Raw genomic sequence first — 57671 nt, forward strand, 5'->3', positions numbered from 1 at the left:
GAATGTTTAGAATGTCGACCAACATCGGGTACATGGGAATATCGCTCTTAGAACTGCAGCTCTAATTAGATTATATTTGAAATATAGACTGGAAAATATGGAAATTACAAGCGATGAGGGAGATAATAAATATAGGAAAGACGCCTTGTTCAATGGGATAAATATCGCGAAAGCATATGAAAGGAGTTCACTATGGAACATGAAGCGTTAGTTGCTCGGTTTCTTCTTTTTCTGTCGGTTGAAAAGCAGCCTATTAGCTTGGCGTTTCTCAATGAACTTATTCAGAGGCATCAAGAGAGAGTGAGGTGGGAAACGCTGACGAAAATACTCGATTGGGAAAAAGGAAATCGAACAGGAAACTACCTCCCTTCTATTGATACGTACATCGAGCGCATCGTGAACAAAGGGATGGGAGGAACATGTTGGACAAATGCAATAGGGTTTCATTGGCTGCTATCCCGGCTTGGATTTTCCGTTTCTTATATGTACATGGATCCTGGCCACTTGTGTTTGCGCGTGGATCTTGATCAACCTTACTATGTAGATGTCGGGTATTGTGCTCCGCTATTTCAGGCATACCCGCTGTATCAATCTTTTCAAGTGAAAAATGTAAGGGAAGTCTTTACCTATCGGGTATCTCAGAATGAAATTCAGATTATTCGAAACCCCGGACCTACTAAAAACCTTGATCCCAATCCGATAGCATTAGAAAAAATGACTCCGCTGATTAGGAATGCGAACAATTGGGAAACATCGCCTATGCTGCAAAACATTCAAATTTTCGGCTACATCAATGGAATTCCGACTTCGTTGAACGATAATGTGCTAAAGCAATATTTTCATCATGAGAAGGTGGAAAGACATCTAAACCCTGACGAGCTGAGAGAATGGGTTACGGAAAAGTTTCAAATCGATCAGCAAATGTACGAAAATGCCTTAAGCATATTCAATGAGAAGAAAACATAATGTATGGAGCCTCATCGAGCCTGAGTACGAAGTAAAAGGAAAGTTGAGTTGGAGTTGGGCAGTTAAAGCTCTAAAGGCGGCATGGGATCTGATTCCTGATAGTGTGAAGGTAGCTTTGGGAGGCACAGCAGGTTTTGCTACGCTATTAAGTGTAATTGACAACTTTACTGGCGCTGTTGAAGATGCTGTCTATGCAGGAGCACTTGCAGTAACAGGGAACGAGACGGTTGCTTGGTGGATCACTAAAGCATTGATGTTATTGCTATAAGTAAAAGTCCTGAGTACAACTTTTATCTAGAGGTGGTGAGAGCTTGGAAGACAAAAAGTTCAATAAGCTAACCACTGCAACAGCTGTCATTCTCCCAATATTATTTATTGTCACATTCTTTGTTTTGCTCAAAATGAACTACTTGGTTACAGATATTATTGCATATGTTTTAGCTGTTGTTTGGATTGTGGTTACAATAAGAGGTATGAAACGGCCGAAGTGATGGGAACAATGCTAAAACAGGGACACCTTCGGGTGTCCTTATTAAATAAGAGATTGATTCATTAATAGGGGGCAACTTAGTGTTGATTAACACATGATGGGAGGTTTAATATCAAAGATAATCAAAGTCAAAGACAATAATCAGTTCAGCCTGTAGATGAGTTTCAAGCACACAGCAGTCTCCTATGTTAAAACAAATAAACCGCCAAATTGGCGGCTTACTATGTTTGCATTGGAATTCTGTTTGGAAACTTTGCGTAAGGAGCCTGCCAGCTTTCATTTTATGAGAAGCTTGTCATGTCAACCATTTATTCGGGTACATGGTATCTTACAACTACAGCTCTAATTGGATAATTGGGGGTTACTTTGGCTGTTATAAGAAATTAAGGATGCCTCGAAAAAGCATCCTTTTTATTATTCTGTATCAGGTTTAAAGATCAAATACAGTACATAAACAATAAGTGTAGCGATACCCAATTCAAACAGCAACCTCAAATAATCCAATTGATAAGCTTCAAAGAAATCACCAACTTTTTGTTCGCTTTGCAGCTCCCAAAGAGGAACATACTTCTTGGATTCATACTTCATTTCTCTGCCCCAAACTACTGTCACTGGAACTTTTAATACACCTAAAATTGTAATTACAATCAAATAGATGCTCAGAAAAATTCTCTTGATAAGCAAATACAGAACCTCCCCCAAAAAAAAGTTGAATGACAATAAACGACATTTGGATAACAAAATTCCAAAAAATATTTTTAATACCATCAATATTCGACAGACAGGCATTTGACCACATGTTAAATTAAGATCAACATTTGGGAATTTACCTAAATGTACCATATTATAGGAGGAATGAAAAGATGAAAAAAGTATCTATTACATCAATGATTCTGCTCCTGGTCTGTAGTTTGTTTGTGTCGGTGGTTTCAGCAGATGCAGACAACATCCCACAGCCAAAGAATAGCAAACCTTATCGTGTTCCCTTCGAACTCTTGAACCAACAAAGCATGAGCAACCAGAAGGGGGCTGTGACGATCACTATCACAGACCCACAAAAACTCAAGGAAATCGCACTGGAAGAAGGGTTGAATGAGGTTCCAAAGTCGGTTGAGTATGAGTATTTCCCGAACGAAAATAGTAACAAAGATATCTACAGCTTACTTGCAAATGAGTACTGGCTTACTACAGAAGACAGAGGTCGTGGACACTATTCCTCGTCTGACATGTACAAAGAATTTTACGTTTATGGTCCCGACACCTTTAAGATTTCCGAAGACACAGAAGTATACTCAAAAAAAGACGGATCGTTGAATGTGGAACTGTATATTTTGTCAGGTGCTGTTGGATTCGAAATTGGAAGAAGAGATACAAGCAGATGGGAAAGTGTAACCACTATAGCAAAAAATGAAAAAATCAGATTTCAGCTCTATACTACTCATCATAAAGTAGATTACTGGGAATGGTTCGGTCCGAAATATAACAAAAAAAGCTCAAAGTGTACAGCAGCAGGGTCTGCTTACAATCCTGATGGTGTATTAATCAAAAAGACTACATTCTAATGTTTGTGTAACATATTCAAAAATGCCTTGTTGTATGACAAGGCATTCTTATATTCTGATAGGAGTGTCCTATTTAATACCTTAAAGGTAGGAGGTGGTATTAATGGATCAGGAAACTAGAAAAATTTTGAAATTTATTCTTAGAACTATTGCAGTTATTTTAGTTCTTGTCATCATCTTAATTGTTTTTGGCGTAGTCCAGTTCATCATCTTGACAAATAGTTAACGGACATAAGGATGGAAAATCCAAATTTATTTCCCTTATTCAGAATAAGGGTTTTTTTATTAATAGGGCAACTTTGTGTCGAGATGATGATATATACATATAATTAGGGTTCTACTGCGAACAGCCGCACCAGATGATGTCTGTTGAACTTAAAGTTATTGCATTATAAAAAAGCTTTGATATATAAGGTTTCTAATGCAACTATTATTAGTTCACCGTACAGATGACAACAACAATAATAAATTACTAATTATTTGAATTCACCGTATCCACGAACATTAAAAATGTCCCCATGATGGACATAGGGACAGCTGCTAGTTACAAGTGTTAATTTCTCGAACGTTTCTTCTTCTGCATTTCTAGTATTAATCTATCTAGTTCTTGGCTGATAAGAACCACCTCTTCGTTTGAAAATCCTCCCTTATTATTCTCGACAATCTTGATTAACTTCTTCCTTAGTTCAACAATTTTATCCTCCAAAGAATCTATAACATCTCACCTCAGTGCACTATCTCTCTATTGAGTATAATGCAGGTTGGATTGTCAACACTAAATCAGACAGCTTTTTTAAGGGATAATCTTCTGTAATCTACTGGACTCATATAGCCTAAGGTTCCATGGATGCGATGTTTGTTGAACCAATTTACGTAGTCATATAGCTCCAATTCTAGGTGATGTAAACTGTGGAAGTTCATCTGATTAATGAATTCCGTCTTCATAATTTTAAACGTAGCTTCTGCAACTGCGTTATCATAAGGGCACCCCTTCATGCTTAAGGAACGACCGATCTTGAACGTAGCAAGTGTCTCATCAATCAACTTGTTCTTAAATTCACTACCGCGATCGGTATGGAATAATTGAATTTGACTTAGATTTCCTTGCACAGAAGCAAAGGCTCTTGTGACTAAAGCTGCGTCCTTTTTCGGCCCTACACTTGAGCCAATGATCTCTCGATTAAAGAGGTCAACTAATACACAGATGTAGTGCCATCTGTTTTTGACTTTGACATACGTTAGATCGCTTACAACGACGCGCTTAGCTTCAGATTGCTGGAACTTGCGGTTCAGTTCATTTACCTGTTGCGATTCGTTGCATGTTGTTTTGTGAGGTTTGTATTGAGCCACGGTGTATGTAGAAACAAGGCCTTGTTCCTTCATAATGCGGCAAATTCGACGTCTTGATACGATAAGTCCACGTTCGTGAAGCTTTGCTTTAATCTTTCTTGTACCATATGCATTTCGGTTCTTCTGGAAGATTTCAACGATAAGCTTCGTAATACCATCTTCATTGCTGGAGTTTTTTGCTTCATAATAGTACGTACTTCTAGTTATTTGCAGGACGTCGCACATTGCTGATACCGAGTATTTGTCGCGATTTTGATGGATGACACTTACTTTCGTCCCATGATCAGCGCTGCTTGCTTTAGGATGTCATTCTCCATTTTGAGTCGTTGGTTTTCTTTCCGTAATGCAATAAGTTCATTTTCTTCTGGAGAGCGGTTGTCCTTCTCTGAGAAGGAACCTGTTTGGTGGGCTTGTTTAATCCAGCGATCCAATGCAGATGCACTCAACTCATACTCACTTACAATGTCTGCTCTTGATTTCCCATTCTCGTATAGCTGAACCATCTGTTTCTTGAAATCATCTGTAAATGTTCGTCTTATTCTTGGCATAGTAGATCCGCTCCTTGTTATGATGTGTTAATTCTACTAGCCCTTAATTTTTCTGTCCAACTAAGTGTAGCCGATCCAGGTTCCAGTAAGATATGTGAGAAAATACCACTGCAACATCATGTCGAAAAATGAAAAAGAGCATCAAATGATGCTCCCAACATTACCAAGGGTGAATACTACCATGATCTCCAGTGAATGCAGTTATAGAAGTGATTAATAGGACTGTGTTAAACAATGTGTTAAAATAAAATTTCTTCATGAATTTCTTCAATGCAAGACCTCCCCAATTAAGTAGTAAAGTAAGCGTCCAATTGTTCAAGTGTGCCTTTATTCATGGAGATATTATTCCCTAAATGATAATTAACTACCATATTTAAACATTTCTTTTCTTCAATTGTATCATTAATTTTAGAATATTCCATTGCACCATCAAGCAAATATGAAATACCCTTTTCAGGTTCGCCCACAGCTAAGTAGTACTCACCCTTAAGTTGCAAATGATCGGCATACCGAGAACGTACTAAGGGATTGGTCTGAGTTAAAAATGATGGATCTATACCACCATTTTCAATAAGCCGTCCTGCTTGTTCAAGCTCTTTTCTCTGCAAATATAATCGCAGGAGCTGATTAGTTGCAGGAACAACGAAATCACTGCTGCATTTTTCTAAAAATGAAGAGAGCTGCTGAACTGATAAGTCAACTCTTCCTTGTCTTGCATTAATTAGAGCTTCCATAAGGAGGGTGTTTTCCCGAATGTTTGGGTAATCGAATTGTTTATATTGAATTGAATAAAGCTCTGATTCTTTATATTCGCCAAGACCAAAATAAGCGTCTCTAAGGACTCCTACTGCATGGACTTTATAAGGACTATCTCCGTGTACAAGGACATTTTTGCAGTGCTCTATACTCTCTTGAAAGTGCTTTAAGTTAAGAGCATGTATACCCAACTTATAATACAACTCAATCTTCTCATGTTGTGGCAAAAAGTCGACGTAATTTAAAATGTATTTCCCACTGTAATATGTTTCCTTCAATTTGCTAAAATCATTTCGCTCAATCAGATATCGTTGGTACAAACCTTTAGATATATAGGGCATTATTCCGTGCGAACGCGAGTGTTCTATGATGAGGTTATATAAGGATAATTTCATGGAGGTATCTTCAATGGAGTCGATGTGTTTATATAGCTTTTCGGTTAAATCTAAGCTTTCTTCATTCGGAGATTCAAGGTATTTAGCTGCGACCTTACGAATTAGTTCAGTGCTGCTCCTTCGTAGGATCGTCGCTTGCAGGATATCGAACAACAAGTCTGACCTTTTCTCTTTTTCAACGTAATAATCAACCAATGTTTCAAAAGGAATCTGTAATGCAGCAGCCAATGGCTGTACCGTTGAGAAATCTGGTCGTTTTACTTCACCGTTCTCTATCCTCGATATCGTACTTTTGTTTATGCCTGACAGCTCTGATAACTGCGTAATCGTTATATTCGATGCAAATCTAGTGTCGTGAATTAGTTCTCCGATTGTTTTTATGATCGATGCCGTCTTCAATGTCAGCCCTCCTTCTTCCGAATTAATTACCTATATTTTACCATGTTGTGAATGGTATGTAAATTGAATGATGACATGAGAAAGATAAGAAACGGAGGGAGAGAGTGAAGAGTGTAGCGACCCAATTCTACGCTACAGAATGGTTAATTCATAGAAAGTGATCAATAGAGAATTTCGAAGAAGCCGATCCATACATTGTGAACCATGAACGTTAGCTGAAAAGAACTAGAGTATAACAACTAATAAACAGGTGATTTATAAGAGTTCATTTTCTATCATTACCAGTACAAAAGCATTGACTTTATTGAAGAGAAAATCGTTGAGTATAACGAATCGAATGTATCATTTAACCCTAAGGTTTCTTTTGCTGAAATTAATAAGCTTATCAAGGAAGCGGATGGAAACATGATTGCGGAAATCAATTGTTTTGATTACGCTTGGAAATGTTTGTACGTCGGTGCACTTTGTGTGAAGGAAGAATACAGAAAGAGTGGCTTAGGATCAAAACTATTAACCGATTTGGAAGCGGTTGCTAGAAAGTATGAAGTACAATTAATTCATTTAGATACATTTGATTTTCAGGCATTAGATTTCTATTTGAAGCATGGATATGAAGTTTATGGTGTACTGGATAAGTGTCATAAACGGTATAATCTAAATAAAGTTCTAGAGTAAAGGAACGTAGCTCAAATAATGCTCCTGCGATAGCTTTCTGAGAAAAGTAATTATTGAATTTCACAAATAGACGCCTTGTTCATTGGGATGAATATGGCGAAATCACTTAAAAGGAGCTCACTATGGAACAAGAAGCGTTAGTTACTCGTTTTCTCGATTTTCTGTCGGTTGAAAAGCAACAGATCAGCTTGACGTTTCTTAATGAACTAATCCAAAAACATCAAGAAAAGAGTGAAATGGGAAACGCTAACGAAAATACTCGATTGGGAAAAAGGAAATCGAACAGGAAACTACCTCCCTTCTATTGATACGTACATCGAGCGCATCGTGAACAAAGGGATGGGAGGAACATGCTGGACAAATGCAATAGGGTTTCATTGGCTGATATCCAAGCTTGGATTTTCCGTTTCTTATATGTACATGGATCAGCATTAGACAAAATGACTCCGCTGATTAGGAATGCGAACAATTGGGATACGTCGCCAATGCTGCAAAAAATTCAGATCTTCGGCTACATCAATGGAATTCCGACTTCGTTGAAACGATGATGTCCTGAAGCAATATTTTCAGCATGAGAAGGTGGAAAGACATCTAACCCCTGACGAACTGAGAGAATGGGTTACTGAAAAGTTTCAAATCGATCAGCAAATGTACGAAAATGCCTTAAGCATATTCAGTAAGAAGAGAACATAATGTATGGAGCCTCATCGAGAAATACATGTTACTAGATAGGAAGCAGATCCTTTATGCTAGCGTGTATTTTTTGTTTGTTATTTTAGATTTGTTTGAAGGGAAATGGTTGATTAAAAACTGAAATGATTCCCGTAAATTACATGTCAATCTCTAATTATGCAAGAGATAATTGATAGTATACACCGATTGAAACTGCTATTTGAAAAAAATAAAATATTTACAGTAAACATTTAGTGTTAAAGTTCTGATACAATCACTGCCCATTTTCTTAGTTATCTGATTTAAGGGTAAACAAGTTAAAACGGAAGAAATCTTAACATAAAGTGAGCACAACGAGAGCATAACCTGAACACCAAATGACAGTTTATCCGTGTCATTCTCGCTTTAATATTGCAACTTTTATTAATTTCTCCACGGTTCTCCTCCTCTTAATAAATTTTGACGACAATGTGGGATATTTCGGGGAATATTGACGACCACATGACGAATTATACGTGTTACTATGACATTGTGAAAGAGCAGGCGAGATGACACGCACGGCTGCATATGGGCAGCACACGAACCGTGGCGTACCTCATCCCGCTTTTTCTTTTTTTTATAATTTCAAACTTTTTCTTAGTTGACGTTTTAATTATTATGACTGATCAATACTTCAGATTGAAAATTTGATTAAGGAATTATTGCAAAAAAATGGTTGACGATGGAATTGGTATGCTATATAAGTAAATTAGTAACATTATCTGGATATAATGTGACGAAATTATGATGAGGAGGAAATGCAATTATGAACCATAGTATTAAATGTCTTCTAGTTGCAACATTGTCTGCGGCAAGCATTCTAGCTGTGACACCATCAGCATTTGCTGACGATTCCACATCCAAAAGCCCGCTCTACCATTCTAATCTGCCAGTAATTGAAGTAGGGAATGGAAATGTACTTGAAGATGAAGTTATCGCATCAACCACCTCAGTAGCATCTTTATTTAGTGGTCTCGATGTGATTAATGCCCAGGGACAGGACGTAACGACGAACGCCATTGGCATTCAAGAAGTTACACGTACAACTATAAGGGTCCCGGTAAATAGTACCGTAACTATGGGGGGCCCTAATAGTGGTTATACTTACGATCTATACGATACTACTGGAGGTCCTTGGAGTATAACTTCTGATGGGAAACTCACCAATGGAGGTGTGGGCTCCGCATACCTCGATCTTTACATGAACGGTACCATTGCTTTGAAATATAAGGTGGTAACCTATTTTCCAACGAACTGATGCTCCGTATGGAGGCCCTGCGCTGTGAATTAAGCGTGGGGCTTTTATCCGTTCAGCAATTAAGATAGATTAAAAGAAGGGCAAGAATGAGCGGTTGCGGGCTTCTGGTGAAGTGTTTCGATTCCACCTATAGGAAACCAACTCAACACAATGGAGACTGGCTGTAGCGGTTGTTGCTACTCAGATGCCTTAGTGATGTTGTATAATGATGGTAAATACTGAATGGGTACTTAGGAGGTTATACTAATGAGTTCACATCATTTATTTAGGATCGTAAGATATCTATCGGATATAGTCGATAAGGGTGGTAACGTTGAAGTAGAGATGGTGGTAGATAAAGTAAGTAGTGGGTGTACGATTCAATGGTTAGTAGCAGAGTATCCAACCTATGATTTTAGCATATTAACTAATGAGTATAAGCACGCGGGTGATGAAGTAAACAAATTATTGAAGGACGAATACTACGGAACAAGCCTAAACTCAAATCGTTTTAATAATGGATATTGTTTTTTAATAACATTGGTTTCAGAAGCAATTTATCGCTCTTATGAAGAGAATAATTTTGAATAAGCCGCTATAGTGAACTGCACCCCAATTGTTAGACACACTCTAACAGTTGGAGGTGCAGTTTTTTATGACTAAATTTACGAAGGATAGGAAATTGGCGATAATTCAAGGGTACAACCCTGATCTTCTATCGCAGACAGAATACGCAAACGAAATGGACGTTATCAAGTCCCAATTCCAATATTGGCTGAAGCTTTATGAGATGCATGGTGAGTCTGCCTTTACTAATTGCTATACAAATTTATTCGGCAAGCTTTAAACTGGACGTACTTAATCATATGGCTCAATCAAAAGCTTCTCTCATGGACACCGCTGCTCTGTTCAACCTTTCGAACTTTTCCATCTTGCATTCCTGGCAGAAAAGATGGAGACAGACGGTTTAGAAGCCCTTGAGCCAAAAAAGAAGGGGCGTCCATCCATGAAGAAAAAATCCAATTCGTCTACTAAACGATCCGTAGTTGAAGGGTCTGTCGAAGCGCTCGAAGAACGTATCAAGCAGCTTGAAATGGAGAATAAGTATCTAAAAAAGTTGAATGCCTTTGTTCGAAACAAGGAACAATCACCAAACAGGACAAAGCACAAACCGTCTGGGAACTGAGGCATAAATATCCGGTGAAGGCACTCATAAAGCTGGCTGGTATCCCGCGTAACACCTATTACAACCTTATAAAGCGTATAAACCAACCAGATCCGAATGCGGATTTGAGAGCTGAGATCCAGTCCATTTACGCGGAACATGATGGACGTTACGGATATCGTCGTATTCGTGATGAATTGGAAATCTGTGGGTGTAAAGTGAACCACAAGAAGGTTCAGCGGCTCATGAAGGAGATGGGGCTTAAATGCCTAGTCCGCATGAAAAAGTATAAGTCATATAAAGGGACTGTCGGCAAGACTGCACCGAATCATCTGGATCGCCAGTTCACGGCGGAGGCGTCAAATGAGAAGTGGGTAACGGACATCACGGAGTTTAAGTTATTTGGAGAAAAGCTGTATCTGTCGCTCAATAGGAGAATGCTGCGTGATTTAAATGACAAGGAAATATACAGGGGAGACTTAATAAATACTTCCAATTGTTTAGTACGGAAAAATAGAGACAACCTATTAGACAGGGGAAACATACATGATGAATCAACAAGTTGTTTTAGACGGTATTACAAATCTTTTGAAATGTGAATTATCGTAATCGCTAGTCGGAATCTATTTACACGGTTCAATGGCGATGGGGGCTTTACCCCTCAACAAAGTGATATTGATATATTAGTCATTGTAAAGGAAAAGCTACCTAATTATATGTACAAGATTATTGCTCGGGAAATAATTCGTCTATAAAAGGATGAATGCTAGAGCACGGCATTCGATATTGGATTGAATATGGAGTAAGGTAGAAAAGTATTTTTTAGTTCCGAGCTCCGTGCTCTAGCTAAGCCTTTACTTGTAACGATTAAATGAATTACGGCTGATTACAAATCTAGCTCCGGCTGTTCCACTTCTTGAGGAACGGATGCTCGAAGCACCTGAACGTTGGACGTCGCCTGGAGTCCCCTATAGGCAGCATGGATTTTCGTGAATCCCGCCTTACGGCCAATCAGATTCCCCTCATCATCGCATTCGAGAATGTCCGGATTGGCGCTTCGGAAAGTTGCTTCCTTGGTCACGTCTATTTCTTTATGTACGGAATAGTCGTAAAGTATGACCCTTACATCGATCATGGAGCCGACACTTAGCGAGTAGTCGTTCGAATCCAGCCGGAGGTTTCCGCGGGCCGGTTCAGGCTCAACCCAATCCTCCGGCAGCACGGTTACTTTCAAGCTGGCATTGAGCCCTCCGTAAGTGGCCCCAATATATGTGACTCCAGGCTCATGACCCGTGACTCTACCTGATGCGTCGATGTCGGCAATACGGGAATCATCCGAACTATACACGGCAACGCCTGATATATCGCTGACCATTCCATTACCGTACACGGCTTGCAGTACTGTCGGCATGCTGGTGCCTGATTTTACTTGCATCTCTTTCTCCATGAATGAAATGCTTGCCAATGTCTGTTCGGTAGGAGGCATGTTCTCGAAAGGTGTCAGCTTCATGAGCTGAAGCTTCCATACCTCTCCTCGTTTCACGGTTCCGGTAAAAATAAACCCGCCGTCGCGAGCTATCGCTGCCTTGCCAACGTCGCTCAGCGGCGGGCCTGGGAGTACTTCGCGGCTTGTCAACTCGCCATTTACGTCGAACGTCACTATCGCATATTCGTATTTCCAGCCTGAGCTCGTGTCTAACATGCGCATACCGAGCAGAGCATACCCGTCTTTCGTCCGCACCAGACTTTTGAAGGATTCCGGGATTGGGGCTTTATATGTTTTTTCCCACTCCGGCTGACCGTTTACGTCCGTCTTTGTGAGGATGGTGACATCACCCTGCTTTGTTCTTTTACGGTTGCCTATCAGATAACCTCCGTCATCGGCAGAGATGATAGAAAAGGCACGCCGTCTCGTATTTGGATCGTGGAACGGCCGTGACCATACGATGTCGCCCTGCTCATTAAGCTTCATCATAAGCATGGCGTCCTCATCGCCAGACTCATAATCTGGATAGCCTATGCCGCCAATTACAATATAACCTCCGTCACTGGCGGGGATCATATCGGTAAAGAATTCGCTGCCGATAAAGCGATAATCACGATACCATACCTTTTCTCCGTTGCTATCCACCTTCAGGATGTAGCACTTTTCATAGGCGCTGGCAGAGAACATCCCTCTCCCGGCAATCATAAAGCTGCCATCATTCGTTTCAACAATAGCTACCGGAGTGTGGTGGAATTGACCATCCTCAACAGCCTTGTGCCACAGTACTTGTCCAGACGCATCCAGCCGAATGAGATATAGCTTGTCCATCGGTTTGCCGTCGTAGGACTTGTAGGTGCCGGCTACTAAATATCCTCCGTCCCTAGTCTCTATCGCCCGGTACGCGGCATTCCCGGACGAATAATGATCTAGCTTTTGCTCCCATAGCGGCTGTCCTTCTACATCCGTTTTAATGACATAAGCCTTAACGACATATTGCCAACTATCTTGCCCAATCATATCCTTCTCCGTAATGCTCCCTACCGTCAAATAACCGCCATCGGAGGTAGGGATGACCGCTTCCCCTCTGGAACTATTTCCATAATCCCTAAACCATTCCACGGTAGCCCGCGGTTGCGACGGCTCGGCAGCTGCTGGACTCATCGTACTCTGTAACCCGAGTGTTAGCATGATTCCGGCAATGCACACGGCTATCAAGCGTGTACATGTGTTGAACAAATGACGCACCTCTCTCCATGAATTATTGCTTGATGTTTGCTGATTGCTGTCGAAGCAAGCGTTGTGGATAGCCTCTATTATGATTATCCATTGGATCATTATTCCTGTGTATCCCACGAATTGCATAATTCTGTATGACGCTCGAACGGTTTTTAATCCTGCACGATAGGGACGGCCTACCCATAAGCTCCGGTGAAAAAAATAAATGATATTGTCATATTTATGGAAATCACCTAACACCTTCCTATTTACACCAAATAAGTAAGCGCAATTGGAATGATGTTAGCAGCAGTTTGGTTAGGGTGTGGTTCCTTACACGCATGTCGCAAGAAATCGATCTGTAGTTCAAAATGTCGAATTTCCCCATCCTTTTTACCTATATTTGCTGTATGATTAACGTATAGATTGGAGATGAAAATTCTTCTAATGGAGGGAAGCATTATCGAAATCTTATCGAGAGTCAAGGAACTCATGTCCATCAACATCAATAGTCTATTTCAGAAGTCAGAAGATCCTGAGAAAACCATTGATGATTACATGCGGAAGTTGAACGATGATCTCGGCAAAGTGAAGGCTGAGACGGCTTCCGTTGTTGCAGCAGAGCAGCGAGCCAAACGAGCATTGGACGAATGCGCAGCAGAAATTGCAAAACTGCAGCGATATGCGGAGAAATCAGCGGCAGATGGGAATGAAGCAGGGGCACGTACTTTTTTAGAGAAAAAGGCAGTTCATTCGGAAAAGTTGCAGCAGCTGCAAACGGCTTATGATATGGCAGCTTCAACTGCTTCTCAAATGAAGCAACTGCAGGACAAGCTGGTCTCTGATATCGGCGAGCTGGAGGCGCGGCGTGCAGCACTTAAGGGGAAGCTTGCAGCGGCCCAGGTACAGGAACGAATAAATGCAAGCAACTCTATACATGGAGATCAGGCTTCCGCATTCGATGCGATGGAAGACAAGGTGAACCGTGCTTACGACGAAGCGATGGCGCTTGCTGAACTTCGAGATGAGAAGAAAGACGATTTGGACGAACTGATCGAGCAGTTGAAGAAGAAAAAGAATTGAATCTCGATTCATAGGCACTACATATAAATAGATACTTTCTATGCTCTAGGGGTGAATAGGTTGCCGGTTATTGAATATAAATGCCCGAACTGCGGTAGCGGGATGGAGTATGATACGTATTCGGAGATGTTAACCTGTCATAGCTGTGGAAGAGAAGACAATGTTCAGGACATGCAGGATCCGATGACCAAATACGTGTTCACAGAGGAAGATGCTGCGGAGGAATATCACTGCCATAGCTGTGGCGCTGTCATTATCACAGAAGCAGAGACGAGCGCAACGAGCTGCAGCTTTTGTGGATCTGCCGTTGTATTAGGAGATCGATTGACGGGAAATTTGGCGCCGGTGAAGATTATTCCTTTTGCCATTAGCAAGGAAGAAGCAGTGATGGAGTTCAAAAGATGGTGTGGAAAGGGACTCATTACTCCGAAAGGGTTCATGTCGGCGAATCGAATTAAGGGAATAACGGGGATGTATGTCCCATTCTGGCTCTATGATTTGCAGAATGAAATTGAGGTTCATGGCAGAGCCACGAAGGTCAGCAAATACCGCTCAGGCGATTACGATTATACGGAAACAGCACACTATGATTTCTATCGCGAGATTTGCCTGGACTATATAAAAGTTCCGGTGGATGCTTCGGCAAAGATGACAGATGAACTTATGGATAAGCTCGAACCTTTTCCCTATGAAAAGCTTGAGAACTTTAAGACTCCATACTTAGCAGGTTATGTTGCTGAAACGTATAGTTATAACGAGGAAGAGCTGCTGCCGCGGGTAAAGGAAAAAATAAAAGAGTATATTTTTGAATTCATAGATTCAACCGTAACGGAATATACGTCAGCGAAGTATGACAATGTTCATATTCACACGGAGACGCAGCGAGCTGACTATGTTCTGCTTCCGGTCTGGGTACTGCATTATGACTATAATAAACTGGAATATACGTTTGCGATGAATGGACAGACGGGCAAGGTGGTCGGCAAGCCCCCGATCAGCAAGTCGAAGGTGTTCGCATGGTTTGCGGGATTATCAGCGATATTCTTCCTCGTATTTCAGCTTGTGTCCTATTTATATATAGGGGGGAAACTCTGATGAGAAGGCATCGTGTTATCGCTGTCGTCCTGCTGTTCGCAGCATTGCTGCTCGTCATCCCCATGGAGATGATCACGGGAAGTGTCAGTGCGGCTGCCAAGAATAACAAGCAGTTAATTGATGATTCCGTGGGTGTACTCAGTAAGAAGGAAGTAAAAGAATTGAACGAGTTGGCTAATCGGTATGGATCGGAAATAGGGATCAATATCATCGGAATTGTAACAGATAAAGATCAAGGGACTTGGGAAGTGCTGCAGGATTTATACGCGAAGAATAACTCCAATGAAGATTTTTCTGTCAGTAATGCAGCTGTGCTGATTCTGAATACGAATCATGAGAAAATCTACATAAATGTATTTCAAAAGGCGGCAGATCATTTGGACGATGAACGGCTAAGCAGCATAACCGATATTGTCGCTGATGAATATGGGGAAGGCCGTTTTAAGGCTGCTTTTCAAAGGTATATTGAGTCCGTCTATCAGTATGTAACAGCGGGATCGCAAGCAGTTGACTCGGGTAAAAACAGTACCGTTAGCAGTACAATCAGCAGCACGAACGATGGGACTACGTTTACGAGCACGACAACCACGACAAGCAGTAGCACATCAGGCACAACCAGCAGCACTTTTACGAGCACCTCCACCAGTACTACGAACGGGACTAGCTTTACCAGCTCAAGCAGTGGTGGTAGCACAAGCGGTGCAATGAATAGTTCTAATCCAAGTATGTTCAAAAAATGGAGCGACGCGAGCAATAAAAAAGGAAGTCAGCTGATCTTCGATGAGGCAAAGCTCCTGACTGGGCGAGAATACGAAGAGCTGCAAGAACTGGCTAAGCAGTATAGTGAAGAGCGAAAAACGGACATGATTATTTATACGACAAATGATCCATCTGCTTATGACGTAAAGAGAATGACTCAAGACTTCTATGATGAATATGGTCCTGGTTATAAAATGCGTCATGGCAACGCTATCATTTTAATGGTAGACATGACACATAGAGAGATATATCTTTCTGGATTCTATAAGGCGAAAGTATATTTCGACGATGATAGATTGGATCAAATCAGAGATAAGATTGCCCCGTATTTAGCGGATAAGGAATACAAGGATGGATTTTTAACCTATCTGAAGACGGTTCATAAATACATGGGCTACCGCCCAGGAGTGAATCCTGACAATCTCTTATTGAATATATGGGTTCAACTAGGTGCGGCTTTAGTCATTGGAGGCGGAATCGTTACGCTGCTCGTATATCGTTCCGGCGGACGGGTTACCGTAGATGCTCAGACGTATGAAGATCCGAACTCAGCAGGTTTGGTTGATTATTCGGATCAATATATCCGTACCTGCACAACAAGAACGAGAAGATATAGCAGCAGCTCCAGCTCCAGTTCAAGCGGTGGTGGAGGCAGTGGAGGCGGAGGAACGACTTCGGGTGGTCATTCGCATAGCGGCAGCAGAGGATCATTTTAGGGGAGAGACGGAGGTTAATACATGTTTTTCAAAAATCAATTTGCAAATGTGGTGGAATGGGAAGAGTTCCGCGATGATATGATCTTTTGGAAATGGGGCAATCGAGAGATCAAAAAAGGAAGCAAGCTGATTATTCGCGCGGGTCAGGATGCGATCTTCATCAATAATGGTAAAATCGAAGGGATCTTTCAGGACGATGGCGAGTACAGCATTGATTCCGAAATCATTCCGTTCCTTTCTACACTCAAAGGTTTTAAGTTTGGCTTCAACAGTGGAATGCGAGTCGAGGTGCTATTCGTTAATACGAAGGAGTTCATGGTCAGATGGGGAACGCGAAATCCAATCCTGATTCCTCACCCGAAACTCCCAGGCGGCATGCCAATTCGTGCGAACGGCACGTTCAACTTTAAGGTGAATGATTATGTTACCCTGATTGATAAGATTGCCGGAGTCAAAGAGAGCTATCTCGTCGAAGATGTGAAGCTGCGAATCACTTCGATTCTGGATCAGTTGTTAATGAAGTGGATTGCAAGAGAAGGCAAGGACTTATTCAATTTGCAGGCGAATGCATTTGATATTTCCAGAGGGATAAAGGAAGATCTGGATATGGAAGTAATAAACAATGGAATTACTATAACAGGCTTCCAGGTCATGAGCTTCAATTACCCAGAAGAAATCCAAGATATGATCACGAAGACGGCATCCTATGAGATGATTGGCGATATGCAGAAGTATCAGCAAGTTGCGATGACGGACGGGATTGCTTCCGGTGATGTAAGCGGCGGGGGAATGGCCTCAGATATGGCAGGCATGATGATGGGAATGAACATGGCGAACGAGATGGTGAAAAATATGAATCAAGACCAGAAGCCGGCAACAGGCGAATCGGCAGCATCATCCGATGCTAGTGCTTCCATTACTTCTGCTTCTACGGAAGGCAATCAGAAGCCGAACTTCTGTCCGAACTGTGGAGCGAAGAATGAAGGCTCTAATTTCTGTCCGAATTGTGGCCACAAGCTGGGGTAACGTCAACCATAATAGATTGTAGAAGTGATAGATAGGTTGTTCCTAAATAGGTACATGACACTGAAACGATAGATAATATACAAAAGATAAAAGGGAGATAAATGGAATGACAACAACATATGCATCATTTGCTTGCTGTCTTCAAATGTTTCCGACACCAGATTTGCATCGTACAGCTGAGTACTATGAGAATCTAGGATACCGTTCGGTCTATTATTTAGAATCTGCTGAACCGCATGTATGCTTGTACCGAGATGCAATGGAAATTGTGTTGACGAAGGGTAATCCAGAGAATTTCAAACCGAATCGATTGCTCCATGGGTATGGGTACGACGGATACTTTATTACGACAGACCAGCAGGGAATGCTGGAGGAATTGACCGCGAGAGGCGTTAAGATTGTGCGTCCACTCACGACAACTGATTATAACAATCGAGAATTCGTATTCGAGGATGTAGACGGAAGATGGATTGCGGTCGGAATGAAGCAATCATAGTTTCCAATGGAAATGAGGGTTAGTAAAGAATGCTAGAGCATCAGCTGAAACAATATTTGCGTGAGCATGAAGCGTTCATGCGTGATTTGCGTATCGTTCAGGATTTACAACTGCCGCAATGCTATATTGCAGCGGGGTACATTCGCAACTATGTATGGGACAAGCTTCATGGGTTCGATAATCGCAGCAGACATAGTGATATTGATGTTGTGTATTTTGATCGCGATGATGTATCAGAGGAACGGGATCTTCGCTTGGAGCAAGGGCTGATTCAGCAGACGGGCAATGAGAAATGGTCGGTCAAAAATCAAGCAAGAATGCACACTCATAATGGAGTAGAACCCTATGCATCAACATGGGACGCACTGTATCACTGGCCAGAAACGGCGACGGCTGTCGGTGCTCGTCTGGACGAACACGATCAATTGGATATTTGTGCACCGTATGGACTGGAAGATTTATTTCAGCTCGTCGTGAGAAGATGTCCGCAGTTCCCGAATCACAGCTATTATGTGGAACGGGTTAGCAAGAAGAATTGGAAGGAACAGTGGCCGCTTCTTACGATCATAGAATAAATGATTGAATATGGAATTTGTGGTTGAACACGACCATGTTAATTGTAGTATCGTATATAGAGGATAGTTAGTTCATTATATGAGCTACTTTCCTCTATTTTTTGTTCAATAGAAATCTTAACAATAGCATTAACACTTTGTATAAATTATTTAATATATTGAGGAGAAAGGCTTTCGTTAGGGGGTTGTTGTGAGAGTACAAGAAGTAATTCTTAATGATAATAAAAAGAGATATAACGAAAATATCAGTAGTATCAAATAGAGATGGGAGCTTAAAGATGGCGAATAGAATTGTTGGAGACTTGGAAAATAAACTAATCATCTACGGGTACAGGAAGCCTCTGCGTTCGCATACTTATTTACCTTTTCTTCCTGAGGCAATAGTTGATGAATTTATAGATGCTACAGTGGTACGAGAGCACGCCAGTAAAGAACAAGAGATTTATCAAATTTATTACTGTTTTGAAGGGGATGGAGAATTCATTTTTCGAATAATTGTCTCGTATCTCGAGGATTCAATCACCATCCTTGCAGATGATGCTAATATCGCGGTGCGTGCTTATAAGGCTCTTTGCGAAAGTTTGGCACGATGGAAGTTACATTGAAGCTAATGGGTAATGATAGTAAAGTTGAGCAAACAACCGCAGCGGTCAGCTTTGTCGTTGAAGTAACTGGCAGGATAGTTGAATGATTTTGCGAATAACTTAAGTCATGACGAATTTACGAAGTTCGCAAAAAAGACGTTAGCCGAAAGAAGTTCTTAGTTTAGGAGGAGTCTATATGATATTAGAAAAAGTTATAAATAGAATTGTAATACAAAGTGAATATAAGGATTTTGTTGATAAGTATATAGATAATATACTTACCGAATTTAAAGGTAAGATTCATAGCATTTATATGTGTGGCTCAATTCCAAAAGGAACTGCTAAACCTTTTAAGTCAGATGCAGACTTTACTATTGTATGTGTAAATCCCAAAGATATTGATTACGAAAGATTGTCAAATATTAAAGACAGGCTTTTGGAAGAATATCCAGTATTAACTAAGATTGATACGATAATTTGCTCGATTGACGATGTATTAAGTAAACCAAATGATTGGGGTTTTTGGGTAAAGATAATTTGTGTTTGCATATATGGTCATGACGTTGGTGAAAAAGTACCACCGATAATTATTTCTCCAGAGTTCATTTTAGACTTAAATACAGAGACCAAGAAGGAAGTAGATCGTATTCATAGTTTACTTTCTAATGCTAGTGATAACACAATGAAAACTAGATATATTAAAGGTTACTCTAAGAGATTAATTCGTGCATTATACTCTTTGGTTTTAGAAGATACAGGTGTATGGCAAGATGACATTATTATGATGAAGAATGCCATATTAAACTATTGTGAGATTGACTCCGCTTTAGTTGATTATCTGTATGCTTGTTACTTGGATAGTAATAATGTACTTGTTGAAGAGTTTCTGGGAATTGCAGATGAAGTATATAGCTATTTTGAGAACGCGTTAAATGCAATGGCTGCTTCCAGAACTTCCTTCGACTAACACCATATTGACGTTTCGGGTCACTCTGAGAAGCGAGTGACCACATCCAGCCCCCTAAGCCCGTCGGGACGTCACTGCATTAGGTGTTCGGCAAGCCTCACAACTATAAGCAGCGACTCTAATTAAAACATAAGACTATTGAGCTAACGGGCAGGTTAGTACAGATATGGTTTTCCTTTTAATTCAAATAATTGACTTTAAATAGCTATTACCGTAGAATGAGGAAAATTACATATTAATGCTTTAATGGAGAAAGTATATCAATTCCTTCTTACAGGGAGGAAACGCCCGAGATTGAGAGCGCTTCTAGGGAAAAGGGTTAAATGAAGTTCGCTCCGGAGCAGTCCTTTGAAACCTTTCTAGCTAAGCAGAGGTGTACCGGTTTAACCGTTATTCATTATAGTGTGAACTTTTAAATAATTTTCTAATATAGGGTGGTACCGCGGCTCCTCGTCCCTTTGGAAGAGGGGCTTTTTGTATTCAATGAAGTTATATTCTGCAACATTATCCATTAGATTGCGTTTATCTAACTGAAGGGGAGCGTATCGCAAAGAATTTTCGAAGACAAGAATTGAGCGAGGGTCAAGAATATGATAGAAACGTGGAAGGAAACATCTATGAAAAAAACAATAATCGCACTAACACTTTCTTTTGTGTGTACCTTACTAATCGGTAATCCAACGATAAGCTTCGCCAATAATTTTTCGAATACGGTTGACAATGGAAAAGTTGAAAATGGACGAGTACTGATTCCATTACGTGCTGTTTCAGAAAGATTCAATTCAGAAGTGATCTGGAATCAGGCAAAAAAAAGCATTACGATTATTCGTGGCAATCGAGAGCTATTGCTGTATGTTAATTCTCACACTGCTTTATTAAATAACGCTGCTTTCAAGCTTGATGTGCCAGCAAAAATTGATAATGGAACAACTTATGTACCAGCACGTGTTTTTGCTGAAGCCTTTGGCGGAACAGCGCTGTGGTCCGAACAAGAACGAAAAGCAACCATTACGATCGGACAGCAACAGGTCTTTATCCGTACAGAGCCACTCAAGTCTTGGAGAATGAGTCAGGAGAGAATAGACGTGCTTAATACAAAGATAAATGAAGCCACCGATCTCTCAAGCTATTCGCAAATTCGAACCTATTTCAGACCTTATTTCACGGACGCATTTATAAACAAGATTATTTACAGTAATGGCATTAAAAATAACGCTATACTAACAAAAAAGGCCGATATTACCTACGACAGCACCACAGCGGCAGGAATGCACCAATCTGCTTACCTTGAAAGTGGTCCTATCAATCTCGAGCTCGTTGATCGTTATGTATTCTATAAATTTGTTGATAACCAATGGAAGGTAGACGATGTGAATGTGGGCAGACAAATAATTGAGCCATAATACGGATTAGCAGTCCATTAAGAGGCTATTTCGAGTCAGAGGACAAAAATATACTAACATTTTGAAGCCGCTAATTATGCGGCTTTTTATTTTTATTCCCGACTGATTACAAGAACTTTGTTACATTCCCGATATTATGATTTTAAGTGAGTTATGGCGACTGTACGAAGCTGATAAACGTATCAAGGGCTTTTGTTCAAGTACATTGAAAGCCTAGCAGTTTTACCGGGGATCAGGCGCGTACTTATCGTGAGGGAGGCACGGGTCTCGGTCTGTTCATCGCGAAAAATATCGTGACTCAGCATCAAGGTACGATTACGGCCCAAAGCAGTTCGATTCGCACGCTTTTTGAAATCCGGTTTTCGAAGCTGGACCTTTAAGGAAAATTTAAACTTAACCCTACTTCTTATTTTATATTTCTGCCCTATTCTTAATGAATGAATGGGAGGAGGAACCAATGAATGAAGAAGTGGGTTTTTGGTACGGCTTCATTATGACGAGAACGATAAAAAAATGGATCCAAAAGGATGCTTTAGCGGCATTGATGTTTCTCGCCTAAAATCCGAAACAAGTCCAGTGAAGCGAATGGCAAGGAAACAATGATTCAATCGGATAATCTCTATGAGGAAGACCTGATTATTCTAGAAAGCAGTGAGCCTTTACAAGACGGAAACCGTGTTCATTTGCAATAGTTATACATATATGTGATGAAAATTCAGGAGGAATTCATTCAATGAAAAAGTGTTTTTGTATCCTATTTATTGGTATTTTAACATTGTCAATGACCGCATGCGGTTCTGGAGGCAGCAATGAATCGGCAAGTACGGAGAAACCGGAAATAAAAGAAGGGAAAACAATCGTTACTTTGGCGTTGCAGCTATGGCCTACACAATCGAGCACATTTTATAAGACGATAGAAAAAAAGGTTGAAGAAAAGTATCCGGACATCGATCTGCAACTTCAGATTTCAGATGATTTTGAAAAATACCAAAAAACGACGAATGCAGCGCTACTATCGGGCAAAGGTCCGGATATTTTCGAAATCAGCAATTTGCCTATCGAAGATTATGTGAACAAAAAGCTTGTCCTGAACATGGATGAGCTCATCGAGCAAGACAAAACGGTGAATAAAAGCGATTTGCAAATGAACATTTTGGATGCGGTAAAGCTGAACGGCGGTTCTTATGCCATGCCCTTAGGGTTCACCCTGCGGACGTTCGTAGGGGATGGGGACATTCTTAAGAACGCGAATGTTGACGATAAGAATTGGACATGGAAGGAGTTCGAAGAGATTTCGAAAAAACTGGGAGATAGCGGCTCGGAACGCCGCTACGCTTTAGCGAATGACCCCCCGGAGCTAATCCTTCAAGAGCTGATTGTCGATAAATACACGGAATTCGTTGATCCTACAGCGAAAAAAGCCAAATTCGACTCGCCCTTATTTCTGGAAACGATGCAACAAATCAAAAAAATGTTTGATGATAAAGTAATGACTTCGGAACCAGCGGATATAGGCAAGCAAATGTTTTATTCTACTGTTTTGCAATCGCCGGCAGAATTAATCAATGGCCCTCATCTTCTCTTCTCCGATCCGAAGTTGCTGCAAAAACCTGAACAAAAAGGCGGAACGAGGATTGTTGTAGCATCCCGGTTCGCAATAAATGCCAAATCTCCGGTTAAAGAGGAGGCTTGGAAGGTTATTGCTTACTTGTTATCCGAAGAAGTGCAATCGCTACAAGAGAGAGAAGGGTTTTCACTGCTTAAATCCGTGAATGAGAAGCAGTTGAACGACATTCAAGAACAAGTTAAAAGTGGGACGTACAAGCTTCCAGACGGGAAAGCGCCTAAGGTGTCGGACGAAGAGTTCACTCAGTTCAAACAATTCATTAATACAGCGGATAACTATTCGGATGCGGACGGTCGTGTGATTTCCATTATCGGAGATGAGGTCAGATCATTCTTTAGCGGACAAAAGTCTGCGGAAGAAGTAGCCAAGCTGATCCAGAACAAGGTGACAACTTTATTAAACGAATAACATAAGTTCAGTTCTGAACAATTTTGTTAATTAACCGAAGAAGAGAATCCCCTTGAACAGGAAACTGAACTGTGACCCTTAACGTCAATGTCATTACTCTATTAACTTAATGACATTGACTTGACGGGGTACAGTTCAGTCCTAGTCCGCCGATGCTTCTTATTACGGGGTCAGTCTAAAACTTATTTTACAGAGGCGCCGATTTTGCAATTCAAAAGCCGCATAGGATCAACAACCTCGGTACAATAGTATATTTTCCCGTGACAATTACGGTGCTGGTTTATTGAACTAACCGTGCCTGTTAGTTTCATGAATACAGTTATAGAAGATCATGAACAGAGTAAAAATACTCTCATCATGAGTGATTTGTCTACTTCATTACAACTCGGTAATCGGGATGAACGGTTCGGGCTTGTTTGTGTGATCGCCTATCATTTTCTCCATCCAGATCATATCGTACCACTGATCAAATTTGTAAGCGCATTTGGTGAAATGAGCTACCTTCTTATAGCCTAGATGGCTGTGGAATTTCTCGCTGCCGTTGTCCAAAAATTCATTCGGCTCACATGGATAAGAGATACATGCGTTCACGTTAATAACATTCTGCCGCTTCAAGGCGTCCTCCAAAGCATAATACAGCTTCTTGCCTAGTCCAGCTCCGCGACAATCCTGCCGTAGATACACGCTTGTTTCAACTGACCAGTCATACGCAGCACGGCCTTTAAAGACAGATGCATATGCATATCCGCAGATTCTCTCGTTTTGAATGATTACTAGATAGGGGTATCTTTGCAGCGTTTGCCGAATTCGATTTGCAAATTCTTGGACAGTTGGTACGGTATACTCGAACGTGATAGCCGTATCGGTGACATAGGGAGCGTAGATGTGTAACAGCTCCTGCGCATCAGCTTCTTCTGCCATGCGAATGTAAATATCTTGGTTCATAAACGCTCGCCTTTCTATTAATGTTGTCGTAGTCTATGTGTTCATGATTTTAGCATAATTCTCAGTAACGTACATCATTTTCACTGCTCTTGATTGGTTTACAATGCTAGGAGACTGCACAGAGTGAAGACATGTGGGAGCTAGGAGCAGCTTGTGCAGATGCAGCAGTAGGAGGTTGCAAGGACGTTGCCATCGAGCCACTGATGTATGCTCTGTCCGGCACACTGAAATACTGGAGAATTATTAGATACGATGATTTTCGCCGATTCTCTATTAGGGAGTCGGTTTTTTTTTGTAATTTAAAATATTTTTACTGAACATCGTCTTTTTGATGATTCATATCGTTAATAGAGATGAGGGGGGGAGTACTGTGCTTTCCGATGAGGAGCTAATTACAGAAATACGAAGCGGCAGCCAAGCTGCAATGGAGATGCTGGTCAAGCGGCATTACGCGATGATCTTCTCATACATCTATCGCAAGATCGGGAACCATCATACTGCATATGATCTGACGCAAGAAGTATTCATCAAGATGATGCAATCGCTGCCCAGCTATCAGAGCCATGGCAAGTTCGAACATTGGCTGCTGAAAATTGCTGTTAATCACTGTCTAGACTACTACCGCAGCAAACAGTATCGTAACTCGCATGTCCAAGCTGAACTGGACGAGACGATTCCGGATGCTCATAGCAACGTATGGGACTTATTCCAGTTGCATGACCAGCAGGAACAAGCGAAGCAGGCTGTGCTCGCTCTGCCGGAACATCAGCGAGATGCTATCATTCTCAATTATTATCATGGGCTTAAGATACGAGAGATTGCGGATGTGACGGGAGCAAATGAATCGACCATTAAATCTCGTATTCGTTCGGGAATTTCAAGGCTGAAGAAAATGCTGCTAGGAGAGGAGGAATCGAGCGATGAGCAAGCGGAGAGAAAACAAGGGTAAGTCAGTTTGGGAGGAGGACATGGAGAAAGCGGACGATCTTGATGCAGAGCTGTGGATGCTTGAATCGGTATTACAGCAATACCGTGTGGAACTGCCCGAGGAACAGCGAATCAATACTACCATTGACGTACTGCGACAATATGTCCCTGATATAAGCGAAAACCCGCGGGAAGTATCAATGATGAGCTATTGGCGACGATGGATCAACCTGTGGAAGATAGCTGCTGCTGATATTGGCATGTTCAGTAAGCTGTACTGGATAAGTTGTCTTATTTTGTTCGGGGCAGGGGGATGGATGGGTGTGACTGTTCAGCAGATGCCTGCTATCGTAGTCATTCTTTTTTCACCGCTTCCGTTCGTGATTGGGTTATTAGAAGTGTTCAAGGGAAGGGAGCAGGGGGTTCTGGAAATGGAGCTGGCCTGCAAAGTTTCTGCACAGGAGCTAATGCTATCGCGTCTGCTTTTTATCGTAATGAATAGTCTTATTCTGAACACCTGCTTATCTGGCCTAGTATATCTTGTTCGTGGCGATATTTCATTTTGGGGTCTAACGTGGACTTGGTTTACACCGTTTATCATCGTTGCTAGCTCATCTCTATGGCTGGCTATGCGTATCCGATGTACCGTCAGTTCGATGGTGACAATAAGCATATGGATGGCTGTCGGAATGATCTTACTCACACGTCCGGATATGCTAACGCGCATGATGGATTTACATATACTCATTACGATTTTGGTTAATGCAGGTGCAGTGTATCTTCTATTCAGACAAGGGTGGAAGCTGCTGCGAAATCACACCTTTATTGCGGAAGGAAGCTTAAGCTATGGAGCTAACGATTCAGAATATTTCTAAACAATTCAAAGAGCTTGTTGCCGTCAATCAATTTACTGCTGAATTAAGCTGCGGTGTATATGGCTTGCTGGGCCCGAATGGAGCGGGAAAGACAACATTGCTGCGCATGCTTGCGGATATTCTGCGTCCAACTAGCGGCATGATTCGGTTGAATGGGCAGGATATACGAACGATGGAAGAGCGTTATCGGGATGTCCTCGGCTATTTGCCCCAGCAATTTGGATACTACAGGCAGTTCACTGGGCGACGATTTCTCATGTACATTGCGGCGTTAAAAGGGCTTGAAAAAAGGGCTGCAGCTACAAAGGTCGAGGAAGTTCTTCAACTGGTCGGTCTTGGTTATGAAGCAGACTCTAAAATAAAATCCTACTCCGGAGGTATGCGGCAGCGGCTCGGTATAGCGCAAGCATTATTGAATGATCCGAAGGTGCTCATCCTGGACGAGCCTACTGCCGGACTTGATCCAACAGAACGAATTCGTTTTCGCAATATATTATCGGAAATGTCCGCAAATCGGATCATCCTGTTATCAACTCATATTGTGTCGGATATCGAGTACGTTGCCAAAGATGTGCTGCTTATGAAACAAGGATACCTGCTCAAGCAAGATAGGCTCGTCTCTTTATTAAAAGAATTGAAGGAATCGGTATGGAAGGTCACGGTTGATGAAAATCAGCTCCCCGTCTTGAAACAGCGTTACAAGATAGTCAATATCCTTCGCCGTGACAGTGGGGTTGAGGTTCGTATCCTGTCTCCAGACAAGCCGCTGCTGACAGCTCAGCCAGTGACGGCAGGATTGGAAGACCTATATTTTCATTATTTTAATGAGGAGATTATGTAATGAGACAGTTATTGAGGTACGAGCTGTTGAAGATCGTATGGCGCAAGAGCGTATTTGTTGTTGGTCTATTAATTGCAGCTATCTATACGGTGGTTATTGCATTTCATGCTGAATATTATCAAGATGGGTCAAAAGAATACCGCTCATATGCGCGTGAGATTACAGCAGAAGATATTCAGCGGGTGGATGAAAGATACAAGAGGAGCAACTGGCATCAGCTGCCGATTCAAGAAAAAAGTATTATGGAGGATATCTCAGGAATACCCAATATGCTGCATAAATATGAACAGAAACTGATCGATATCGACATGCGGCTCATGCTAAGCAAGCCTGACTCATACGAATATAAACAAAACAAATTACAAGAAAAACTACTGTCGGAGCAAGGGCCGCCAACCGCTCAATTATACTATAATATGCCATGGGGCGAATTGATCTATATGGTCGATCAATTTGGTGTTGCCTTCATGGGAGCCATGCTTCTCATCGGACTTTCTCCAATCTATTCAGAAGAATATACTAGGAGGATGGACAGCTTGCTCTTAAGCAGCAGACATGGGCGAAGCAAGCTTATTCATGCAAAATGCTTAGCAGCTATTCTGTACACCTTGTTGTGTGTCCTGGTATTTCAGCTGATCAATATGGGGGTAACGGCCTTGTTGTTTGGCAACTTGGATGGAGCCACCACACCTCTTGATAGTATGAGAAGGTATGGAGACACACGTCCTTTTGCAGAATATCCGTATTCATTCACCGTGTTAGAGTACTATTTTATTCAATTAGGGGTGCAAACCATTGGCTGTGCAGCATTTGCGATTGCCGTGACGTTTATTTCCTCACTTAGCCGTTCATCGTTGGTCACGATGTTGCTAGCGGGGGGCGTACTTGGAATTCCCTATCTACTATTGGATGTTCGTAATATTCGTTATCCGATTATCGAATGGATGGTGACATTCGGCTACAGTCAGTTTATCCGGGTTACACATCTTTTCAACAGTTTCCGTACAGTTAATCTCTTTGGGGAGCCTATCCTATATCCGATAGCTGCATTAGCAGCTCTTTTGGCAGTGACGGCCGTCTTTGTATGGGGAACAACCTTGTTATTCCGACGTCGGCAAGCATGGTAGTGGTGACAGAGGATGTTGGCTAGGTCTTGAGGGCTGTTGAACAAGGAAAATGATGATTATAAAGGGGAAAACATTCGTTGAGTGCCAATCAAAAAGCTATTGAATTAAATCCTTCATCTCATTTTTCTTACAATATTTTGGGGGAAATTTATGTTGAGAAGGAAATGTGGCAACAGGCCGCAGATGCCTTGAACCAATCTTTGATCATACACCCTTCAAATGAAGCTTATAACAATTTGGCTATTGCCAAATATCATCTTGGACAAATACAAGAAGCTTCAGACTTTTTCCTTCAATGTTCCCGAAATTCTGATTATGCAATGTACAGTCATGTTAAGTGCTTAATCGAGCTTGGGAGAAAAATTGAAGCGAAGAAGAAATTAGATGTATTTTCTGAAGATGATGATGATTTTGTCGGTGATGTAGAAGTTGCAGAGTTATATCTTGAATTAGGCTGTTTCAATGAGTCTATTTATTGGTTTTACAAAGGTTGGGGACAGTATTGGAAAACACCAGACTGGGTTAGTAGATTCGTATACGCTTTATGTAAAACCCAAAATGAAAATCGAGCTCGTGACATCTTGAATGAAGTAATTCAACAAAAAATTGAGGAAATAAAAGAAGCTCATAAAGATGATTGTGACGAGGATTGGACAGAAAGGGAGAAAGAAGAGCACATCAAGCAATTGCTTGATGAGAAAAAAGAATATGAGCATATGTTTGAGAAAATTTCATTAGGATTTATTCCCTCGATGGAATTTAACACTTCAATGAGCTCGGGCTGTTACTTGTTCGGATGTAAACGACACAATCACCCAGAGTACCAAGAATAAAAAGAAAAGTTGATTTGATGGGCTACACATAAGATGATAGCCCATTTTTTGTTGATTATTAGCAATCCTCATTTTGGGCTGGCATTGCTTCAATTCCACCATTTGCGATACGTTACCATTTGGAGAAGTACGATGTATCCGTATCACCAAGAAGTCTTTTCCTGTCTGAAATTTACTGTTGACAATCCAATATATATAATAAAGGAAAACAGGGTGTTTAAAAGGAGATGACGAATTGGTGAGTGTAATCAGCAAAGAGATATTTAAATTAGAGCGTAAAAGATTTTTTAAGAAACCTATCATTTTTATCGCCTACAATGACGGTTTCTATTTTCAAAATCCAAGAAGTAGCGAAAAAGTAAACTTCGAGAATATAATTAATATCTTCATCGCAGAGCCTTACAGATTATGCGAAAAAAGCTTTGTCATATTATACAAAAGTGCCGATGGAGAAGAATGGAGATTAGATTTAACAAAGTCTTTATTAGGCAGGGGTGTAGAAAAGCTTGAAAAATTGTTTGAACAAGAATGGAGGCCACTTTTAAGCAATAAAGAAACAAGTGAGACAATTAAATGGTTTAATGCGGCATATGCTATTTTTGCTGTAGCAACTTGGAGGGATTTGGGAGTGTTTGGCGGAGTGGTTCCTACCGAAGGGGCTAAAGAAGAGCAATTTTCTATTTTAGCAGCAGATTGGGGAATTGAATCCAGAGAAGAAGCAGATGAAGTTATGGAATTATTATTTTCCGGCAAGACGAATGTACAGTACATAGAAGAATTAAAAAAATCCAAAGAAGTAGCAGACCCATTTAGATATGAATTGTGTCATGTTATAAAAGAAAAAATGGGCGATAAAGGGGTTTTGGCTTGGGATTTAGTTAGACTTATCCATGTGGCTTCCATGTGCTATATTGCAGGTATCTATACGAAAGAAGAAGCATTGGATCTATGTTTACAAGCTGCAGAAATACTGCAAAGAGTTTATTCGAGTTTTGATGAAATGGGGCAGAGCTACTTGCTTGGATATAGTTTTTGGTCTAAAGAGGACTTGAATGGAAAAACGAATGATGCAAGAGAACGCAAAGATATTCATGAAATGTTATTAAAATTAGAAAACGGCCCATATAGCTTAGACTTTCATCTTCCATTGAACAAAGACTGGTAATTATGAAAGGATTCGATTAGTTGCAAAACAAAAATTCGTGGCCCATTTCCACGCCGGATCAGTATAATATGGATCAGGAATACATAGAGAAGTTCGGAAAAGCTGTAAAGAAAACGAAAGTTAAGAGCTGTTTGATTCTAAAGGAAGGTACATTAATCTATCAGTATTACAAAAACAATAAGATTAGAGACAACCTTCAGCGGATTAATTCATGTACCAAAAGTATTATTTCCATATTAATTGGGATAGCGATAGAGGAAGGATTTATACCTTCGGTTAATATCACCATGGAGCATTATTTTCCTGATATCGTAAACAATCAAGCAGATATACGCAAGAAAGACATTACTATTGAGCATCTACTGACGATGAGCGTTGGGTTGGATTGGCCGGAGTTCGGTGAATGGAACTATATGCCCCCTATGTTTACCCACGATGTAGTAAAGTTTGTATTTGACAGGGAGTTAGTAGATGATCCGGGAAAACGAATGAACTACAATTCGGGATGTTCCCATGTGCTTTCCGCTATTTTAACCAAAGCCACCGGCATGAAGACTTCGGCATTTGCAGAGCAGTATTTGTTTACACCTTTAGGCATAGACGGGGATTACCATTGGTTTGAGGATGCGAAAGGCATTAGTTATGGCTCTGATGGTCTAAGGTTACATCCGTATAATTTAGCTAAGTTCGGTCAGCTTTACTTGCAAGATGGTATATGGAAGGGCAAGAGAATTGTATCTGCGGAATGGATTAAGAAATCTACGGAGCCTTACTTGTTAACCTATGAAAATATTGGTTATTATGCTTCTCATTGGTGGGTAGCAAAGCTAGATACTAATCAGGATGATTTTTCTTTGAACAACAGGATGTACTTTGCAATGGGGAGAAACGGACAATTTATTATTATCATTCCAAGTTTGCAAACGGTAGTCGTGTTTACAAGCACATTGGACAATACCATCAGACCTTTGGATTTTGTACGCGAATACATTGTTAAGTCGATGGTTAAATAAATGACTAAATCATAGGGAAATAATTATTCTGCGCAAAAACAGCCAGCGATTTCTTCGCTTTAAGTTGTAAAGCAGATAAATATTTGTCATTCAACTCACGGGTACTTTAGTATAACTATTGAGTATGTAAGGTGGACGGGTTTGGGGGATATTTAGCCGATAGTTCAAAGCCATTCCCTAATTTCTTTCCAGTTGGACTATTTACAACACGCGAATTAGCTATTAACCAAATTGAAGCCATGCCCAGAGATAATAATTATCAGCTACTTCGGATGCCGATAAATAAAGACTTTTCGTATTTCCATAAAAAGAGTGGAAAGTTAGTTGGAATGGATGCTATTCATCACGAACATTTTCATTATAAAGACGAGTCAAATTAATCATTAAGCTAACGGGCAGTTTAGCTTGGGAAATGTTAAGCAATGTGATAGGGGAATTGGTCTATCTGTAGAATTAATAATCATTTATTGTTTATTTAGGAGACCTAACCTTATGAAGCTTTTTGCGAAAGAAGTTAAGAAGATTGTAGTCAACAATTATGAGTTTCTTTGCGTAATCGACCAAAGATCTGAAAAGGACTTCATTAGTTTTAAAATATACCCGTCCGAGACGAAAACATCGTATTTCTTAATATTATTTTCTTGGAAAATCAACTGGGCAACGAATCTTTGTCAACCGATTGTTTGTGCAAAGTTAATTCAACATGCCATAAGAAGTGGTTGGATCTATAATATTAAACGCTCTGTATTTAAGATTCAAAATGGAGACGATCTAATTGGTCAATTAGGTTTAGATCAGTTAGACCGATAACTCCAATCGGTTGAGCTGACGGGCAGGATAGTTTAATGATTTCGCCGAATTCATCTTCAGAGGTGAAAAGAATATGAAAACTATATTTTTAGTTCAACATTCTTAAGAGGTCGGGGAAGATGTATGATGAGCCAGGTCTTAGGGATTATTTAGATGCTTTTTATATTAGTGAATATGAAATTGACAAAGATAATTGGACAGAAGGGTTTAGTAAATGGTCAGAAGCGAATGAACAAGTGAATGAGTAACTTGTTTCTACGTTGAACTAACGGAGAACGATAGTTGAATACAGACACGAAGGCAGCCGGTCATAATGATCGGATGCCTTTGTTTTACTAACGGGCAGTTTACTTCGAAAAGGTATGAAGAAAGGACTATTCTAACATGGAACACGTATCAAATGTAGACAAGCAGGAATCAATAAAATCTTTGCAATCGACAATCAGTAAACTAGAGAATGCCTTGTCCCAGATGACTCAAAATGGTGCAAGTACTACTCTAGTGAAGAAACGGCTCAGAGCTATTTACATCGGCTTAGCTTTGCTAGAAAACGTTTGGAATCAAAGCCCCCATCATTATACCCAGGGAGATTTAGCAGAAGCTCGCAATGTTATTACTGGTTTATTTCCATCAATTGAAAACAGTTATGCTAAGTCAAAGACTGGTAGTCCCCAAAGAACACTCCTGGAAAGAAGAATTAAAGCGTTAGAACTAGCTGTTCAAGCGATTGACGAACTTTCCACTAATAACTCGTAATATCAACGAAGCACCTCTAAGTTAACGGGACACGATAGCTTAATAAATAACTAAAACGTGGCTGCCGTCATGGATCGGCAGCCACGTTGCGCTAACCGGCAGGATAATGGTAATGGAATAATGAGGAATTACCTCGAATTTCAAATAGGTGAGAAAAACAGAACATAATACTCGTCTATATAGATGTACCAACTTTATGAGGAAGGAGAAAGTTATGAGCTGCAATCAGACAGATGATGATATCATCACCCTTATTCTTCATGGTAAGCCCGAACGGTTCGCTGATTTGGTCAACAAATACAAACAGAAAGTGTATGGGATCTTAGTCGGGATGGGTGCGACCCACGAGGATGCACAAGATACCGCCCAAGAGGCCTTCATGAAAGCATACCGTAATCTGGGGTCACATGAATCAGGCAAGAGCTTTGCCGCATGGCTATATACCATTGTTGTTCGCACATTCCAGGATAAATTTAAGCGTAAAGCATTGACCCTGATTGAACTGGATACAGATAATTTCATAGAAGTGGATACGCCAGAACATATCTACTTGAAAGCTGAGTCCGAAGCAGACATTCATCGCCTGATGTTGCAATTATCCGATATACAACGGCTGGTCTTATTATTGCGCTATACCGAAGAGCTTACTTATGAAGAAATGTGCGCTGTAACAGGGTTGAACATGCATCAAGTCAAAAATGCATTGTACCGTGGTAAACAATCACTAAAACGCCTCATCGAGCAGAAAGGAGCGTATGCATGTGGCACAGAATTGCATCAATCAAGAACGTATTGAGGAGTTAATGATCCAGAAACAACTGGGTACTGTGATGGAACATATCGAAGGATGTATAGCATGTCGCCTTCGGTTGGAGGCATGTATTGAGGAAGGCCAGATGTTGAAGGACGCACTATTTCATGCACAACCTGACGAGGATTTCACCGCGCAGGTCATGGCTGGTATTCTCTCTACTGACAGCGCTTCTATAGAGGAGCAACAAATTTCAGAAGATGGTGAGAATTACAGCGGGTGGTTCCGTCGGAAGCTGCGTATTCGTTGGCCACTGGTTACTGCCGCAGGATTACTGCTGGTTCTCCTCTCCATGAGTTTCGCGCAGCCGACGATTGCGAATTGGATTAAATCTTTGTTCAGCACGACGGATACTGTCGATGTAAGCTTGTTGCACTCGGAGAATTTAGGCATTCATCACTTTGCAAATATTAAGGTGAGTGACAAAGGATATACGCTTGAGATCAAGGAAGTCGTTGTCGATACGGTCCGAGCACTCATTGCGTATCGTCTAACCGATCCAAGTGGAAAAGTGGTCAACGATATGTTTAATGCGGATTTGATTGCATTTACGGATGCGAATGGGAAGTCAATAGGTGCGCGTGTGACAGGACATGATTTTTTACCTGAGTTAAAAGAGAATGGATATGTTAATTCTGGGTATTCTATTGCGAAAATAAGCTTCGTCAACACCCCAGAAACGGATATCATTCACATGAACGGCAACATTGACTATATTGGCCACACTTCGGAGAAACCTGAATTCTATAATTTTCTGCAAGGAAATTGGCGTTTTTCCATGGAGATCGACATCAAATTAGCGAGGAAGCAGTTTCAAATGATTCCACTACATGACGCGAAATATATAGCGCCAGATGGCACACAGATTGCAGCTACGAAATTAATTTATCATGCCAGCGCATACCAAATTGAATTTCAAACCAGGATTTCTCCAGCTGCGGTACCTCCATCAGATCCCATTCATATGAATGACTACCACCAGTTAGGTTTTTACTTGGAGGATCAACATGGGAATAAGCTTGGTAGAGTGAATTATGCGGCCAACGATAAGGATGAGGATTATCGCAGCACTCTAGACAATATGTACTGTCGTAATGACAACAAGGATTCGTCTGATTTAATCACCTGTATATATACGATGTATAACATTAGGGACAACGTGCCTGATCCGGCTCGAATCGTTGTGAAGAATTACAACCTTCCCGTACATTCTTCGGAATCGGTTACGGTCAATATGAAGCAATTATCATCACATCCCGTTACTATGAAGGCGCAGGGAGATGTACTCGCAGTGATGAAAGTAGATGGATTTGCAGATTCACGGCCTTTTTTAGAACAGGGCAAAGGGACTTCGTTGAAACTAATCGTATCTGGCGTATTTCGTAATAACTTTAGGTATGATCAATGGGTAGCAACGGATGAAGCAGGTCAAGCTTATACACTATATATCAATGGGACTGGTGAGATGCATTACAAGAACGTTGAAGACGACCGCATGACACTTACATTAGAAGGAGGAAGACCTGAGGAGTCACCATTCGCCCTCGTTGATGGCATGCAGCATATACCGAAGCAGCTCACACTTACACGAAAAGTTACTGATAAATTATTTACCGGCTTGGAGTGGAGTATTCTTTTGCCTGCTTGCACACAAGAGGACTAGCTCACTGCTGTTAAGCCTTGTATTGTACTATAAAAACAGTTTAACTTTTTTTATATGACCTTGTATGGTTACTCTAACGGGTACGATAGTTGACTAACACACTTTATTGAGCAGGCGACGATAGTCTGCTCTTTTTGTTAAGCTAATCGGTAGGTTCGTATGAAAAGCCCCTACTTGTATTTATCTATGCGTAATGTTAATCTGAACAATAGAGATGCAAACAAAGGAGCATTAAACCTTATCATGTTGATTACTCTGTAAAGATTAACAATTCGAAAAGATGCCTGTAATAGTGACTATACTATTTTATTTGGCATGCTTTTCTTTAATCTTACAGGGTATGCAGGGAAAGGTATATCATAAACCCATTCTGCGGATACCTGATGGTATCCGCTTTTATTTTCGCGGGAAACCGCATCTCTATTGATTCTTACCTGCTTATCCTCCTAATAACGAATGGAGGAACTATATTATGAGATCGAAGTTAGTCTTGATTGAGGGGTTGCCAGGATCCGGGAAAACAACAACTGCTGAACTAGTTCATGAAATTCTTACGGAAATGAACATTAAATCTCAGCTGTTTTTAGAAGGAAATCAAGATCATCCTGCTGATTATGACGGAGTCGCCTTTTTTAAGAAAAATGAATTCGATGAATTATTGAGTACCCACGAAAAGTTCAAAGATTTGTTGAGTAATCGTATGATTAAAGATGGTAACAATTACTTCCTAGAATATCGGAAAGTAAAAAACGAATACGATTCACGTTTTCCAGATGAATTGCTACATGCAGTTTTCAAAAATGATGTGTATGAATTGTCACTAGATCTGAACAGGAAACTGATAACAGAGAAATGGAAGAAGTTTACGGAGAGTGTTTTGAATGGTACAGACACCTTTGTTTTTGATTGTTGTTTTATACAAAATCCTGTAACTATGGGGATGATTAAATATGCCGCAAAGAAGGAAGACGTTATAAGTTATGTCATAGAACTGGCAACAATTGTGGAGCAACTGAATCCATTGTTGATTTACGTAGAACAGAACGATTTTGAACTTTCTTTCAGAAAGGCTGTAAAAGAAAGACCTCAAGAATGGTCAGAGGGATTTATAGAATATTATACAAGCCAAGGGTATGGAAAAAAGCAGAGTTACAAAGGGTTAGAAGGAACTCTGCAGGTTCTTAAGGCAAGAAGGGAATTAGAAGAAGAAATATTTAATGGCTTACATATAGCTAAGAAAAAAGTGGACAACTCTTCCTATCATATTAACGATTATAAGCAAGTTTTAGTGGGGATTTTATCAGAATATTTTGACGCAACAAACTAACGAGAATCTATTACACTAAACGGGACACGTTAACGCAATGGAACAGCGACAGTCTAGGACTTTATTTTCTCGTCCTAAGCTGTCGCTGTTCCAGCTTCTCAGGTCAGTCTAACAGCGTCCGTTATTTATTGTCCGCCTCTGCCAGAGAGAGTAGATATTCTGCCACATTCACAGGCACTTTAGAGTAGAACTTACGGATGGGGGCAAGGGAAGGTAGAGGTTCCATTACCATATAGTATCCATCCTTATTTTTGTATAACGTGTTTCGGCTGGTTTCGTAAAGTTCCCCCGTATTGTTGCCAAACACGGTTTTCGTCTTTTCCGACCACGTTACATAGACAAGCAAGTCCTTCGCATCTTCCGGGATGGAACGAAGGTATTTCCAACGCTCAATATGGAGGTTTTTTGTAAATTCGAAGATTTGCTTATTGTCTGTGATCGTATGCAATCGACTGCCATCGGTAATGGAGTGAACTTCTATTTTCTGTTTTTTTTGTGCCATACGATCCTTGACATCGTCCCATTCTATATTTTGCACATCTTCATCATCCTCAATCTCTGTAGCGACTTCGTCCCAGACAGCGTTTTGTACGGTCTCATTCACGAAATTGGCTGTATCTTCTAATTCCTCAAGACCTTGGACACTTTCTACAATCTGGTTTGTTATTATGCCTGATGAACAACCGCCCAGAAGCAATGCTGCCGCCAGTCCGCCAATCAGGAGTATATTTTTCTTGTTACGCATCGTTATCCCCCGTTCCTTTTTTGCCAAACTAATAATCAATAACCTACAAACAAAATCGTTCGCACACAAAAGAGTGCTGCAACCATTCAGATTGTAGCACTCGATCCTTTTGAGATTATGCACTTGTAAAAAATCGACGGGGTTTTTGTCAAAATTGGGTTACCTGTCATACAAAGCAATCCGAACTAGGAAAGAATGGTTTGAGCTTTCTACATCCATGGTGCCAAGTTCATCCACGGCTTTTTTCACGTTCTTTAATCCTAATCCATGGAAAAACGGTTCGTTCTTCGTAGACACAGGCAATCCGTTGTCCCATTTCTGAATGGGGCTCGCTGAATTCTCAATGCGGATGAATAGCGTGTGGTTGATGTAGGACAGGTTGATGCGAACCCAACGCTCCCCACTCTGTAATTCCCTGCACGCCTCTCTCGCATTATCCATCAGATTCCCAACGATAATGACGGCTTGTTCAAATGACAGCTTTAAGCTAGAAGGTACATGAATATCTGTCTCGACGGATACGCCCTCGTGGAGCATTTCGGCGATTTTGATGTTCAATATGGAATCCAAGTATTGGTTCCCGGTTGAAATCACGGTTTCAATTTCTTTGAGCTGACCGGATGCAGCGTTTAAAAAGCCAATGAGTTCGTTGTTGTTGTCCTGCTTTGCCGCCAGCTGCTCGGCAGTTCGGATATAATTCCCCATATCATGATGCAGTGCCCGAACCTGCTGATGGGCGGCCTCTAGTTCCTTGTAATACCTATGCTGTAATTGCACCTGCTGTTCCAGCATGGTGTTCTCCCGTTCTGTATGCATTAGGGTAGAGAATTTATCAAAAACCACAAACAGCGAAAGGTTAATGAACAAAAATATGAGACTAATTGGAATTTCCACGGTCAGCGAGTAGGGATCCTCCCTGTTAGAAATATAATATTCCATAACGCCTAGCGCTGCCGTACTGGCTACGGTAATGGCCATAAGTAAAAGCCAAAGATGAAAAGGGATAGACCACTGTTTCCCTTTGTCCGTTTTTCGGATAAGTTCCAATAACAGATAAAAACCTACGTGACATAGAATAAGTGTTAGCCAAATGCTCTTATCTTCGATTGGTGTAACGATCAAATCGTATAATAGAATCCAGAAATAGGATACCGTTAAAAGTATCCCAATATATAACACCTTTTTTTGGCGATTCGACGGATAGCATAGTAAAAAGAACATACTGCATAGTACGGTGATGGGTGGAAGCGCCGCAGGGCGGACGGGATTCAGAATCATTCGCAAACCGCATGTTATAGCCAGCATTGCAATAGCGGCTGCTGCATACAGCTTGATGTGATTGATCCGAGCCTCTCCAAACACTTTGGTAAAGAGACGCAGTATAAATAGAATCTCGATCATGCTAAGAACGACTTCAAGCCCAAAAATGATCGCATCGGTAGTTGTCTGAAAATAAGTCATGGATTGCCGCTTCTCCGTTCTATGAAGGACAGATGTGCTTGTTTCACCTCGTTCAGATAGCGCTTGCTGATCGGCAATTGTGCTTCGTTTTGCAAATGAATAGCCATTTTGTTAATGGAGCGGATGTACTCCATATTCACTAAGAATGAGGCGTGAATCCGGCAAAACAGATTCGTATCCAGCCCAGACAGGATGTCCGCGATTTTTCCGTAAAACTCATAGGTATCTCGATTGGTATGGATAATTACCCTTCTTCCTGCCCCTTCAAAATAAAGAATGTCACTGCAGCGAAGCTGGTATTTGTCATGCCCGATCTGAAAAAAGAATAGCTGCTTCGACACTTTGATGTGTTCCGCAGCGTCCAGCAAGATGGGGGACAACTTTTGAGTAGTTACAGGCTTTCTTAAAAAGCGAAACGGCAAAACTTCAAAAACTTCATATACATATTCTTTATGGTCTGTGATAAAGATAATGATCGCATTTCGATCCTGCTCCCGGATAACCGAAGCAATTTCAATTCCATTTTGGCCAGGCATTTCAATATCAAGCAGATAAATATGATAATGTGACCCGGCCTGCAAGCATCTTAGCAAGTCAGCGCCACTATAATACACATCGCTGGAGAATTCCATTCCGGACATGTTTGAAAGTAGATCCTCAATATCATTTGCAACATTTCTATCATTATCACATATTGCTACGTTCATTACAGCCACTCCATTAATAACCTGATAACTTGATTCTATAATATTTTTAGGAAGCCTACAATTTTGTTACATATAGATAGTTCATATTATGTTTACAAATCTCTTAGGAGAATATTGCCTTCTGATAGGTTAAGCGCTATAATCGGTAGGGTTTGTAGATCTACATATATGCTATAAAGGGGGAATCTTGGTGAAGACTAGCAAATGGGATAAGATCAAACGTAGTCTGGCCAGCGGTCTAGTTGCTTCAGTTGCAATGCTCGGATTTGTCATTCCGGCACAGGCGAATCAAGCGCCGGTCGAAGCTCCGCAAGTAAGTTCTTGGTCGATCAGCGTTCTGAATGAGGGAGAAAAGTACGGAATTTTCCCACTGACGTGGTACACAGACGGTACTTTCCAACAGCCAATATCAACGGATAAGTTCCAAGCACTCTTGAAGGCAACTTCTGCGAAGCTGGATGCACTGGAATTAAAGAGAAAGAATACGTTCACTGTACCAGCAACCGAGAAAGTCATTACGAGAGAATCGGTCATTAATGCAGTATATGGTGTATTGGATCAATACGAATTGCCAGAATCGATGAACATTGGCACGGACGAGCCGGTTGCTTTCTTCCAGAAGAAAGGGATCGTTAACGGTACAGGCAAAGGCCTTGATCTAGACAAGCCAAGTACGGTTGAGCAAGCGGTTGTTATGGCAAGCCGTCTTGTAGAGTACACGTATGATGCTGTTGACGGTGGAGCGAAGGGGCTTCTGTGGAAGGCAACGAAAGGGCAAAACACACTTTACATGCTCGGATCGATTCATGTCGGCACTCCTGAAATGTATCCGATGAAGAAGAGTGTGCGGGATGCTTTCAAGCAGGCAGATTCGTTGTGGGTTGAAGTTAATTTGCTAGGCAACAAAGATATGGACTACTTCACACAATCGATGGCGTATGCAGACGGTACAACATTGAAGGATCATGTCTCGAAGGAAACCTATGCGAAGCTGCAACAGGTATTGGAGCAAATGCAGCTGCCGAAGGATGTCTTTGACGGCTTCAAGCCATGGGCCGTATCGAATAGCCTTACGCTTGCTGGCATGACTGGGGCCGCAGAAGAGATGGCGCAAGCTGCTGCGCTTGGCATTGATTCCTACTTCACCAATTCGGCAGTGCTTACTGGCAAGACAATTCATGAGCTGGAAGGCTTAAAGTTCCAAGCTGATGTCTTCAGTAAGGTTCCAGCTGCGACACAAGAGAAGGAATTGAATGATGCATTGGATCACGTGCTGACACCGACAGGCAAGCCGGATGAGTCCATGGAGCTGTTACAATCTTGGCAGAAGCTGTGGGTGAAGGCGGATCTAGATCAGTTCACGAAATCCTTCATTAGCACGGAAGAGATGACACAAACTGATTCGGCAAAGCGCTTGTTTGGCGAACGCGACAAGAACATGGCGAAGAAGCTGATGGAGCTGTTGGATAAAGAAGGCTCCGCGACGCACTTTGTCGTTGTAGGTGCAGGCCATTACGTGATCCAAGATATGGTCGTTGATCAGTTGAAGGCGAACGGGTATCAAGTAGAATTCGTGAAATAGAATAGTGGAATAGAGAGGCTTATCCTTATGTCACTGACTGGTGGCGAGGATAGGCCTCTTTTTCTACGATATTCGGGGGGATATCATGATCGTTTATGATGATTATATGATCGTAGATTTTAATGAAAATAAGGATCTTGAAGCATCGGTTCTCTATTCCTTTTTGTCAGAAGACGACCAACTTTTATTTGGTGAATATATTTACGGCTTGTCACCAGAGCTCATAGAAGAAAGAACCGTGTTAACTAGTGCAGAATGGATTTTCGATTGGTTGCCAGATCCGCAAAAACAAATTCGATGGTATGCACCTAAATCGAAAGAAGAACTTAAGCAATTTTTCTTGGAAACGTTGTATCCTCCTTATCATTGTGTTGTGCTTTCCAGAAATAAAGGAATCAAAGACTATAAATATATATTATTTGCATATGAACATGCTCAATATCATGATGAAGAGTGTACGGCACTTCTTGTAATGAGGGAAAAGGAAGAAGGAAGCTTCGTAAGAGATATCGCTCCTCTGATTGAATCATTATCGTGAATATTCAATATGGTGACATGATGTGCTGATTGCTTTTGCTTTACAGGCATCCTTCAACAAAAAAGAACGGATCGATTGCCCTCAAAGGATGAGAGCATCGGTCTGTTCTTTATTTACTGCTTATTCCCATTTCAATCCGTATTCATCTCTAAATTAATTCGCTTGATTGATGCACAATGACTGAAGATGCTCATTCAGAATTCGCTCAACACGCTCGACTTGCAAGCGCTGCGGCTGAAGGATGAGGTGAAGGGCGAGCCCATCAAGTAGCGCATATAATTTCTCAATTTCAATCTCATAGTCGAGATCTGGCTTGGCCAACTTCTTCTCCTGCAGCAGGTCTATCACGTATTTGGTAACATAATAAATCCCATCGTTCAACTCATTGCTTAAGTGCTGAAGCTCGGTATGCGTGATCGTCTTGGAGGTGAAGGACAGCCATGCTTCCATTTCGGTTCTTCGGTCTTCGTCGATAGGCAGGAACTGCATCAGAAGCTGAAGCAGGCTGGGAAGTATTCGATCATCGAGCACAAGCGTGGATAACCGTTCCTCCACCTGCTCGCGGAAAATATTCATGCAAAAGGCAAATAGCTCAACTTGTGAAGAAAAATAATGACGCAAGGAACCAACAGATAATCCTGCTTCTATCGCGACCGTTCGAACGGTTGCATGATCAAGCCCCTCGCGCTGAATGACGCGTATAGCCGCTTCGGCAACAAGTCTTTTTCGTTTTTCATGATCAACAATTTTTGGCATGTCCCTATTATACACACTTTACCGTTTTTATACAGCATGGTATACTCCTTTTTAATACATTGTACTAAATAAATAGAGAAGGAAGGGATACGGCATGCCGAGCGAGCTCATAAGCAACACGACCAAAGGGAAGGCACGTTGGAAAAAAGGGTTATTGTTTTCTTTTTTGTTCCTCATCATTCTGATTGGTTCAGGATTTGTGTATGAAATGATTGCTTCGAAGCTCGGAGAGCAAGCCTTCCCTATGCAGGGCAAGCTTATTCAGATTGACTCTGGCAATTACCAGCTTCATCTGCAGCGTACTGGCGAAAGTCGGAAAGGTGTTCCTACCATCATCATGGAAGCGGGAAGCGGGGAGACGAGTCTATCTTGGGGGGACATCCCCGCACAGCTTGCTCCATTTGCCACTGTCGTGACGTATGATCGTGCAGGTTATGCCTGGAGTACGAAGGCACGTACGGAACGAACAGGAGAACATATAGTGAGGGAACTGCATGAAGCACTCGACAAAGAAGGAATTAAGGGGCCTTACATCCTAGTTGGGCATTCCTTAGGCGGCATGTATGCACGATTATTTGCTCAGACCTATCGGGAAGAAGTGACCGGGTTAGTGTTAATTGACGCTAGAACAGAAGATTACATGCGGGAGACAGCATCAATCTATGCGCAGGAAACCAATCAAGAAAGGCCATCCGCTTTCTTACTTGGACTTATGAAGAGCTCAGGCGTGCTGCGCCTGTTCCAAGATTCCTTGCTGGAAGGGCTGGTTGCAAAGGAAAAGCGTTCGCAGTTCATCAATGTGATTGCGAAGCCAAGCTATTTCGAAGCCGTTGAGGAGGAAGCGAAGCTGCTTGGGAGCACGGAAGATGTGATTCGTGGACAGAAGCTGGGAGGTATGCCGGTAAGAGTGATTCCACGAGGAATTCCACACCCTTTCTCAAATGCGGGCATTTCCGAACAGGGCGCGAAGAAGCTTGAGGAAATCTGGCAGGCAGGCCAACGGAGAATGCTGGACATTTCAACGAATAGCAAGCTGATTGTGGCGACGAAGAGCGGGCATATGGTCATCAATGATGAACCACAGCTGGTGGTGGACGTTACGAAGGAAGTTCTGTCATTGACTACCGCAACAAAAAACTAAGAATCACATGCTATATGCAACGGCACCATACGCTACAAAAGATGGGGCAATTATGATTAATCGATCAATTGGTGTTGATATGTAGGGATATATTGCAGGGATATATTGCAGGGATATAAAAAGGTCAGGATACAGCGGATTGCTGCGTTCCTGACCTTGATTGGTATGCAGCCAAGCTGCTGGTATCACACACGTTGGGCCTGACTGAATTACAGAGCTATCAGATCCCGGGATAAGGTGTTCAGCCGCTCGATTCCGTTATCTGTAATGAGCACCATATCCTCGATCATGATTGATCCGATGCCGTAGCCGTAGTAAGGGGTCTCCAAGCAAATCACCATGCCTGGCTGGAATATCGTGTTCTCGGATGGGCTTAGAAATGGAGCTTCTTCAGCTGCCAAGCTAAGACCTGCACTGTGGCCTAAATGACCGCGATTGTAGGTAGGCAGACCAGATTGACGGATAATAGACATGGCATCGTTGAAGGCATGCTCCATCGGCATACCAGGTTCGATGATCTTCAATAGATGATCATGTCCAGTTCGCAGTGCGTTGTAGATGCGCTTTACTGTATCGGATGGTTCGCCGAGCACGAAGGTACGGGCGATGTCCGAACCGTAGCCAGCAACATCAACACCAACATCGAACTTAATAACCTCTCCAGCTTGGCTAGGTCTTGTATCAAAAATATGTGCAGGTGCGAAATGGTCACCCACAGATATCATATGGAAGCGGGAAGGCGAGCCGCTCGCATGAGTCAGCAGCGCGAGCCGAAACGCATCCGCGATCTCAGCTGCAGAGCTGCCGATGTGAATGCCCTTGCTGGCTTCTGTGATGCCGATCTCGGCATATGCGCAGCTCTGGCGGAGCTGTTCAACCTCCCATGGAGTCTTGAGCATACGCAGTTCGGTGAAGATCGCGCTGGCTTCCGTCAGTTCGACATTCGGCAGGGCTTCTTGCAGTGCTTGCGCAGCTGCGTACTTCATGGAGCCTAGCTCTACAGCAATTTTGCCGTTACTTACTCCGTAATCAGCGAGCACGTGTTGGAGCAGGCCGAACATCTCCTGAACTTGATGATTGACGGGGCGTCTGCCTTCATACTTATCACCCCGCAAGCCAAGTGGATCATCGACATCGACCCAGGTCGGGTACGTTCGCAGCTCGCATTGTGGAAGGTCATTCGGAACGCCAGCCGCTTCGAACTCGTTCATAATAATGACCGTCTGGCGCGATGGATCGCGGAACATAACGGCCAATGCGACTTCGCTCATCCGCAGCGTATACATGAATGTGCTGGGGTGGCCAGACAAGTAATAGAAATTTTCGCAGCCTGATGCCACAATCGCTTCTATGTTCTCTCTTTCCATAATAGAACGAGCCCGTTCCGCGACACTGGCCAGATGCGCTGCTTTGTCGAACGTCATGCTGTACACTCCCTTTGCAGAATTCTTATCTTATCGTAACGACCAGATCATTCCGAGCTTCTGCTCGTCTTATGAGATCGTGTCTGGTTCACTGGCGAGCTGACGCAAGAACTTGCGGGCACGCTCCGTCTTAGGCTGATCGAAAAATTGCTCAGGAGTTCCTTCCTCCTGAATAACACCGTCGCTCATGAAGATGACGCGATTCGCAACTTCCCTTGCGAATTTCATCTCATGTGTCACGATGATCATGGTCATGCCTTCTGATGCCAGCTTCTTCATCACCGCCAGCACTTCGCCTGTCAGTTCGGGATCAAGTGCAGAAGTCGGTTCATCGAAGAGCATAATTTGCGGCTGCATCGCGAGTGCGCGAGCAATGGCGACACGCTGCTGCTGACCCCCAGACAGGCGGGACGGATACTCGTCCTTTTTGTGGAGGAGGCCTACTTTTTCAAGAAGTGTCTCTCCAATTGTTGCGGCATCAGCCTTGCTCATCTTCTTCACAATGGTCGGAGCCATCGTGACGTTTTCCAACACGGTCATATGAGGGAATAGGTTGAACGACTGGAACACCATCCCGGTTAATGTGCGAATACGCTGTACGGCTTTCTTCTTGGAAGAGGCGTCCAGCGCAGCATTCCATACCGCATCACCGATCTGAATAGATCCGGAATCAGGAGTCTCTAAGCCATTCAAGCAGCGCAGCAGTGTGCTTTTGCCAGATCCGCTGGGGCCGACGAGTACGACGATTTCACCGGAACGGACTTGCAGATCAATATCTTGGAACACGACCAGTTCGCCGAAGCTTTTTCCTAGTTTTTTTACCTCAATCATGATGATCTCACGTCCTTAGTAGGCTTTCGACAAGTGAGCTTCGATTCGGTTCAGAATCGCGGAGAAGCTCAGGCTCATTACCCAATACATAATGGCAATCGCAATGAAAAATGGCATCGCCACGTAATACTGCGCAATCAACAATTGCGCGGTGCGCAGCAGCTCGGTTACCGTAACGATCGATACGAGCGAGGTCTCCTTCAGCATGCCGATGAACGTATTGCCCATTGGGGGAATCGCTACACGAGCAGCCTGCGGCAGCACAACCCGCCACATCGTCTGCCATGGCGTCAGCCCAAGGGATTGGGCAGCCTCTGTCTGTCCGCTGGATACAGCAAGAATGGCACCGCGGAACGTCTCGGACAAGTAAGCGCTGATGTTGATACTAAGTGAAATAAAGGCCGCGTTGAGCGGCCCGAGTGTGATCCCGAAGTCGGGTAGTCCATAGTAGATAATGAAGATTTGCACCAATACAGGCGTTCCGCGAATGATGGACACATATATTCTTGCGACATTGCGGACGAACTTATTTCCCTTTAAGCGAGCTACGGCGACAACCAGTCCGATGAGGAGTCCAAAGAACATGGATACGATCGTAATCAGCAGTGTGTAGTAAGCGCCTTTTAATAGAAAGTCTAGGTTTTGAATAACGAGTTCCATCTCTTGCACCTTCCCGGACTGGCTTAAATGTTAGGTTCTACATCAAACCATTTTTTGAAGATTTCTTTGAATGTACCGTCTGCTTTCATTTCTTCTAGTGCTTTATTAATGGCAGCTAACAGCTCTGGGTTATCTTTACGAATCGCGATACCTGCTACATCCTCTTTAATTGGCTCTCCAACTGCCTTCACGTCGAAATGATTTTTGTCAATCAGCGGCTTGAGTGCAAATACATTGTTAATCGTCGCATCAATACGGCCAACATTCAAATCCTGCAAGGATGTAATGACGTCGTTATATGTGGCAATTTCAAAGTTTCCAACCTTAGGCATAGCTACATCACGCAAATACTTCTCGTCATTGGTTCCAAGTCCGACACCAATCTTCTTGTCTTTGAAGTCTTCGAGCTTCTGAATGGACGTATTGCCACTCTTGACGATGACATTTACCGCATTTTTCACATACGGAGTGGAGAAGTCCATCTTCTGCTTGCGATCATCCGTAATGGTTACTTGGCTGACCAGTGCATCGTATTTATCTTTTTGCAATCCTTCGATCAAGCCCGAGAATTCACCAGTAATGAACTCAACTTCCACGCCAATATGCTTAGCGACCGCCTTGGCGATATCGGCATCGAAGCCATCGACCTCGCGCTTGTCATTGATGAAGTTATATGGGGCATAGGTACCCATAAGCCCGACTCTAATTTTTCCGGATTGCTTGATGTGTTCCAGCGCGTTAGTGGAACCTGCATTAGATGATGACTTGCTTCCGCATCCGACAAGTGCGACTGCAAGAACGGTTAGCAGAGTAGTGGCTTTCAGAAATTTTTTCAGTTGGACTGACATCGTTGTTGCCTCCTTTTAAATGTAGAGATCTCCCCTGCACGAATGGCAGAATACGTTCTCTATTTCGTGCTGAACCTGTCTATGAAAATGGCTATGAGCGAAGTTATCCGAGCAGCCCTCGAAATTCGAATGTGGCCGTGGCTTCAGCGATTTGTGCTGGTGAGTAGCCGGATTGATAATCGACCTCATGCATGGGCCCGAAGAGCCATTTGGACAATACTCCAGTAATCAAGCAGACGAGAATATTGGCGCGCAGCGACAAATCATTCGTGTTCGGCAGCATGCCGAGCTCGGTCGCCCGCTGTATATTGTGCTTGAACGCTTCTTCGAAAGCGATCCAAGTCTGTGAGACCGCCTCTCGTACTGCAGGATCAGCGCCTTGCCCCTTCATGAGAAGCAGTGCCATCAAGTTCCGGTTCTGATCAGCGAACGTGAATAGTTCGGTCAGCAGTCGTGCGGATGAGCTCACCATATCATCTACTGTGCCGCTATGCTTGCGATAGCCTTGAGCGATGACGTTGGTTAGTTTCTCCTTACCATCGTGAATTAACTCTAGGATGATCTGTTCCTTGCTATGAAAATACCAATAGAACGTTCCTTGTGACACACCAGCGGACTTCACCACATCCGAAATCTTCGTACAATGGTATCCTTTGCTTGCGAAGAGATAGAGTGCGGCGTTCATGAGCTGCTGACGTCTATCTTGTTCTTGATTTGGAACGGTAGGCAGCTTAGGCAGTTTGCATCGCCCTCTCTTCTTAACTGATTCGTCAGTTAAGTTTAATTCCGATGCGATTACTATACTTTCGAATGGGCTTGGTGTCAAGGATTAAATCAAATTGGAATAGTCGGAAAATGAAAAAATCACGGTGAGAAAGAGAATATCGCAGGAATTGACTTTATTATTTTCCAAGCAGGATAATAGGAAAAGTGGAGTAATAATAGCTTGAGATGTAGGCAGTTATAGCCTTGAATCCCAGTTATATAGGATCGCAGCAGAACATGGAAAGGAAGCGAATGAGATGAACCCACCGAAGCATATCGTATCCGCAGCAGCAATTATTGTGAATGAAAATAATGAGATCTTGTTAATTAGAGGCCCTCGAAGAGGGTGGGAGATGCCGGGTGGTCAAGTGGAAGAAGGAGAATCACTAGCGCAAGCGGCCATTCGCGAGACGAAGGAAGAAGCGGGAGTCGATATTGAAATTGTTCGCTTCTGTGGCATTTATCAAAATGTATCCGGCGGAATTTGCAATACGTTATTTCTTGCCAAGCAGGTAGGCGGTGAGCTAACGACGACAGAGGAAGCGCTGGAGGTGGGTTATTTTCCAGTGCAAGAAGCATTGAATATGGTTACGTGGAAAAACTTCCGCGAGCGGATTGAAAAATGCTTGGATTCTACCCAGCAGCCTTTTTATGTGGAGTTTTAATTTTGTACATAGATCGAGGATGTGTTGGCATATCGGCTAACAAAAATCTTGGTTATGAATCGTAACAGGTATGCCTCATATATGCAGTAAAAAAAGAGGCCGAGCATGCAGGTGCTCGGCCTTAATCGATTGGTACTATTGATGGTCATACGCAGCTAATGTACGGAGCGATCTGCATTTCCGCTAATGCAACCTCACCGCACATTTTTTGGCTTCGCAGCACACATGCATGTTCTCCTGACTGAAAGGGATAATGACTCAATGAGAGGTGGAAGAGGCTATCCCACTGAGAACATGCTTCGTGCTTCAGGAATATGCTGCCTTCAGCTCAAAATGAGCAGCTGCGATGTTGGATAAAAAGTCCATAAAATCATAGGCATCATTCGGATATTCAGTGCAAACGAACTGCATCCCGCACTGCTCTGCCGTTTGCTTGGCTTCCTGGCCAATGTCGTAATAGACCTCGACATTTTCGGTAAGCGAGGTCAGCTCGCAAATGACGACAGCTTCTTCCTTATCGGAAGCTGCTCCTAGAATAACCTCATTAATATCGGGCCCAAGCCAGCGCTGGGGGGCGGGCTTGCCGCTGCGATAAGAAATATCCCATTTCCCGATATTGGCCTGCTCCGCGATCAATCCAGCAACATGCTTGTATGACGCAATAAAGTCATCATGCGCGGAGGGAAGACCAGGCTTGCTGTGCACCGTAAAGATGACCCGTGTCGTCGGCAGCATCGAGGAAGGCATCCAGACGTAAGCATCTCGCAATCTGCGCGCCATTAGCCGAATGAAGTCAGGATGCGCTTGCCACTCAGAAATGACCGTCAATTTCATATCGCTGTTGGCTGCAGCGATCGCCTTCTTGGCATCTTGAACATAGCCTCCTGTTCCTGAGGATGTGAAGAAGGGCGTAGCATGCAGCACGGCAAGCTCCGTGATGCCGTCTCTGATCGCTTGCTGGATGGCATCGGCTACAAAAGGATGCGAATGCTTGCAGCCGATGTAGACAGGAATTACTTCACCGAACTTGGCCTCTACTAGCTGTGTAATTGCCTCGGACTGACGCTTGGTTACCGTATACAGTGGATCACATGTACCCGTATCGCTGTACCGAATAACGCCTTGCACGATGGCTTCCGAAGGAGAGCCGTGTCCGCGCAAAATATGATGGTACATGGCAGGCACATCATCAATGCTGGCACAAGCGCTGTAGGAAGCAAGAAGGATGGCCCGGCGCGGCGTGTCCATCGATATTTCTGGCGGAAGCCGTGTGGACTGTGAATGCCCGTTTGCTAGGAATTCGCTCATTAATTCGCTGTGTCTCCTTTCCACAAATCCGGGTGAAGCCACGCCGACATTTCCAGCATTCCATCTACCGTATAACGGTTCGGGGCAAGCAGTTCCTTCGCCTTCATTGTCGTAATGCGGTTATTTTTGACCGCGTCCAGTGTGTTCCACGCCGCTTGAGATTTCAAATCCTCTAGCCATTCATCTCCCGTACCGTCCCAATCTCCAAGCACGATATAGTCCGGATTCATGTTCATGACATCCTCAATTGATGCTTTTGTCGATTTCTTAATCCCGAGTGCTTCGGCAGCGGGCTTAGCTCCAGCGAGACGGATCATATCGTAAGAAATGTTCCCTGGTCCCATGATGTAAGGGCCAGTATTCGGGCCGACAGGCGACAGTACGAGAACGGACGGCTTACTTGCAAGTGATGCAGTTCGCTTAGCAGCATCGTCCAGCTTGCCCTGAATTTCCTTGGCAACTTCCTCTGCTTTATCGACAGCTCCAACAGCCTCGCCAATTGTGCGGAAGTTCGCTATCAATTGCTCGAATGTTCCCCATTGATCGAACGTGACAACCTTGACGCCTGCTTGGCTGAGCAATTGCTCGGCATCGTTTTCGCTATTATGGATTTTCGTGATGAGGACAACGTCTGGATGAAATGCCAAAATTCCTTCGGGATCCAATCCAGTCGCACCGCCGACTTGACCGGACACCTGCTTGCCCTTCTCCTCGTTGATAGCCAAATAAGGATTTGCCATGCTCTTCGGTACGGCAACGACTTGCTCCGGAGGAACGATTTCAAGTACGGCATCTGCAGTGTCGAGAGATACCGCAGCAACCTTCGGTGCAGCCTCTATCTTCCCATTGTCAGAGGATGCAGCGGCCTTAGAACTGGTCGTGGTTGAAATGGTGCTGAACGATTTCTCGCTATCGGATTGTGAATTGCTGGTGCAGGCTGTCAACCCGACAGCGGCAACAAGCGTGATCAGGCTCATACAGAGCATGCGAAAAGTGGTTTTTCGCCGAGTTTGTACGTTTCTCATTGTGTAATTCCTCCAAGATGTTCTTTTTCGTAATGGGTATACCATTTCTGCTCTTCTGCTTCATGTTCAAATGCAATGACTGACAGGCCTTCCGTTCCTGGTTCTTGGCGAATGACGGCATGAACGCCATACACATCATAAAGTGCATCTGCTGAGAGCACCTCTTCCGGTTCGCCGAATGCTTCGATGCGCCCGTCATGCAGAAGCAGAAGACGATCGCAGTAACGAGAAGCTAGCGACAGGTCATGCAGTGAAGCGACCACAGCATATCCTTCGTCAGCGAGCTGGCGAAGCAGCGCAAGCGTGCGAAGCTGGTGACGAATGTCGAGTGCGGAGATAGGCTCATCCAGCAGGAGAATTTGCGGCTCCTGTGCAATCGCCTTGGCGATGAATGCAAGCTGGCGTTGTCCGCCTGAACAGGCATGAATGTAGCGCTCGCGCAGGTGATTAACGCCGCATTGCTCCATCGCCCGTTCGACCTGTTGTGCATCTGAACTTGTTAATCCGCCGAACAAGCGGCTATAAGGGTGGCGTCCCATTGCGACGATTTGCTCAATCGTGAAGTCTGCATCAAGCGAGCAATCCTGCGGTACATAGCCGATCATTTGCGCTCGTTCCTTCGTGGAGTATGCCTTGAAGGGCTTTCCTTCAAGTGTCAGTGAGCCTTGAACGGGCTTCAGAAGTCCACAAAGCATGCGAAGCAATGTAGATTTTCCGCTGCCGTTCGGTCCAATAATGCCAAGGAAGGAGCCTGACTGCAGCTTCATGGACAGATTGTCGATGATTGTTCGCCCATCAATCGAATAGGTCAATTGCTTGGCTTCAAGCAGTCCAGGCATGCCCAAAGATGTCTTGCGCCTTGTCTTCATGTCGAACCCTCCTTCCGTTTGCGCAGCAGCATCATCATGAACAGTGGAGCTCCGATGCAAGCGCAGACGACGCCAACCTGCAATGTGATCGGCTGCAGCACCATGCGCGAGGCTAAATCGGCCAGAACGAGGAACGATGCCCCGAATAGTGCGCTGAACGGCAGCAGCAGGCGATGATCCGAGCCGACAATTAGGCGAACGAGATGCGGAATAACCAATCCGACAAAACCGATGATCCCGCTTACCGAGACAGCTGTACCGGTCAAGAACGAAGCGAGCAGTAAAATCGTATAGCGGGTGAATTGCACAGGGACACCGGAAGCCTGTGCATGCTCGTCACCGAGCAGCAGCAAATTCAATGAACGGCTGAATAGCGCCAACAGAACGCCTCCGATAAGAATCGGCAGAGCGATAATATGTACATGCTCCCATGTTCGCGCTTCGAGTCCACCCTGCAGCCAGAACACGATACTGCGCAGCTGCTGTTCATGCGGCGCGCTGGCGATGATCACGTTAATGACCGCCGACAGAAGCGCGTTCATGCCAATTCCGAGCAACAGTAGCGTGGTTACATTCGGTTTCCCACTAGCCCGCCATATGGCCAGGATGAGTACAACGGATACAAGTGCACCTGCGAAGGCAGACAAGGGAAGGGCGAATGCCGAATGACGAACAAGCCCTAAGGCGATGCACAAGACAGCTCCAGCGGCTGCTCCTGACGACACTCCCAAATATCCGGGCTCGACGAGCGGATTGCGGAACACTCCCTGCATCGCTGCGCCCGCGATAGACAAGCTGGCTCCGACTAATGCACCTACGATGACACGAGGCAGACGGATATCCAGAATGATGGTAAGATTCCGCTCTGCAATCTGAATGTGCTCCAGCCAGCCTGTTGCATGAAGCATGGCTGCAAACGTCTCTTTCAACGGTATAGACACAGGTCCGACCGCACTGCCGATGAGTATGGATAACAGCAGAACTGCCAAGCCTGTGGCTGCTAGAACTGAAATCCGGAGGAGTTGGGAGGCCTGCCGGGGACGAAATCGGGAATCTCGCCCTTTATATTTCAGTTCACTCGTGGTGTTCATGGACGACCTCATTTCCTTGATGAAAAAATGTTAGCTAAATATAAATAAGTTGCATTGAGTAAACTTTTATTAATATAGCGTAGACTGTGATCGTCGTCAATCCGGAATGTGGGCCTATTTATCGGATGGGAGCGTTTCATCAAAAAATTGTTCCTCAGGTCTATCATGAATGGAGGACTTGCGGTGCTCTGTTTTAGAAAGCCTGCTTTTTCATGGTTGAATATGGTACATTGAATGAATATAGGAAGATGCAACATCAAGAATAATGGTTAGGAGGATGTAAGATGAACGTTGAGATCTGTGAACCCCATACACCGAGCCTATTTGTAATTACGGGCATTATGGCGTCAGGCAAGTCCACCATCGCGCAATTGTTGGCGGAACGCTTTGCGAAAGGTGTTCATGTGCGTGGTGACATATTCCGTCGCATGATCGTCAATGGCCGCGAGGAAATGTCACCCGATGCTTCAGAGGAAGCGATGAAGCAGTTGAACCTTCGTTATCGCCTGGCTGCAGGAACTGCGGATGCATATGTGGAAGCCGGATTTACGACAGTGATCCAAGATGTCGTCATCGGTGATGTCCTGCAGTCGTTCATTCAGAATTTTCAGACTCGTCCTCTCTACCTCGTTGTACTCTGCCCACGGCCTGATATTGTAGCGGAACGTGAAGCGTCGCGAGGCAAGCAAGGGTATGGGCTATGGACTGTTCAGGATTTAGACGATGGCCTTCGTCAGGGCACGCCTCGAATCGGCATGTGGCTGGACAGCTCAGACATGACCCCGGAAGAAACCGTCGATGAAATCATGCGCAGAGCGTGGACAGAAGCGAAAATCGATACAGACTATAGATAACAGGAGGATCCATGAATGGTTGCCCACAAAGTTGCAAAAGAATACGTCGATACCTTTACAAGCGAAATGGAGTACACCGGTATCAGGTCACGGGATGAAGTGCATGCCAAGGGGATATGGCATCAAACGTTTCATTGCTGGTTATGGAAGGTCGAGAACGGAGAACCAATCTTGCTGTTCCAACGCCGGCATCCTCAGAAGCTAGATTATGCGGGTCTTCTGGACATTACTGCTGCTGGTCATCTAGAAGCAGGGGAATCGCCAATGGACGGCATTCGGGAGTTAAGAGAGGAGCTAGGACTCGCTATTGAGTTCGCCCAGCTTACGTACAGTGGTGTTATACCAAGCAGTATTGAACAGGAACATATAATAGATAATGAATTTTGTCATGTGTTCCTTCATGAATATAGAGGGAGCATTACCGATTTTCGATTGCAGGAAGATGAAGTGGTATCCATAGTCATGCTGGAAGCAGAACAATTCCGTAAGCTGATTGCAGGTGAGGCACAGCAAATTACTGGCGAGGAATTCGTGCCATCGAGTGGAGCGAGCGGGATCAAGGTAGACTTAACGATACAGGACTTTGTCCCTTCCAGAGCAGGTTATTATGAGTATGTACTCGAACAAATTGCAAGCCTAGCCAATCAAGAAGTTAATCAGCAGAATTAGACGAAAATAGCTCGAAATCTCCATTTTCCATCAGGAAATATTCCATGGATTTCACATGCACTCTTTTTGTAATATTAGGAGAATGGGAACTTTTTCAAGGGTAGGAACGAAGATCATTCTATGGAATGCATCATGCGATGAAGGGAGATAGAGATATGTTTATCGAGACGAAAACCATCCAAGTGAAGGAAGGGACTTCACAGCTCGTGGTCGACAGATTCAGCGGAGAGGGAGTCATTGAGAAATCCGAGGGCTTTATTGACTTGAGCATTTGCGTCAAGAAGGTAAGCAGAGGAGATGAAGAAGTCGTCATTCTCATTCGCTGGGAATCTGAAGAAGCGTGGAAAAAATGGGAGACAAGCGAGGCACATATTGAAGGCCACAGACAGAGCCGCGGCAAGCCGAAACCAGAGCATATTCTGGGGTCGCAACACGCTGTGTACGAAGTTAAGGGCATCAAGACTTTTGTAGAAGCATAGATTCTGAGGGCAGCCTAATAGTTATCAAGACCTAACTTATAAAAATCCATAAAAATAAAGGAGAAAACATATTAGACGTATATAATATGCTTTCTCCTTTTTATTCCATTAAAGCCCCTTTACTAGAATAATCATATAACTCATATTAGCTGGTATTTGTTGAATACATTCCTTACAAAAGATTGAGGTCTCCTTTTAAGAGTGAGTACATATATAAATCATCAAATTTACCACAAGTATATTCATAATGTCTCAGCAACCCCTCTCTTATAAACCCTTGCTTCTCTACCAATTTTTGCGACGGGAGATTTGCTGGTTCTATTAAAGCCTCAATTCTTTCCAACTGATAGTGACGGTACCCAAATTTAATAACTGCTTCTAATGCTTCACTAGCTATTCCTTTCCCCCAGTAATCTTTGCTTAACTCAAATCCAACTTCAGCTCGATGATGTTTGGCAACCCGATTAAGAAAGCCACAACTTCCTATAATTTTTCCGAAATCTTTTAATGTAATTCCCCATCTAATGCCAGTACCTTCTTCGATAATAGAGTTATACCAATTAATTTCATCACAAACATCTGTAACGGTTTGGAAAGGCGCTAACCCCATATGTTTCACAACATCTTTATCAGATAAATAGGTAAACATATCATTAGCATCCTCTGTTGATACTTCTCTTAAAATTAACCTTTCCGTTTCAATTATCGGAAATTCTTGTTTCATTCATGTTCCTACTCTCTATTAAGATTAGATTATTTTACATACTCTTTTTATAAAACGGCACCCTTTCACTTAATAACAATTATTTCAAAATTCCATGATTTAAGCAATCGAAAGGATAATTGTCCTAAGTTTAAGAAAAGTAACTTTTGTACTTTCGTAAGGGCTTCTTAACCAAGCAACAAATTTCACGGTTTTTTTATTTTGATTTCCTTTGTCTATCCACTTTTATACGTAATCGAGTAAAATATTTCCTCTAAACCTCGTCGGAATGTTCCGAAAATCAAGATAATTTGGTATAATTAACCTATAAATTCAGGACTTGTGTCTGATATCAAATATTAGGGTGATGATCCTATTCGGTGCGAACCGTATCACTACTTTCGGAGTGAAGGAGGCTGCATAAAAGAGATACGAGTATTTACATGAGGAACACAAGAAATGGAATTTGAAATTATGGATTAGGAGGATAACATGAAAAAGTCATTGTTAATAGGAACGGCAGCCCTATTGCTTTTATCCGCGCAAGCTTCCATACATCCCATCACAGTGAATGCATTTCCACAAGTAGACAAACCCACTATCACCTCAAGCGGTAATGATAATAGTTCAAATCGTGCAACAACGCCGAAGGTTTTGGACATTTCCGGACACTGGGCAGAACACAGTATTATGCAAGCGATCAATAAGGGGTATGTGGAAGGTTATCCTGATGGCAATTTTCTTCCTAATAAGAATGTATCTCGCGCGGAATTCGTAAAGATGACCATTTCTGCTCTGGGAATTGAAGTACAGGAATCGAATGGGAAATGGTATGAGTCCTATGTACATGCAGCTGAAGCAGCCGGGATATACAAGGCTGGTGACTTGGAAGATACGAATTGGACCCAAACGTTGACGCGTGAAGAAATGTCGAAGATGGCAGTGAGAGCATTGGGCATAGATCGAGTAGAGGATAAGCAATGGATGTACCTCGCAACGAAAAATGGCATTATGTCCGGTACGGCGCCGGGAGAATTAACACCTAAGGGGAGCACAACGCGAGCACAAGCGATTACCGTTATTGAACGATTGCTGTCCGCAAAGAAAGGCGACAAATTAGCCGTCGATAAATATGCTGTTGCTGCGGCCGAGATGTACTGGCACAAAACGAATATTTTCACGGTTGCTGAAGAGATTTTTAATTCTCCGGAGAATGATAAGTATAAGTACGCGAAACTGGGGATTAATTCTTGGAGTGTCGATAAATTAACTGTCTCTGCACCCAATAAGTCTGTTGTGGGACAAGTAAATAGTCTAACGGCTATTGACTGGAACGATCCCAAGGATCCTAATCGAAAACTGCTTCCTAGCAAAGAAAAGCTGGTTTTGGATGTCGCTGGTAAACATATCAAAATGACAGATGATATGAAGGTTTATTTAGTCCTTTTAGATTCTAAGTTAGTAGTGAACAAAAAACCAAAATCATATCCTGTTAATAGGTTATCCATTGCAATTGTTGGATTTACTGGTGATTATAAGATGATAAATCAATCAACCGCAATTACATCCCTTGATCCAAATAAAAAAGTATATGGCCTAGCTATTCCAAAAGAGAATTTCCACACAAAGGGTACAATTAGCATTATTGTCGAAACAATGCCTCTTAATGCTCCTTTACACAGCAACACTCTTTCAACTTCGGTTCTTACTAAGTAAGGGAGTGTTAGTTTGAAAAATATAAAAATGATATCAGTCGCATTAAT

General features: G+C 42.7%; 59 protein-coding genes and 3 pseudogenes (1 of these 62 cut by a window edge). 42 read left to right on the forward strand and 20 right to left on the reverse strand.

What is annotated here, in order from left to right; translation table 11 throughout:
• Window positions 1-192 precede the first annotated feature (192 nt).
• Genes RQP50_RS05620 through RQP50_RS05630 form a run of 3 tightly spaced genes read left to right on the forward strand, consistent with a single transcriptional unit; the run spans window position 193 to window position 1457 of the window.
• Window positions 193-966, forward strand: a complete 774-nt coding sequence (locus tag RQP50_RS05620; protein ID WP_315743854.1) for an arylamine N-acetyltransferase — start codon at window positions 193-195, stop codon at window positions 964-966.
• Between the two features lie 43 nt (window positions 967-1009).
• The gene (locus tag RQP50_RS05625) at window positions 1010-1234 is read left to right on the forward strand and encodes a hypothetical protein (RefSeq protein ID WP_315743856.1); all 225 of its coding nucleotides are present in this window, start codon (window positions 1010-1012) and stop codon (window positions 1232-1234) included.
• 43 nt (window positions 1235-1277) lie between these two features.
• The gene (locus tag RQP50_RS05630) at window positions 1278-1457 is read left to right on the forward strand and encodes a hypothetical protein (RefSeq protein WP_315743858.1); all 180 of its coding nucleotides are present in this window, start codon (window positions 1278-1280) and stop codon (window positions 1455-1457) included.
• Window positions 1458-1870: 413 nt separating this feature from the next.
• Here the strand turns inward: RQP50_RS05630 and RQP50_RS05635 are convergent, their stop codons facing one another.
• Entirely contained in the window at window positions 1871-2140 is a 270-nt protein-coding gene (locus RQP50_RS05635; protein WP_315743860.1) for a hypothetical protein, read from the reverse strand.
• A 179-nt stretch (window positions 2141-2319) separates the two neighbouring features.
• Here RQP50_RS05635 and RQP50_RS05640 point away from each other — a divergent pair, with 179 nt between their 5' ends.
• Window positions 2320-3018, forward strand: a complete 699-nt coding sequence (locus RQP50_RS05640; protein WP_315743862.1) for a hypothetical protein — start codon at window positions 2320-2322, stop codon at window positions 3016-3018.
• A gap of 553 nt (window positions 3019-3571) precedes the next feature.
• On the opposite strand, the gene RQP50_RS05645 is transcribed toward RQP50_RS05640, so the two are convergent.
• The 3 genes from RQP50_RS05645 to RQP50_RS05655 all read right to left on the reverse strand — a co-directional run bounded on the left by RQP50_RS05645 (window position 3572) and on the right by RQP50_RS05655 (window position 6466).
• Window positions 3572-3724: an aspartyl-phosphate phosphatase Spo0E family protein gene (locus RQP50_RS05645; protein ID WP_315743863.1), complete on the reverse strand. Its 153-nt coding sequence runs from the start codon at window positions 3722-3724 to the stop codon at window positions 3572-3574.
• A 74-nt stretch (window positions 3725-3798) separates the two neighbouring features.
• A protein-coding gene (locus tag RQP50_RS05650; protein ID WP_315743865.1) for an IS3 family transposase occupies window positions 3799-4916 on the reverse strand; the annotation gives its coding sequence in 2 pieces (ribosomal slippage) (window positions 3799-4670 and window positions 4670-4916; 1119 coding nt in all).
• A gap of 287 nt (window positions 4917-5203) precedes the next feature.
• Window positions 5204-6466, reverse strand: coding sequence for a helix-turn-helix domain-containing protein (locus tag RQP50_RS05655; RefSeq protein WP_315743867.1), 1263 nt, complete (start codon window positions 6464-6466; stop codon window positions 5204-5206).
• A 384-nt stretch (window positions 6467-6850) separates the two neighbouring features.
• On the opposite strand from RQP50_RS05655, the gene RQP50_RS05660 reads away from it, so the two are divergent.
• The 5 genes and pseudogenes from RQP50_RS05660 to RQP50_RS05680 all read left to right on the forward strand — a co-directional run.
• Window positions 6851-7141 (forward strand): GNAT family N-acetyltransferase, encoded by a 291-nt coding sequence (locus tag RQP50_RS05660; protein WP_315744593.1) that lies wholly within the window; start codon window positions 6851-6853, stop codon window positions 7139-7141.
• Between the two features lie 122 nt (window positions 7142-7263).
• A pseudogene (locus RQP50_RS05665) lies at window positions 7264-7834 on the forward strand (hypothetical protein).
• 784 nt (window positions 7835-8618) lie between these two features.
• The gene (locus RQP50_RS05670) at window positions 8619-9110 is read left to right on the forward strand and encodes a hypothetical protein (protein ID WP_315743869.1); all 492 of its coding nucleotides are present in this window, start codon (window positions 8619-8621) and stop codon (window positions 9108-9110) included.
• A gap of 246 nt (window positions 9111-9356) precedes the next feature.
• Complete coding sequence (locus RQP50_RS05675; RefSeq protein WP_315743871.1) at window positions 9357-9680, forward strand: hypothetical protein; 324 nt, start codon at window positions 9357-9359, stop codon at window positions 9678-9680.
• Between the two features lie 64 nt (window positions 9681-9744).
• Window positions 9745-10679, forward strand: a pseudogene (locus RQP50_RS05680) (IS3 family transposase); the annotation flags it as partial.
• A gap of 461 nt (window positions 10680-11140) precedes the next feature.
• On the opposite strand, the gene RQP50_RS05685 reads toward RQP50_RS05680, so the two are convergent.
• Window positions 11141-13075: an Ig-like domain-containing protein gene (locus RQP50_RS05685; protein ID WP_315743872.1), complete on the reverse strand. Its 1935-nt coding sequence runs from the start codon at window positions 13073-13075 to the stop codon at window positions 11141-11143.
• A 342-nt stretch (window positions 13076-13417) separates the two neighbouring features.
• Here RQP50_RS05685 and RQP50_RS05690 point away from each other — a divergent pair, with 342 nt between their 5' ends.
• The 11 genes and pseudogenes from RQP50_RS05690 to RQP50_RS05740 all read left to right on the forward strand — a co-directional run bounded on the left by RQP50_RS05690 (window position 13418) and on the right by RQP50_RS05740 (window position 23694).
• Window positions 13418-14038, forward strand: coding sequence for a PspA/IM30 family protein (locus RQP50_RS05690; protein WP_315744595.1), 621 nt, complete (start codon window positions 13418-13420; stop codon window positions 14036-14038).
• A 60-nt stretch (window positions 14039-14098) separates the two neighbouring features.
• Window positions 14099-15133, forward strand: a complete 1035-nt coding sequence (locus RQP50_RS05695) for a TFIIB-type zinc ribbon-containing protein (RefSeq protein WP_315743874.1) — start codon at window positions 14099-14101, stop codon at window positions 15131-15133.
• Window positions 15133-16608: a TPM domain-containing protein gene (locus tag RQP50_RS05700; protein WP_315743876.1), complete on the forward strand. Its 1476-nt coding sequence runs from the start codon at window positions 15133-15135 to the stop codon at window positions 16606-16608. The genes RQP50_RS05695 and RQP50_RS05700 overlap by 1 nt, the downstream gene beginning before the upstream one ends.
• 21 nt (window positions 16609-16629) lie before the next feature.
• Window positions 16630-17634, forward strand: coding sequence for an SPFH domain-containing protein (locus RQP50_RS05705; protein ID WP_315743878.1), 1005 nt, complete (start codon window positions 16630-16632; stop codon window positions 17632-17634).
• A gap of 106 nt (window positions 17635-17740) precedes the next feature.
• On the forward strand, window positions 17741-18130 hold the full coding sequence (locus RQP50_RS05710) for a VOC family protein (protein WP_174808086.1): 390 nt from the start codon (window positions 17741-17743) through the stop codon (window positions 18128-18130).
• 29 nt (window positions 18131-18159) lie between these two features.
• Window positions 18160-18705 carry a nucleotidyltransferase family protein gene (locus RQP50_RS05715; protein ID WP_315743881.1) on the forward strand — a complete coding sequence of 182 codons (546 nt, stop codon included), beginning with the start codon at window positions 18160-18162 and terminating at the stop codon, window positions 18703-18705.
• A 278-nt stretch (window positions 18706-18983) separates the two neighbouring features.
• Window positions 18984-19310: a hypothetical protein gene (locus RQP50_RS05720; RefSeq protein WP_174808088.1), complete on the forward strand. Its 327-nt coding sequence runs from the start codon at window positions 18984-18986 to the stop codon at window positions 19308-19310.
• A gap of 175 nt (window positions 19311-19485) precedes the next feature.
• Window positions 19486-20256 (forward strand): nucleotidyltransferase domain-containing protein, encoded by a 771-nt coding sequence (locus RQP50_RS05725; protein WP_315743884.1) that lies wholly within the window; start codon window positions 19486-19488, stop codon window positions 20254-20256.
• Between the two features lie 617 nt (window positions 20257-20873).
• On the forward strand, window positions 20874-21659 hold the full coding sequence (locus RQP50_RS05730; protein WP_315743886.1) for a stalk domain-containing protein: 786 nt from the start codon (window positions 20874-20876) through the stop codon (window positions 21657-21659).
• Window positions 21660-21880: 221 nt separating this feature from the next.
• A pseudogene (locus RQP50_RS05735) lies at window positions 21881-22039 on the forward strand (ATP-binding protein); the annotation flags it as partial.
• Window positions 22040-22392: 353 nt separating this feature from the next.
• The gene (locus tag RQP50_RS05740; RefSeq protein WP_315743888.1) at window positions 22393-23694 is read left to right on the forward strand and encodes an ABC transporter substrate-binding protein; all 1302 of its coding nucleotides are present in this window, start codon (window positions 22393-22395) and stop codon (window positions 23692-23694) included.
• Between the two features lie 378 nt (window positions 23695-24072).
• Here the strand turns inward: RQP50_RS05740 and RQP50_RS05745 are convergent, their stop codons facing one another.
• Entirely contained in the window at window positions 24073-24639 is a 567-nt protein-coding gene (locus tag RQP50_RS05745; RefSeq protein ID WP_315743890.1) for a GNAT family N-acetyltransferase, read from the reverse strand.
• Between the two features lie 370 nt (window positions 24640-25009).
• On the opposite strand from RQP50_RS05745, the gene RQP50_RS05750 reads away from it, so the two are divergent.
• The 13 genes from RQP50_RS05750 (at window position 25010) to RQP50_RS05810 (ending at window position 36787) form a co-directional block, all read left to right on the forward strand.
• Window positions 25010-25588, forward strand: coding sequence for an RNA polymerase sigma factor (locus tag RQP50_RS05750; protein WP_315743892.1), 579 nt, complete (start codon window positions 25010-25012; stop codon window positions 25586-25588).
• A complete protein-coding gene (locus RQP50_RS05755) occupies window positions 25560-26441 on the forward strand; it encodes a hypothetical protein (RefSeq protein ID WP_315743894.1) in 882 nt (293 codons plus the stop codon). The genes RQP50_RS05750 and RQP50_RS05755 overlap by 29 nt, the downstream gene beginning before the upstream one ends.
• The gene (locus RQP50_RS05760; protein WP_315743896.1) at window positions 26413-27282 is read left to right on the forward strand and encodes an ABC transporter ATP-binding protein; all 870 of its coding nucleotides are present in this window, start codon (window positions 26413-26415) and stop codon (window positions 27280-27282) included. The genes RQP50_RS05755 and RQP50_RS05760 overlap by 29 nt, the downstream gene beginning before the upstream one ends.
• The gene (locus RQP50_RS05765; protein WP_315743898.1) at window positions 27282-28409 is read left to right on the forward strand and encodes an ABC transporter permease subunit; all 1128 of its coding nucleotides are present in this window, start codon (window positions 27282-27284) and stop codon (window positions 28407-28409) included. The genes RQP50_RS05760 and RQP50_RS05765 overlap by 1 nt, the downstream gene beginning before the upstream one ends.
• Window positions 28410-28486: 77 nt before the next feature.
• Window positions 28487-29242, forward strand: a complete 756-nt coding sequence (locus tag RQP50_RS05770) for a tetratricopeptide repeat protein (RefSeq protein ID WP_315743899.1) — start codon at window positions 28487-28489, stop codon at window positions 29240-29242.
• Window positions 29243-29480: 238 nt separating this feature from the next.
• Entirely contained in the window at window positions 29481-30407 is a 927-nt protein-coding gene (locus RQP50_RS05775) for a DUF1266 domain-containing protein (protein WP_315743901.1), read from the forward strand.
• A 20-nt stretch (window positions 30408-30427) separates the two neighbouring features.
• Entirely contained in the window at window positions 30428-31420 is a 993-nt protein-coding gene (locus tag RQP50_RS05780) for a serine hydrolase domain-containing protein (RefSeq protein ID WP_174808533.1), read from the forward strand.
• Between the two features lie 131 nt (window positions 31421-31551).
• Window positions 31552-31800: a hypothetical protein gene (locus tag RQP50_RS05785; protein ID WP_315743905.1), complete on the forward strand. Its 249-nt coding sequence runs from the start codon at window positions 31552-31554 to the stop codon at window positions 31798-31800.
• 549 nt (window positions 31801-32349) lie between these two features.
• Window positions 32350-32478: a hypothetical protein gene (locus RQP50_RS05790; RefSeq protein ID WP_315743907.1), complete on the forward strand. Its 129-nt coding sequence runs from the start codon at window positions 32350-32352 to the stop codon at window positions 32476-32478.
• Between the two features lie 136 nt (window positions 32479-32614).
• A complete protein-coding gene (locus RQP50_RS05795; protein ID WP_072731951.1) occupies window positions 32615-32986 on the forward strand; it encodes a hypothetical protein in 372 nt (123 codons plus the stop codon).
• Window positions 32987-33200: 214 nt separating this feature from the next.
• The gene (locus RQP50_RS05800) at window positions 33201-33782 is read left to right on the forward strand and encodes an RNA polymerase sigma factor (protein ID WP_072731950.1); all 582 of its coding nucleotides are present in this window, start codon (window positions 33201-33203) and stop codon (window positions 33780-33782) included.
• A complete protein-coding gene (locus RQP50_RS05805) occupies window positions 33748-35460 on the forward strand; it encodes a DUF4179 domain-containing protein (RefSeq protein ID WP_315743912.1) in 1713 nt (570 codons plus the stop codon). The genes RQP50_RS05800 and RQP50_RS05805 overlap by 35 nt, the downstream gene beginning before the upstream one ends.
• Window positions 35461-35932: 472 nt before the next feature.
• Window positions 35933-36787, forward strand: a complete 855-nt coding sequence (locus tag RQP50_RS05810) for a P-loop NTPase family protein (RefSeq protein WP_315743914.1) — start codon at window positions 35933-35935, stop codon at window positions 36785-36787.
• 121 nt (window positions 36788-36908) lie between these two features.
• Here the strand turns inward: RQP50_RS05810 and RQP50_RS05815 are convergent, their stop codons facing one another.
• From RQP50_RS05815 to RQP50_RS05825, 3 genes are all read right to left on the reverse strand, one after another.
• Entirely contained in the window at window positions 36909-37532 is a 624-nt protein-coding gene (locus RQP50_RS05815; RefSeq protein WP_072731945.1) for a hypothetical protein, read from the reverse strand.
• 159 nt (window positions 37533-37691) lie between these two features.
• Complete coding sequence (locus RQP50_RS05820; protein WP_315743917.1) at window positions 37692-38993, reverse strand: sensor histidine kinase; 1302 nt, start codon at window positions 38991-38993, stop codon at window positions 37692-37694.
• On the reverse strand, window positions 38990-39700 hold the full coding sequence (locus RQP50_RS05825; protein WP_315743919.1) for a LytR/AlgR family response regulator transcription factor: 711 nt from the start codon (window positions 39698-39700) through the stop codon (window positions 38990-38992). The genes RQP50_RS05820 and RQP50_RS05825 overlap by 4 nt, the downstream gene beginning before the upstream one ends.
• Window positions 39701-39890: 190 nt before the next feature.
• Here RQP50_RS05825 and RQP50_RS05830 point away from each other — a divergent pair, with 190 nt between their 5' ends.
• Window positions 39891-41282, forward strand: a complete 1392-nt coding sequence (locus RQP50_RS05830; RefSeq protein ID WP_315743921.1) for a TraB/GumN family protein — start codon at window positions 39891-39893, stop codon at window positions 41280-41282.
• 85 nt (window positions 41283-41367) lie between these two features.
• Complete coding sequence (locus tag RQP50_RS05835) at window positions 41368-41820, forward strand: hypothetical protein (protein ID WP_315743923.1); 453 nt, start codon at window positions 41368-41370, stop codon at window positions 41818-41820.
• Between the two features lie 153 nt (window positions 41821-41973).
• Here RQP50_RS05835 and RQP50_RS05840 read toward each other — a convergent pair whose 3' ends face one another.
• A complete protein-coding gene (locus RQP50_RS05840) occupies window positions 41974-42576 on the reverse strand; it encodes a TetR/AcrR family transcriptional regulator (RefSeq protein ID WP_315743925.1) in 603 nt (200 codons plus the stop codon).
• Window positions 42577-42670: 94 nt separating this feature from the next.
• On the opposite strand from RQP50_RS05840, the gene RQP50_RS05845 reads away from it, so the two are divergent.
• A complete protein-coding gene (locus RQP50_RS05845; RefSeq protein ID WP_394358348.1) occupies window positions 42671-43717 on the forward strand; it encodes an alpha/beta hydrolase in 1047 nt (348 codons plus the stop codon).
• A gap of 209 nt (window positions 43718-43926) precedes the next feature.
• Here the strand turns inward: RQP50_RS05845 and RQP50_RS05850 are convergent, their stop codons facing one another.
• The 5 genes from RQP50_RS05850 to RQP50_RS05870 all read right to left on the reverse strand — a co-directional run bounded on the left by RQP50_RS05850 (window position 43927) and on the right by RQP50_RS05870 (window position 48165).
• Window positions 43927-45141, reverse strand: coding sequence for a M24 family metallopeptidase (locus RQP50_RS05850; protein WP_315743927.1), 1215 nt, complete (start codon window positions 45139-45141; stop codon window positions 43927-43929).
• A 69-nt stretch (window positions 45142-45210) separates the two neighbouring features.
• A complete protein-coding gene (locus RQP50_RS05855) occupies window positions 45211-45972 on the reverse strand; it encodes an amino acid ABC transporter ATP-binding protein (protein WP_315743929.1) in 762 nt (253 codons plus the stop codon).
• Between the two features lie 15 nt (window positions 45973-45987).
• Window positions 45988-46632, reverse strand: coding sequence for an amino acid ABC transporter permease (locus RQP50_RS05860; RefSeq protein WP_072731935.1), 645 nt, complete (start codon window positions 46630-46632; stop codon window positions 45988-45990).
• 23 nt (window positions 46633-46655) lie between these two features.
• Window positions 46656-47480, reverse strand: coding sequence for a transporter substrate-binding domain-containing protein (locus RQP50_RS05865; RefSeq protein WP_315743932.1), 825 nt, complete (start codon window positions 47478-47480; stop codon window positions 46656-46658).
• Window positions 47481-47583: 103 nt separating this feature from the next.
• Window positions 47584-48165: a TetR/AcrR family transcriptional regulator gene (locus RQP50_RS05870; protein ID WP_315744598.1), complete on the reverse strand. Its 582-nt coding sequence runs from the start codon at window positions 48163-48165 to the stop codon at window positions 47584-47586.
• A gap of 337 nt (window positions 48166-48502) precedes the next feature.
• On the opposite strand from RQP50_RS05870, the gene RQP50_RS05875 reads away from it, so the two are divergent.
• The gene (locus RQP50_RS05875; RefSeq protein ID WP_315743934.1) at window positions 48503-48910 is read left to right on the forward strand and encodes an NUDIX hydrolase; all 408 of its coding nucleotides are present in this window, start codon (window positions 48503-48505) and stop codon (window positions 48908-48910) included.
• A 306-nt stretch (window positions 48911-49216) separates the two neighbouring features.
• On the opposite strand, the gene RQP50_RS05880 is transcribed toward RQP50_RS05875, so the two are convergent.
• The 4 genes from RQP50_RS05880 to RQP50_RS05895 are packed head-to-tail and all read right to left on the reverse strand — an operon-like array spanning window position 49217 to window position 53203.
• The gene (locus RQP50_RS05880) at window positions 49217-50218 is read right to left on the reverse strand and encodes a ferrochelatase (protein WP_315743936.1); all 1002 of its coding nucleotides are present in this window, start codon (window positions 50216-50218) and stop codon (window positions 49217-49219) included.
• Window positions 50218-51243 carry an ABC transporter substrate-binding protein gene (locus tag RQP50_RS05885; protein WP_315743938.1) on the reverse strand — a complete coding sequence of 342 codons (1026 nt, stop codon included), beginning with the start codon at window positions 51241-51243 and terminating at the stop codon, window positions 50218-50220. The genes RQP50_RS05880 and RQP50_RS05885 overlap by 1 nt, the downstream gene beginning before the upstream one ends.
• Entirely contained in the window at window positions 51240-52112 is an 873-nt protein-coding gene (locus tag RQP50_RS05890; RefSeq protein ID WP_315743940.1) for a heme ABC transporter ATP-binding protein, read from the reverse strand. The genes RQP50_RS05885 and RQP50_RS05890 overlap by 4 nt, the downstream gene beginning before the upstream one ends.
• The gene (locus tag RQP50_RS05895; protein ID WP_315743942.1) at window positions 52109-53203 is read right to left on the reverse strand and encodes a FecCD family ABC transporter permease; all 1095 of its coding nucleotides are present in this window, start codon (window positions 53201-53203) and stop codon (window positions 52109-52111) included. The genes RQP50_RS05890 and RQP50_RS05895 overlap by 4 nt, the downstream gene beginning before the upstream one ends.
• Before the next feature lie 284 nt (window positions 53204-53487).
• Between RQP50_RS05895 and RQP50_RS05900 the strand changes: the two genes are divergently transcribed.
• The 3 genes from RQP50_RS05900 to RQP50_RS05910 all read left to right on the forward strand — a co-directional run bounded on the left by RQP50_RS05900 (window position 53488) and on the right by RQP50_RS05910 (window position 55205).
• Window positions 53488-54057, forward strand: coding sequence for an AAA family ATPase (locus RQP50_RS05900; protein ID WP_315743944.1), 570 nt, complete (start codon window positions 53488-53490; stop codon window positions 54055-54057).
• 15 nt (window positions 54058-54072) lie between these two features.
• Complete coding sequence (locus RQP50_RS05905) at window positions 54073-54726, forward strand: NUDIX hydrolase (protein WP_315743946.1); 654 nt, start codon at window positions 54073-54075, stop codon at window positions 54724-54726.
• A 155-nt stretch (window positions 54727-54881) separates the two neighbouring features.
• Window positions 54882-55205: an antibiotic biosynthesis monooxygenase family protein gene (locus RQP50_RS05910; protein ID WP_021253717.1), complete on the forward strand. Its 324-nt coding sequence runs from the start codon at window positions 54882-54884 to the stop codon at window positions 55203-55205.
• 172 nt (window positions 55206-55377) lie between these two features.
• On the opposite strand, the gene RQP50_RS05915 is transcribed toward RQP50_RS05910, so the two are convergent.
• The gene (locus tag RQP50_RS05915) at window positions 55378-55929 is read right to left on the reverse strand and encodes a GNAT family N-acetyltransferase (RefSeq protein WP_315743949.1); all 552 of its coding nucleotides are present in this window, start codon (window positions 55927-55929) and stop codon (window positions 55378-55380) included.
• A 471-nt stretch (window positions 55930-56400) separates the two neighbouring features.
• Here RQP50_RS05915 and RQP50_RS05920 point away from each other — a divergent pair, with 471 nt between their 5' ends.
• Window positions 56401-57624, forward strand: a complete 1224-nt coding sequence (locus tag RQP50_RS05920; RefSeq protein WP_315743951.1) for an S-layer homology domain-containing protein — start codon at window positions 56401-56403, stop codon at window positions 57622-57624.
• A gap of 12 nt (window positions 57625-57636) precedes the next feature.
• Window positions 57637-57671, forward strand: partial view of a DUF5704 domain-containing protein gene (locus RQP50_RS05925; RefSeq protein WP_315743953.1) — the 5' end (the start) only. The gene runs 3655 nt beyond the window's last position; the window shows 35 of its 3690 coding nt (coding positions 1-35); it begins with the start codon at window positions 57637-57639; its stop codon lies beyond the right edge, outside the window.

The sequence above is a fragment of the Paenibacillus suaedae genome (assembly GCF_032337355.1).
Classification (GTDB): Bacteria; Bacillota; Bacilli; order Paenibacillales; family Paenibacillaceae; genus Paenibacillus_B; species Paenibacillus_B suaedae.

What these genes read in the sequence shown, in the direction of transcription:
- RQP50_RS05640 (WP_315743862.1), top strand. Translation starts at nt 2,320, where the DNA reads ATGAAAAAAGTATCTATTACATCAATGATTCTGCTCCTGGTCTGTAGT.
- RQP50_RS05900 (WP_315743944.1), top strand. Translation starts at nt 53,488, where the DNA reads ATGAACGTTGAGATCTGTGAACCCCATACACCGAGCCTATTTGTAATT.
- RQP50_RS05820 (WP_315743917.1), bottom strand. Translation starts at nt 38,993, where the DNA reads ATGACTTATTTTCAGACAACTACCGATGCGATCATTTTTGGGCTTGAA.
- RQP50_RS05710 (WP_174808086.1), top strand. Translation starts at nt 17,741, where the DNA reads ATGACAACAACATATGCATCATTTGCTTGCTGTCTTCAAATGTTTCCG.
- RQP50_RS05675 (WP_315743871.1), top strand. Translation starts at nt 9,357, where the DNA reads ATGAGTTCACATCATTTATTTAGGATCGTAAGATATCTATCGGATATA.
- RQP50_RS05855 (WP_315743929.1), bottom strand. Translation starts at nt 45,972, where the DNA reads ATGATTGAGGTAAAAAAACTAGGAAAAAGCTTCGGCGAACTGGTCGTG.
- RQP50_RS05755 (WP_315743894.1), top strand. Translation starts at nt 25,560, where the DNA reads ATGAGCAAGCGGAGAGAAAACAAGGGTAAGTCAGTTTGGGAGGAGGAC.
- RQP50_RS05790 (WP_315743907.1), top strand. Translation starts at nt 32,350, where the DNA reads ATGTATGATGAGCCAGGTCTTAGGGATTATTTAGATGCTTTTTATATT.
- RQP50_RS05765 (WP_315743898.1), top strand. Translation starts at nt 27,282, where the DNA reads ATGAGACAGTTATTGAGGTACGAGCTGTTGAAGATCGTATGGCGCAAG.
- RQP50_RS05740 (WP_315743888.1), top strand. Translation starts at nt 22,393, where the DNA reads ATGAAAAAGTGTTTTTGTATCCTATTTATTGGTATTTTAACATTGTCA.
- RQP50_RS05800 (WP_072731950.1), top strand. Translation starts at nt 33,201, where the DNA reads ATGAGCTGCAATCAGACAGATGATGATATCATCACCCTTATTCTTCAT.
- RQP50_RS05880 (WP_315743936.1), bottom strand. Translation starts at nt 50,218, where the DNA reads ATGAGCGAATTCCTAGCAAACGGGCATTCACAGTCCACACGGCTTCCG.
- RQP50_RS05745 (WP_315743890.1), bottom strand. Translation starts at nt 24,639, where the DNA reads ATGAACCAAGATATTTACATTCGCATGGCAGAAGAAGCTGATGCGCAG.
- RQP50_RS05815 (WP_072731945.1), bottom strand. Translation starts at nt 37,532, where the DNA reads ATGCGTAACAAGAAAAATATACTCCTGATTGGCGGACTGGCGGCAGCA.
- RQP50_RS05840 (WP_315743925.1), bottom strand. Translation starts at nt 42,576, where the DNA reads ATGCCAAAAATTGTTGATCATGAAAAACGAAAAAGACTTGTTGCCGAA.
- RQP50_RS05850 (WP_315743927.1), bottom strand. Translation starts at nt 45,141, where the DNA reads ATGACGTTCGACAAAGCAGCGCATCTGGCCAGTGTCGCGGAACGGGCT.
- RQP50_RS05760 (WP_315743896.1), top strand. Translation starts at nt 26,413, where the DNA reads ATGGAGCTAACGATTCAGAATATTTCTAAACAATTCAAAGAGCTTGTT.
- RQP50_RS05870 (WP_315744598.1), bottom strand. Translation starts at nt 48,165, where the DNA reads ATGAACGCCGCACTCTATCTCTTCGCAAGCAAAGGATACCATTGTACG.
- RQP50_RS05700 (WP_315743876.1), top strand. Translation starts at nt 15,133, where the DNA reads ATGAGAAGGCATCGTGTTATCGCTGTCGTCCTGCTGTTCGCAGCATTG.
- RQP50_RS05730 (WP_315743886.1), top strand. Translation starts at nt 20,874, where the DNA reads ATGAAAAAAACAATAATCGCACTAACACTTTCTTTTGTGTGTACCTTA.
- RQP50_RS05825 (WP_315743919.1), bottom strand. Translation starts at nt 39,700, where the DNA reads ATGAACGTAGCAATATGTGATAATGATAGAAATGTTGCAAATGATATT.
- RQP50_RS05810 (WP_315743914.1), top strand. Translation starts at nt 35,933, where the DNA reads ATGAGATCGAAGTTAGTCTTGATTGAGGGGTTGCCAGGATCCGGGAAA.
- RQP50_RS05715 (WP_315743881.1), top strand. Translation starts at nt 18,160, where the DNA reads ATGCTAGAGCATCAGCTGAAACAATATTTGCGTGAGCATGAAGCGTTC.
- RQP50_RS05845 (WP_394358348.1), top strand. Translation starts at nt 42,671, where the DNA reads ATGCCGAGCGAGCTCATAAGCAACACGACCAAAGGGAAGGCACGTTGG.
- RQP50_RS05725 (WP_315743884.1), top strand. Translation starts at nt 19,486, where the DNA reads ATGATATTAGAAAAAGTTATAAATAGAATTGTAATACAAAGTGAATAT.
- RQP50_RS05875 (WP_315743934.1), top strand. Translation starts at nt 48,503, where the DNA reads ATGAACCCACCGAAGCATATCGTATCCGCAGCAGCAATTATTGTGAAT.
- RQP50_RS05720 (WP_174808088.1), top strand. Translation starts at nt 18,984, where the DNA reads ATGGCGAATAGAATTGTTGGAGACTTGGAAAATAAACTAATCATCTAC.
- RQP50_RS05670 (WP_315743869.1), top strand. Translation starts at nt 8,619, where the DNA reads ATGAACCATAGTATTAAATGTCTTCTAGTTGCAACATTGTCTGCGGCA.
- RQP50_RS05860 (WP_072731935.1), bottom strand. Translation starts at nt 46,632, where the DNA reads ATGGAACTCGTTATTCAAAACCTAGACTTTCTATTAAAAGGCGCTTAC.
- RQP50_RS05620 (WP_315743854.1), top strand. Translation starts at nt 193, where the DNA reads ATGGAACATGAAGCGTTAGTTGCTCGGTTTCTTCTTTTTCTGTCGGTT.
- RQP50_RS05915 (WP_315743949.1), bottom strand. Translation starts at nt 55,929, where the DNA reads ATGAAACAAGAATTTCCGATAATTGAAACGGAAAGGTTAATTTTAAGA.
- RQP50_RS05885 (WP_315743938.1), bottom strand. Translation starts at nt 51,243, where the DNA reads ATGAGAAACGTACAAACTCGGCGAAAAACCACTTTTCGCATGCTCTGT.
- RQP50_RS05910 (WP_021253717.1), top strand. Translation starts at nt 54,882, where the DNA reads ATGTTTATCGAGACGAAAACCATCCAAGTGAAGGAAGGGACTTCACAG.
- RQP50_RS05835 (WP_315743923.1), top strand. Translation starts at nt 41,368, where the DNA reads ATGATCGTTTATGATGATTATATGATCGTAGATTTTAATGAAAATAAG.
- RQP50_RS05865 (WP_315743932.1), bottom strand. Translation starts at nt 47,480, where the DNA reads ATGTCAGTCCAACTGAAAAAATTTCTGAAAGCCACTACTCTGCTAACC.
- RQP50_RS05895 (WP_315743942.1), bottom strand. Translation starts at nt 53,203, where the DNA reads ATGAACACCACGAGTGAACTGAAATATAAAGGGCGAGATTCCCGATTT.
- RQP50_RS05705 (WP_315743878.1), top strand. Translation starts at nt 16,630, where the DNA reads ATGTTTTTCAAAAATCAATTTGCAAATGTGGTGGAATGGGAAGAGTTC.
- RQP50_RS05890 (WP_315743940.1), bottom strand. Translation starts at nt 52,112, where the DNA reads ATGAAGACAAGGCGCAAGACATCTTTGGGCATGCCTGGACTGCTTGAA.
- RQP50_RS05685 (WP_315743872.1), bottom strand. Translation starts at nt 13,075, where the DNA reads ATGATCCAATGGATAATCATAATAGAGGCTATCCACAACGCTTGCTTC.
- RQP50_RS05905 (WP_315743946.1), top strand. Translation starts at nt 54,073, where the DNA reads ATGGTTGCCCACAAAGTTGCAAAAGAATACGTCGATACCTTTACAAGC.
- RQP50_RS05795 (WP_072731951.1), top strand. Translation starts at nt 32,615, where the DNA reads ATGGAACACGTATCAAATGTAGACAAGCAGGAATCAATAAAATCTTTG.
- RQP50_RS05920 (WP_315743951.1), top strand. Translation starts at nt 56,401, where the DNA reads ATGAAAAAGTCATTGTTAATAGGAACGGCAGCCCTATTGCTTTTATCC.